Below are 54,103 nucleotides of genomic sequence, written 5' to 3'. Positions count from 1 at the left end.
ACTCAAGTTCTTCTGACTTCTCCCCTGGCAGCTGTGCGTGTTGTTCAGCGCACCCGCACCCTCGGCGGAGTTCTCTCCAGCCTCATCACGGTTGCCATCGTGATCGTCGTACTGCTGTTGCTCTTCGATCTCTTCGCGCCGAACGCCACAGGCGCCTTCGCGCTCATCACCGCCGCTACCGGTGCCGGTCTCGGTTTCGGCGCCCAAAACGTCGTCAAGGATGTACTCAACGGGCTCTTTATGGTGGCCGAGGATCAGTTGGGCGTGGGCGACATCGTCGACCTCGGGCCGGCGGTTGGCGTTGTGGAGTCGGTCGACATCCGCACTACTCAGGTGCGCGACGTCAACGGAACCCTCTGGTTTGTGCGCAACGGCGAGATCACCCGGGTGGGCAATATGTCGCAGGGCTGGGCGCGCGTGATCATCGATCTTGCTGTGCCGTATGACTCTGATGTGGATGCCGTGCAGGAGCGCATCTTGAAGACCGCCGTTGACCTCTATAAGACTCCCAAATGGACGACTCGCATCTTGGAGCAGCCCGAGATTTGGGGCATTGAATCTATTTCCTCGGAGGCGGTGGTTGTTCGTCTGGTGGTGAAGACGGCATCCGCGACGAAGGATGATGTTGCTCGCGAGCTGCGGGCCCGTTTGAAGAAGGATTTGGACGAGATGGGTGTCAAACTTCCCGCATTGAACTCGATCGTGTTGAGTGGCTTTGAGGGTGCTGCGAGTGTGCGCGGTGCACGACCACCCCGCACGCGCCCGGTGCCCGTGAACTTTCCCGAGGAGAAGCCCAAGAAATGACCGACTCTGAGAATGTGGCTGGCTCCGAGAGCGCGGCTGGTGCCGAGAACGTGGCCGAGACTGCAACTGCGGCTGAGCCCGTGAAGCGCCCCAAGATTCGCATCATTGCGAAGCCGGCGGTGACTCCGGATGCTCCGGCCGATTCGATGTGGGAACTCATCGGCGGTCGCGCCACGTTCGAGAAGCTCGTGCGCGAGTTCTACGTCGGCGTGGCAACCGACGAGGTGCTGCTGCCGATGTACCCAGAGCAGCCCGACCTTGAGGGTGCCATCCAGCGCCTCACGGGTTTCTTGGAACAGTATTGGGGCGGCCCGAACACGTACAGCCAGGAACGCGGACACCCCCGCCTTCGCCAGCGCCACATGCCCTTCAAGGTGAACCCGGATGCCCGTGACCGCTGGTTGCACCACATGCGCAACGCCCTCGACACTCTCGAATTGCCGCCGCTCTACGATGCCGAAATCTGGGCGTATCTCGACCGTGCCGCGCACGCCATGGTCAACACCTTTGAGGAGTAACCACAGCTACACCGCTCACTGCCGATGGCGGTGAGCACAATGCCCTGTTTGTGGTGTCGTTCGGTGCGCGGCACGCGACGACGTTCGGTAGCACTATCATAAGTGAGAGAATCTCCAGCATCAAATCGGTTCTGCGCGAGCTTCCACGCACAGTGCTGCTGTCGGATGAGCTCACCGAGATTTACGAGTTCTGAGCGCTGTTTCTGTGGTGTGCACCATCACCTGACCGCTAGCGCGGGGATTACCGCTGGACGCCGTTTACTGGGCTTCAACCTCTTTGTTCCAGATGACGCGGAGCACGCCGATCACGTCGGCCAAGTCAGAACCTACTGCTTCGGCTTCGGCGGTGAGATCACGAATGCGACGAACTACGGATGCCGGCAGCACTGCTGCTGTCTCCGAGACTCGCGTGCCTGCCGCAGTGCGCGTGACGACGAGTTGGTCGCGCTCGAGAAATTTGTAGGCTTTTGCCGCGGTGCCAGGAGCAACCCCGAAATCGTTGGCGGTTTGGCGCACGGTGGGCAAGCGCTCTCCGGAACCGAGCTGGCCTGAGGTGATTAGCCCGCGAAATTGCCGGTAGATTTCCTGCGCAGGGCTGCCCTCGTCTGTGGGCGCTGCGCCGGCGGATTCGCTCATCGAACGACCTCGTCCGTCACGGTCTTTTCGCTGGGTTGCTGGCTCGGCTGAGTTCGAAGTAACCGACGTGCCGCGAAGATGAGGAGCATGAATCCTGTTACTTCGAGCAGCGGCGAGATAAACCCTGCGGCAGCGGCGAGGTTGGCGTAGTGCCAGGTCACTTCGTAAGGTTCACTGCGATTTTCGCCTTCGATCGTGAGTCCCCAGGGCCCTCGTGCATTGTTGATCAGTTTGAATGCGCCGCCTAGCGCAAGCAGCATCGCTGCGCTCGTGAGGCTGGTGATGCCAGCCGCAATCTGCGTGCGCGCACCTTGCTCTAGGCCAGGAGCTTCCGGCATCCGGAAAGGTCGTAGGGCATTCGCGCTCAGCGCCCACCACGTCATCACAGCGAGGGCGCCCACGCAGATGATGACCGGGATGCCGTAGGCCCACCCGTAGAACCAGAAGCGCAAGGGGTCGAGCGTTGTATTCGCCGCGTCCAGCGCGATGTAGATGTATCGCCCGCGGTCGTCGGGCGATGAGGCGGCCCCCGCAGCAAGCGTTGTGGCCACAAAAGCTGCCACGAGCGCGCCGATGCCGATGATGCCGACACGGGGGCCGAAGCTCAGCCAGGTGCGGCGAGCTGTTGCCACGACGGGATGCGCGGGGGCAGCAGCGGTTCTTTGCCGAACGATGTGGAGCAGCAGCACCCCGAGGGTGAGGCCGGCGGCAATGAGCGGGGTGGCGTAGCGCCACCAGTCGACGGTGTTATAGAAGTTGAACACATAACCGCGCACCACGAATTCGACGAAATACAGGACGATAACGGCGATCGCACCGATGCCGAGGGCGCGGCGCTCAAAGCCATATTCCGCCGGGCTGGTGAGGGCGTGATCTGTGCGAGAACCTAGTTGTCCTTTGCCTCGGCTGAAGCGACGAAACAGGCCGTACGCCACGAGCAGCAGCACTGTCAGGATGGGGGCAAGTAGTGGCATTGTCGACAGCATGCCTAAGTTTTCCATGATGTTGAATGAATCCAATCGGTCCCAAAACACGATGCCCTCTTTCCGTTGTCTTATTTTGTTCCATCAATCTAGTACAAGTTGTAGCAAAACGGTAGCACAACTAAGTTTTGGGCTGACACTGCGGTTGAAGGGAAGCTAGGCGCCGAACCACCCCGTGCACAGCACGCACTGCGATCCTGCGGCGCCTGCCGTTCGAGCCCTTAGCGCTGTCAGCGACAGGTCTATTGTTCGTCGGGAACTCGGTGGCACGGTTTCACAAAATTTGCGACCGCCCCTGAGCACTACGATGATGCACTGCCCGCGCCTCTCCGACAGCTCGATGATCCGGCTCGATGTTGGTCGCTTCCGTGCTTCAGCTTCCCGCGCACGTCAGGGGTTACCGTGAGGGTATGGAGATCACGCTGCAATACTTCGAGGGCTGCCCCAACTGGAAGGTTGCCGATCAGCACATCACCGAACTCGTACAAGAGTTCCCGGAGATCACGGTGTTGCGACACCTGGTCGACACGGTCGAAGAAGCTGAGCGTGTGGGGTTCCGCGGGTCACCGAGCATCCTCTTCGATGGCTTAGATCCCTTTGCCCAGCCGGATGCCCCGGTCGGGCTTGCCTGCCGCCGTTATGTCACCCCGGATGGCTTTGCCGGCGCGCCCACTGTTGATCAGCTGAGAGAGAAGTTGAACGGCTTGTAGCTCGAGCACGCGCGGCAAGCTTCAAACCCGATTCGTCAGCTAAGACCGGCCTCGAGCGGGAACACAAAGGAGACGCCCGAAGTGCAACCGTTCCCAGATCGATGCTGATGGCACACCATCATTGGCAGTGCTCTTCGCGAAGGCTATCGTTGCCTTAGGCCGAGCATCGGGGAAGCTGCACATCCGCCCGAGCGAAGATCGAGAGGCGATATGGCGAGCGGAACCGCTGAAGCAGCGCATTATCTTCAACACGAGAGCCCCTGGGCTCAGGCGCCGATTTTCTGGATGCGCAACTGGCCTCGCTGCGATCGCGATGAGACACTGGCGAATTCAATATTCTTCGCTCAGACTGTCCCTGCGGGACAACCGTGCCCGGCATGAGGCACCCGATCTATGATGATTGCGAGCGGACTGACCTCAGCCCGCAACACAACGACGAGACGACGTTCGCGTTCTTTAATCGAGCGGGCGGCTCACTATGGTGACACAGTCGAGCGCTTCATCAGGAGTGGGCTGACCGACTCAACGACCGCGAGTACGCTGAGGTGAGGGCGGCGTTACGGTCGGACGACGCACAGGCTCGAAGTGCATTCCTGGAATTGTACCTGCACGAGTGCTTGGTCCGAGGCGGTCACGAGGTCGTTATCCACCCCGAACTTGCCGACACCTCTCACCGACCCGATTTTCTTGCGAGCCGAGACACCACGCGCGTGTTCATCGAGGCGATCGCTCCTGGGACGCCGCGGGCCGCTCGCGCCGCTGCCAATCGGATGAATGCCCTACTAGCGGCGCTTGACGAGGTAGGGGACGACAATTTCTATCTCATGACGATCTCGATTACGCAAGCCAGCCATAGCGCACCTGCAGGGAAGTTCCGCGACGAGATTCGGGTATGGCTCAGACAGCTGGATCCCGATTCGGTTGACACCGAAGATCCGCCCGCACGAACGTTTGAGCAGGACGGCTGGAGTGTCACCGCTAAGGCGATTCCCATAAGGCGCATCAGCCGCGGGAAGGTTAGGCGCTCCATCGGCGTCTACGCGCACTCCGAAGCACACTTCATCAACGACGGGGCAAAGCTTGTCGCCGCTCTCAAGTCCAAGGCGAGCAGGTACGGCCACCTCGACGAGGCGTTCGTCGTGGCCGTCGGCACAAATACGTTCGATGGGGACGACGAAGACACATTCAATGCGCTTTATGGTTCTGAGTCCTGGGTGATCGGCGGGCTCAACTCGGGCGAGGAGATCACATCGCGCGGCGTTCGCAATCCTGATGGCTATTTCGGATCACCGGGAGCTTGGAAGAATCGTCGGGTGTCAGCAGTCTTGATCGTCGATCAGCTTGCACTCCATGACCCGACCCGCGCCCGCGTATCTCTATGGGCCCACCCCGACCCGTTGTACCCGCTGCCAAGCGAGCCGATGTTCCCCGGCGTGGTTCACGAGTGGAACGGCAGAAGCACCGACAAGCGCGAAACTCTCGATGCCCGCAGACTGCTCGGGCTTGCAGACGACTGGCCGCAGGGCCACTGCTGGCAAGCCGACTAACAGGTCACTGTCGTGATCCTCGGTATTGGCCGGAGGAGGTTGCGGTCAGCAGTCTTGAGGATCTTCAACGCTAGCCGGGTAATCGTTGAAGGCTGCTGGCCAATCGGATTGTTTGCGTATAAAGTCAGCGACCATCAGCCGCCGATCAATTTAGAGAGTTCACCTGACGATGAGCGATTCAACCAATCGACTAGCAAAGTTCAACCTCGATTTAAGGACGAAGGAATGGGAAGAACGGAAGATGCGCGAACTAACCATCGCTAGCAAAAAACGTCGTGCCGACTTTGACCGAGAAGCTCAAGCAACAGAGCTCGCAATAGTAGCGAAGCAGCTGATGTCCCTAGAAGCAGTTGAGCGCGGAGCGATGGCGCTTGCTAAAGCTAGAGGAAACGCCATGCAGGCACCGAGTGAGGAAGACCGCTTGATCACACGCACCGTCATTTCAGCGGCTCTCCAACTGAGCCCCGGATTCGACGAGCATTAAGCCAAAGACGTTATAGAGCCTCACGGTACGCCGTGTTCGTCGCGTCGCCAGCAGAAGAACTTGACCCCCAGGCCAGCTGCGCAACGTAGATTGCGGGCTCGACCCTCATGACAGTACCCGCCTTAAAGTTACGATTCGTGATGGGACTCCAGCCGAGGGCGCTGTCGCCAGCGTTCACAATTTCGACACAGCATGGTTCGATGCTTTGATCGTGTGCGACGAATTGTATTAATGCGTTGAGGCAAGAGCCCCGACTAACCCTCCCGCAACCCCGCCCGCGCGACCACGCACTCTGCGTGCCGCAGGATGGGGCCGTCAACCATGCGACCCTCGAAGCTGAAGACTCCGGGCTGCGATTCCGCGGCGGCGAGAAGTGCTCGGGCTGACGCGATCTGCTCGACCGTGGGCGCATAACTTTCGCGCACAATGGCCACTTGAGAGGGATGAATGCAGGCCGTTGCCGTGAACCCGAGTGCTGCGGCATCCCGAGCCTCAGCAGCCAGACCATCAGTGTCGGTAATGTCGAGATGCACCGCGTCAATTACGGCCTTTGAGTAGGCACCCGCCGCGAGCAACACCGACGAACGCGCATGCAATGCGACACCACGGTAGGGGCCGGAATCTTCGCGCGATGATGATCCGCCGAGCGACGCCACCAAATCTTCGGCACCCCACATGAGGGCGACCACACAATCCAGCGCGGCCAAACTTGTCGCCGCGAGCACACCCCGCGCCGTCTCGCACAGGGCGATCACGTCGAGGTCAGTGAGCGCATCGAAATCGGCAACCGACTCCGACTTGGAGAGCATCACCGTGCGGTACTCCGTCTGCTCCAACGCCTCGAGGTCACTATCGTGATCCTCGGTGCCAGCCGGATTCAGGCGCACGATCGTGCGGGCCGGATCCATCGGGTTAGCGATCAGAGCAGCGCGGGCTGCCGCCTTATCGACACTCGCTACGGCATCCTCAAGGTCAATGATGATGGCATCCGCGCGCTCTAGCGCCTTGGCATAACGGTCGGGGCGATCGCCCGGAACAAACAGAATCGACGGCCCTAACGTGAAGCTCACGGTGCGCCCTCCTCAGTCCAGACCATCACCGAACGGGTCGCCACAGCCACCACAACACCGTCCTGGTTCTTGGCCGTGTGCCGCAACGAAATGATTCCCTGGCCGGGGCGCGACTTCGAGAGCCGCTTCTCCAGCACCTCGCTCTCGGAATACATCGTGTCGCCGTGATACAGCGGATGCGGAAAGTTGACCTCTGTGAAGCCCAAGTTCGCCACAATCGTGCCCTGCGTCAGTTGGGCCACGGATGCCCCCACCATCGTCGAGAGCGTGAACATCGAGTTCACCAAGCGCTGCCCGAAAGGCTGCTGCTCTGACCACGCGGCATCCAAGTGCAGCGACTGCGTGTTCATCGTCATCGTCGTGAAGAGAACGTTGTCGGCCTCAGTGACGGTGCGGCCAGGCGCGTGCAGATAGACAGCGCCCTCCTCGAACTCGTCGAACCACAGGCCGCGTTGCTGAATACGTTTGCCGGTCATAGGGTCGCGAATCCCAGCTCACGAGCGATGACCATCATCTGCACCTCAGTGGTGCCCTCACCGAGTTCCAACACCTTGGAATCGCGGTAGTGGCGAGCGACAGGGTTCTCGTTCATGAAGCCATAGCCACCAAAGATTTGGGTGGCATCCCGAGCGTTATCCATGGCCGCCTCGCTGCTGATCATTTTCGCCAAGCTCGCCTCCATCTTGAAAGGAACTCCGGCAACCAGTTTGCGGGCTGCGTCGTACGTTGCCAAGCGTGCCGAGTGAACTCGGGCCTGCATCCGCGCAATCTTGAACGCAATGTGCTGGTTCGAGCCGATCGAACGGCCGAAGACGTGACGCTCGTTGGCGTAGCGGATCGACTCCTCGAGGCAACCCTGAGCCGCACCCGTGCAGAGTGCCGAGAACGCGACGCGACCCTCATCCAAAGCCTCAATGAAGTTCGCGAAACCACGGCCGCGCTCCCCCATCAGGTTCGCTTCGGGAACGCGCACGTTGTCGAACGACAGCGGATGCGTGTCAGACGTGTGCCAGCCGACCTTGTCGTAGGGCGGGTGCACTGTGAAGCCCGGCGTACCGTTCGGAACGAGGATGGCGCTCAACTCAGGCCGGCCATTCTCGCGACGCCCCGTGACCGCCGTGACCGTCACGACCTTCGTGATCTCACTGCCCGAGTTAGTGATGAACTGCTTCGTGCCGTTGATGACCCATTCGCCATCGACGAGCTCGGCAGTGGTCTTGGTTCCCGCAGCATCGGAGCCGGCATCCGCTTCGGTCAGCCCGAATCCGGCGAGAGCTTCACCGCGCGCGAGCATCGGAACCCACTGCTGCTTCTGCTCTTCGCTACCGTGCTTGAAGATCGGCATTGCGCCAAGGCCGATACCGGCCTCGAGCGTCACCGCGATCGACTGGTCAACGCGAGCAAGCTGCTCAATGGCGAGACACAGCGAAACGTAATCCTTGCCCTGCCCGCCGAACTCCGTGGGGAACGGCAAACCGAAGAGCCCCATCTCCCCCATCTGAGCGATGATGCCGTAGGGCAGTTCACGCTTCGTGTCGTACTCATACGCTGCCGGAGCAACAACCTTGTCCGCGAAATCGCGCACGTCAGCGCTCAACTTCAGCTGCTCATCGGTGAGGCCGAGGTGGGTGATTTCGCCGCGGGTAGCGTCGTGACTCATGAGGTTTCTCCTTCAGTGCTCGCTTGTGGCGATTCGATTCGGGCAACGATCTGATCGCGTGTGACCAGATCGCCAGGCTTCAAGCTGATGTCGACAACCCCATCGAGGGTCGCGACAACGGGGTGTTCCATCTTCATGGCTTCAATCGTGAGCACCGTCTGACCTGCAGTGACGGCGTCTCCGTGGGCGACGGCGACCGCGACGACGGTGCCGGGCATGGGCGAACGCAGTTCGGGATCGATAACGCCAGCGACTCTTGCGAGAGTGGCGCGGTGAGCCGCAAGCGACTCGGCGCGGGACTGCGCAGTGAGAGCCCAGGAAGTGCCCTCCTGCCCAATCCACACCGTGGCGTCGGCCGTTTCGATAGTGAGGCGGATGGTCTGCGTGCCCCACTCGATACCGGTGCTCGTCAGGCGAGCCGGGGTTGTCGTGCCGTCTATCGTGACTTCCGCTGCGCTGGGCGGGCCGGCCACCAAAACCTCGTGCACCTGCCCCGCACACGCGAGACGGTAGCGGGCCGGGCGATGCTGGCCCACGCGCCAACCGGAGGGGCGCTGCCAGGGTGAGCCCGGCATCCACCGCTCGGAATGGATGCTCAAAGCCGCCGCTGCGAGCACCGCCGGAGTTGGCGCGGCGAACTCGATCTCGGCGAGAGCCCGCTCGATGAGGCCCGTATCGAGGTCGCCCGCACGCACGTCATCGCGGTTGAGAAGAGCTCGCAAGAATTCGATGTTCGTCGTGACGCCCAGGATGACGGTGTCAGCGAGGGCACGGTCGAGTTTCGTGAGGGCTTCGTCGCGGGTCGCCGCGTGAGAGATGACCTTGGCGAGCATGGGGTCGTAGTTGGCGGAGACCGTGCCGCCTTCGACTAGCGAGCTGTCGACGCGCACATCGTTCGCTTCGTGGAGCGCGACGATCTGACCGGCGGAGGGCAGGAAGTCGTTCGCGGGATCTTCGGAGTAGATGCGAGCCTCGACCGAATGGCCGGTAAGCACCGGAGTCTCCACCGTGAGCTTCTCGCCGGCAGCAATTCGCACTTGCCACTCCACGAGGTCGATGCCGGTGACCATTTCGGTGACCGGGTGCTCCACTTGCAGGCGGGTATTCATCTCCATGAAAAAGAACTCGTCGGGGGCATTGTCGGAGACGAGGAACTCGACAGTTCCGGCACCGACGTAGTTCACGCTGCGGGCGACCTCGCAGGCTGCTTCACCAATGCGTTGACGAGTTGCCTCATCGAGCAGCGGCGATGGTGCTTCTTCGATGATCTTCTGGTGGCGACGCTGCAGCGAACATTCGCGCTCTCCCAGATGAATCGTCGTGCCGTGGCTATCGGCCAACACCTGCACCTCGATGTGGCGCGGCTTCTCCACGAGGCGCTCGAGAAAGAGAGTGTCATCGCCGAACGCGGCACTGGCCACACGACGAGCAGAGTCGAGCGCACCGGCAACGGCATCGGGTTCGCGCACGATCGTCATGCCCTTGCCACCACCACCGGCCGACGGCTTGATCAGCAAGGGGAACCCAACCTCGGCCGCAGCGGCCACCAGATCATCGTTGGTCATGCCCGGTTCAGCGATTCCGGGGATCACCGCGACACCGCGCTCGGTCACGTGCTTCTTCGACGCGATCTTGTCGCCCATGATCTCAAGCGCTTCGACGCCGGGGCCGATAAACGTGATTCCGCCGGCGGCACAGGCCTCGGCGAGGGACGCGTTTTCGGAGAGGAAGCCATAGCCCGGGTGGATCCCGTCAGCATTCATGCCCGAAACGGCATGAGCGGCAGCAACGATCGATTCGACCGAGAGGTAGCTGTCGATCAGTACCGCGGCATCCGCCACTCGAACGTGCTTCGCGTCACGGTCGTGCTCGGTGTACACCGCGATCGAACGGATGCCCATGGAATGCAGGGTGCGCGTGATGCGACAGGAAATTTCGCCACGATTGGCGACCAGAACAGCAGAGAACATCGCCATCACATCCGGAAGAGGCCGAAGCCCGGGTCGGGCAGCGGGGTGGCCGCGGCGATATCGAGGGCCATGCCGAGCACGTCTCTCGTGTCCTTGGGGTCAATGATTCCGTCATCCCAGAGGCGAGCTGTCGAATAGTAGGGGCTGCCCTGGCGTTCATACTGCTCGCGGATGGGCTTCTCGAACTCGGCCTTGTCGTCGTCGGTGAAGGCGTCTTCGCCGAGCTGATCGCGGCGCACCGTGGAGAGCACAGCAGCTGCCTGCGGGCCGCCCATAACCGAGATGCGGGCGTTAGGCCACATCCACAAGAAACGTGGCGAATAGGAGCGACCACACATCGAGTAGTTACCGGCCCCGAACGAGCCGCCGATCACGACCGTGAACTTAGGAACGCGCGTTGTGGCCACCGCGGTCACCATCTTGGCGCCGTTCTTGGCGATGCCGCCGGCCTCATATTCCTTACCGACCATGAAGCCCGAAATGTTCTGCAGGAACAGCAGCGGGATGCCGCGCTGATCGCACAGTTCGATGAAGTGAGCGCCCTTGAGCGCCGATTCGCTGAACAGCACCCCGGCGTTGGCAACGATGCCGACCGGATGCCCGTGCAGCGTCGCGAAGCCGGTGATGAGCGTCGTGCCGTATTCCTTCTTGAACTCGTGGAACTCACTGCCATCGACGATCCGCGCGATTACTTCGCGCACTTCGTACGGGCTCTGCACGTCGGTGGGCACGACGCCGTAGAGCTCGTCGGGGTTCACTACGGGAGGCCGCGAGGCCACAACATCCCACGCGGGAGCCGCAGGCTTGGGGATTGTCTTGATGATGTCCCGCACAATTTCGAGCGCATGGCGGTCGTCGTCGGCCAGGTGGTCGGTGACGCCAGAGGTGCGCGCGTGCACGTCTCCCCCGCCGAGTTCTTCGGCCGTGACGATCTCGCCGATAGCAGCCTTGACGAGGGGCGGGCCGCCCAAGAATATCGTGCCCTGATTGCGCACGATGATCGTCTCGTCGCTCATTGCGGGAACGTAAGCGCCACCCGCGGTGCACGAGCCCATGACCGACGCGATCTGCGGGATGCCGGCCGCCGAGAGCCGAGCCTGGTTGTAGAAGATGCGCCCGAAGTGGTCGCGGTCGGGAAAGACTTCATCCTGCATCGGCAAGAACGCGCCGCCCGAGTCCACGAGGTAGACGCACGGCAGTTTGTTCTCGAACGCAATCTCTTGCGCCCGCAAGTGCTTTTTGACCGTGAGGGGAAAGTAGGTGCCGCCCTTGACCGTCGCGTCGTTCGAGATCACGAGCACGGGGCGAGAGTGGATGAGGCCAATACCGGCAATAACGCCAGCGCCGGGAGCCTGGTCGTCGTAGATTCCATTCGCGGCGAGCGGGGCGATCTCGATGAAAGGGCTGCCCTCGTCGAGCAGTTCGTCGACTCGGTCGCGAGGCAGCAGCTTGCCGCGGGAGACGTGGCGTTCGCGAGATTTCTCTGAGCCACCGAGGGCTGTCGTCGCGAGTCGTTCGCGCAATTGCTCGACAAGGCCGCGCATTGACTCTTCGTTGGCCACAAACGTCGGGTGGGACGGTTGAGCGGCCGAGGAAATCTTCTCCATCGAACACCTTCGTTCAGCGCAGCTTGTGGCCACTTGGGTTAGTCGCTACTAACTCAATTTAGGTTAGCGAGCATTAACCGAACTGTCTAGACTCAGAACATGAACGAGACGCCAACTCTGCGAAGCCAAGCGAAGGCCGACCGCCGCGAGGCGCTCCTCGACGCCGCCGCCAGCCTCTTCGCCGAGCGCGGCTTCACGCGCGTCTCGCTCGAAGAACTCGGAGCCGCCGCCGGCGTGAGCGGCCCCGCCGTCTACCGCCACTTCGACGGCAAACAAGACGTGCTCGCCGCGATACTCGTGGATGCCAGCTCCAGCCTGTGCGCCGGAGCCCAAACCGTGATCGAACACGCCCCCACAGCGCGAGCCGCGCTCGAAAACCTTGTTCAGTTTCACGTTGAATTTGCGCTCCGCAATGCCAACGTCATCCGCGTACAAGATCGCGACCTCGACAGCCTCACCGACGACGACCGCCACGAGGTGCGCGCCCTGCAGCGCAGCTACGTCGAGCAGTGGGTTGCCACGCTGGCTCGCCTTCATCCGGATGCCGCGACCACCGAGCTGCGCACCCGTGCCCACGCCACCTTCGGGCTCATCAACTCCACTCCCCACAGCGGGCGCGCGGGCGCGACTCGCGACGTGCTCGAGCGGATGGCGTTGGCCGCCCTCGACGCCTAGCCGTTCGTTTGTTGCCAGCCGCACCCGCCAGCCGCCAGCCGCCAGCATCCCGCGGCCAACATCGGCGTCGCCCTCGGCTGCGCTCAGTGCTGCGCTCAGCCCGCTCATTGGGTTACATCAGCACTTCCCCACGGGGCGTGCAGTGCCAGCACAGTGCCTTGATAGACCCGGCCTGCAGTGTTGGTTTCGTACACCGGAGATTCCGGAAATGACGAAAAGGATCAACCATGAAGAAGACACTGATTGCAGGAGCCGCCGGAGTAGTTGTGGCATCGTGCGTCGGACTCGCAGTGGCCCTGCCCGCTCAGGCCGAGACTCTCACGACCGCCACCTCCAGCTCAAGCGCCTCTGAATCGGGCACTTCCGCCACCGGCGACCGTGCTGCTCGCGGTCACGGCCAGGGTGGTGCCCACATTGATGCTGCAACTCTCGCGACCGCACTCGGGCTGACCGAAACCGAAGTATCCGACGCGGTTACCGCCGTGCGCGACGCGACCGAGCCATCCGAAACAACGCTCGATAAAGACGCGACCGCCGATGAAAAGATGGCCGCCAAGGATGCCCGCCAGGCTGCGTTCGTGACGGCTCTCGCTGCCGAACTAAACGTTGACGAAGATGCGGTAACCACCGCACTTGCTGACATTCGAGCTGACCGCGAAGCCACCAGGGAAGCTTCTGGTGACGAACGTGTCGGCGCTGGCAAGGGCGAAGGCACGCCGGGCGCCCGCGCAGGCCACGGCGATCGCGGCGACGTCGCAGATCGACCCAACCGTGATGGTGACGCTGAGGCCGTCGAAGAAGCGCCTACCGACGACTAACCACCACCCAGCACCTCCCCCGAGGACGAAGGGCCTGCGACCGATCGGTCGCAGGCCCTTCCGTGTGCGCTCCAGGTCGCTGTGCGGCAGTGGGCGAGGCGGCCCGTGCGGCGCCCAGTGATGCATCCCGTGTGGCATCGAATCACTGAGACTGCGAAACTGTGGGCCACGCGCGTTGACCAACCGAAGGATGAAACGCATGGGCGACTCCCCTCCCGCTACTGACAGCAGCACGAGCAACGGCGACAGCACCTCCCACCCGCTTGTCGTGCGGGTCGGGCGCGAAGAGCTGGTGATTCGCCAACGCTACGAGGTCATCAGCATCGTCAACGACATCCTGATCGGGCTGCTCTTTCTCGTGGGCAGCATCTTCTTTTTCACGCCCGAACTCACCCACGCTGGCACGTGGCTCTTCGTTCTGGGCAGTGTTGAGATGCTTATTCGCCCGATCATTCGCTTCTCCCGGCGCGTGCATCTCAGCCGGTACTCGTCGCAGTCAGCGACAGACCCCGCCAGCAGCCGCGACTTTTAGCGGCCACTCACCCGGCGCGCGCTCACCGAAGACTCCCTCAAACGTCATGGCAACCTCACAGCGTCCCCATTTGAGAGTGATAGCTGCCGCGCGTATTTCTTGAGGTATGCGAAAGAAACCTCTTCGAAAACGGCACATCGTCATCGGCTCCGTGCTGGTGCTCGTGCTCGGTCTGGGCAGCACCGCTGCGTGGGCTCTCGATCGATTCGTCATTGAGCACGTCGAGATTTCGGATGTAGCCCAGTACGAAGCCGACAACAGCACCAGCACCACGAGTACCGAGCCGACTGCCGCAGCGACGACCGAGCCCGTTCTTACCGACACCAGCTATACCTCCGACGACGCCAACGTCACAATCTCCACGGTCGTCACCGGCAGCGGTGCTGAAACCGTCACCTACTACGTCGCGGACGTCGAACTGACGGATGCCACTGCCCTGCGGTCGGCGTTTGCCCAGAACAGCTTCGGCGAGAACATCATCGATCTCACCTCGTCAATCGCGGCCGAGCACAACGCGATCTTCGCCATCAACGGCGACTACTACGGCTTTCGAGACACCGGCATCGTCATCCGCAACGGCGTCACCTACCGCGACGAACCTGCCCGCGATGGGCTCGCGTTCTATCTCGACGGCAGCGTCGAGGTCTATGACGAAACCACCACCTCTGCCGACGAGCTGATCGCCGACGGCGTCTGGAACACGCTCTCTTTCGGGCCTGCAATCGTCGAAGACGGCGACGTTGTTGCCGGTATTGAAAACGTCGAGATCGACACCAACTTTGGCAACCACTCCGTTCAGGGCGAACAACCCCGTACCGCTGTCGGGGTGATCGACGACAACCATCTCGTCTTCGTCGTCGTCGACGGCCGCGACCCCGGCTACAGCTCTGGCGTGACTCTGCCCGACCTCGCGGTCATCATGCAAGATCTCGGCGCCACCACCGCCTACAACCTCGACGGTGGAGGCTCATCGACCATGTACTTCAACGGCACCGTCATCAACCAACCATCCAACGGCGGAGAACGCGAAACCTCAGACATCCTCTACGTGGGAGCCGCATCATGATCATCCTCATCCCCTCTTTCGAACCGGATGACCGCCTTGTGCAACTCGTGTGCGATCTGCGCGCGACGGCACCCCTGCTCCGCGTCGTCATCGTGGATGACGGCAGCGGCCCGGCCTATGCCGACCTGTTCGCTGCTGTGCAGCGCGTTGGCGCCGACGTGATCGGCTACAACGACAACCACGGCAAAGGTCACGCTCTCAAATTCGGCTTTCGCTCCATCCGCACAAATCACGCCGGTGAGGCCGTTGTCTGCGCTGACAGCGACGGCCAACACACAGTGGGAGACATCCTGCGGGTGGTTGCCCAACTGCAGGCGTCCGACGGCGCCATGGTTCTCGGCGGTCGCGCCTTTGCGGGCGATGTTCCCACCCGCAGCCGTTTCGGCAACGCCGTCTCACGCGCAGCTTTCAAGTTCGCGACCGGTGTTGCCGTGCGCGATACTCAAACCGGGCTGCGCGGCTATCCCGCTTCGATGCTCGACTGGTTACTGAGCATCAAGGGCGAACGGTTTCAGTACGAGCTGAACGTGTTGCTCGGGTCGCGCTCGGCCGGCATCCGGATCGAAGAAATCGAGATTGAGACGGTCTACTTGCAGCACAATGCCTCCTCACACTTTCGCCCGATCGTCGATTCGGTGAAAGTGTTTGCGCCACTGCTGCGCTATATCTCCTCATCGCTGGCCGCATTCCTGATCGACGCGATCGGCCTCTTCATCCTCTTTGCCTTCACGCAGTCGCTGCTCGTGTCAGTCGTCGGCGCACGGCTCGTGAGCGCCTCCGTGAACTTCCTCATCAACCGCCACCTCGTGTTCAACGCCAACAATCGTGACCATGTGGCGCGGGATGCCCTGCGCTACGTCATTCTCGCGCTCGCGCTCGTCGCCTCCAGTTACGTGTGGCTCTCGGTGCTCGTCGACTGGGGCGTTCCGCTCGTCATTGCCAAGGTCTTCTCCGACGTCACGCTCTACATCATCAGCTTCCAGGTGCAGCGACGCTTCGTTTTCAAGTCCGGGGCGGCACCAGGAGTGCCGGTGCAGTCGGAGACTGACGCAGCGCTCGGTGCAGATCGACCAGCCCTGCGTACCGCGGCGAGGAGCCACGGTACTAGCGTGTAACTATGAGTGACGCTCCCAAGAAAACAGCACAAGTGCGCACCGTCGTGGTCGCCTTCGTTGCGAACCTTCTCGTAGCAATTGCAAAATCGATCGCAGCATTGATCACCGGCTCGGCCTCGATGCTCGCCGAATCCGCACACTCGTGGGCCGACGCCGGCAATGAGATCTTTCTCCTCATTGCCGAACGGCGAGCGGTGAAGCCAGCCGACGCGAGCCATCCACTGGGATTCGGGCGTGAGACCTACGTCTGGTCACTCTTCGCGGCCGTTGGTTTGTTCACCGCGGGCGCTGTGGTCTCGGTGCAGCACGGAATCTCCGAGCTCATCGACCCAGAACCCGCCAGTGACTTCGGAATCGCCTACCTCGTGCTCGCGATCGCTGCTGTGCTCGAAGGCGTGTCCTTCGTGCAGTCGATGGTTCAAGCCAAAAAGGGAGCTGCGCGCTTCGGCCGCCGCACCCTCGAATATGCGCTCAACAGTTCCAACACCACCCTTCGTGCGGTGCTGGCCGAAGATGCTGCCGCCCTGATCGGCCTCACCATCGCCTTCTTCGGCATCCTGCTGCACCAGCTCACGGGCAATTCAGTGTGGGATGCCGTTGGTTCGCTAGCGATCGGCCTCCTTCTCGGTGTGGTTGCGATCGTTCTCATCAACCGCAATCGTCGGTTCCTCGTCGGTCAGACGCCGGGTGATGCTGCTCGCGCTGTAGCGGGGCGGGCTCTCGCCGAGCATCCCGAAATCAGTCGCGTCACCTATCTGCACCTCGAATTCGTGGGCCCGTCACAACTGTTCGTCGTGGCCGCCATCGACCTGGAGGGCAACCACCGCGAAGAAGAAGTCGCACGTCAGCTGCGTGAGCTCGAACGCTCGATCGAGGGTAACGACCTGATCAAGAAGGCCGTGCTTACGCTCTCGGTCAGCGACGAGCCGTCGATCAGCTTCGACTAGCTACGAGCGCTACGACGAGGCGCGGTCTGAAGACAGACCGCCGAGGCGGCGCAGCACAGCGCTCAGGAGCGTTCCTGCAGCATCCGGAATCACATGGTGGTTGAGGTAAATGCCTTCAAGCCACGGCAACACTTCTTCGGCAGCAAGCCCAATGACGTTCCAGTCAACACCGGGCACGGCTTTAGAGCGCGGCTCGCCCGTGCGCGGATCGGTCCACGCTTGAGCAATCGGTCGGTCGGGCTCGGAATCCCCTGCACCCCAGAGCAGCGCGATCGGATGATTTTCGCCCTCGATGTGGTCATGAGTCACTGTGCCCGCACCGAGCCACGGGAGCGTCAAGAGCTCTCCCTCGACCTCGATCTCGAGCAGATCGAGCTGCACTGGCTCTTCGACCTCGCAAATGTAGAGATCCAGCCCCGCATCGTGCCACGCGGCAGCCTGCGTGATGTCGTCGAGCAGTTTGGGCAGAAGGGCGTGAAAGGCGCTGGCAAGCTGCGTTGCCCACTGCAGGAGCACGCGGGTGTCGTTAGCCGACCACGGGCTCGAGCCGCGATGGTCGCCGGCCGGAGTGTGGAAGTGGTGGTCGCTGCCCGCGCTCGTTGTCTCGAAATGCAGTTGCCCGTCGGGATATTCGACGTAGAGATCACTCAGCTGGGCTTCGTCGTCCCAGTCACCAAAGAGCTCGGGAGCTTTCAGCGCCGGCGGGAGGTCGAGCGCCGGCGAGCGCTGCGTTCCGAGGTTGAGCACTGCCCGCAACCGCGTGTTGGGCATGCGCAGGCTGAGATCGGTCATTCGGTGGTCGTTGCTTCCGCCGGAGCATCCGCGTCGCTGCTCGTGACGGGTTCGGGCTTAGCGGCGATTCCCATGAGAGAGATGATGACGATCATGATCGCGCCGCCCACAAGGGCAATGTCGGCGATGTTGCCGATGAAGTAGCCGTTGTAGTTGATGAAGTCGACGACGTGACCGCGCGCAAAACCGGGGTCACGGAACAGGCGATCACCAAGGTGAGTGATCGCACCACCGAGGAGCATGCCGAGCGCGATGGCCCAGGCGCGCGACTGAACCGTCCACGCGTACCACGTGATCGCGACTACGGCGAGCGCCGCAATGATCGTGAGCACCCAGGTGTATTCCTCGGCAAGCGAGAAGGCAGCGCCGGGGTTGTAGACGAGCTGGAACGACAACAGATCACCAATGATGGGGATGTTGATGCCGCCACCGAGATTGGTTTCAGCCCACCACTTGCTCAGCTGGTCTGCCGCGATCACAAAAGCAGCGAGCGCGAAAACACCAACCAACAAACGACGCGGAGCGCGTGAAGAAGTGGTGGCCGCAGCAGGGTCGAGATTCTCGGTCATAAGACCATTCTTACCTGTTGCGGCCACCGCTGCTTTCACACCATCGTCAAAACGGTGCCGGGGTCGTTCAGAATCGAACCAACATCGGTCAAGAAACGCGCCCCTTGCTCACCGTCAACAAGGCGATGATCGAACGACAGGCTCAAGGTCATGACGTCGCGCAGGGCGACGTCGCCGTGGTGTTCCCACGGCATCCTGCGAACAGCACCCATCGCCAGAATCGCGGCTTCTCCCGGGTTCAGGATGGGGGTGCCCGCGTCTATGCCGAAGACGCCCACGTTGGTGATCGAAATAGTTCCCCCATTGAGCGATGCCGGAGTTGCTTTGCTCGCGCGTGCATTGCGGGCCAGATCTCCGATTGACTCGGTGAGTTCGGCCAGGTTCATGGCGTCGGCATCCTTGAGGTTCGGCACCATCAGGCCCCGTGGCGTCGCAACCGCGATACCGAGGTTGATGTAGCCGAACTCCACGATCTCGTTGGCTTCGGCATCCCAGCGCGAGTTCAGCGAGGGGTTGCGCGCGACACCGATGCACAGCGCCTTCGCGACAACGGAGAGAACGGATGCTGCGGTGCCTTTCGCCTTCAGCTTCGCTACTAGCTCCACCGTGCGCGTCACATCGATCGTCAAGAACTCGGTGACATGGGGCGCCGTGAACGCACTCGCCACCATCGCGGCCGCGGTTGCCTTGCGCACCGACTTGATCGGCGTGCGGGTCTCGCGCGGATGTGTGCCCGCGAAGGCTCTCGCCGCCTGCGGTGCGGATGCTCCCGCCGCAGTGTCTTCGCCCGACTGCGTGTCGGCGGGCGACTGTTCTGCCGCGCTCAACACATCGTCGCGCGTGATGATGCCCTCGGGGCCTGTGCCGCTCAGTTGCGTCAGATCGACGCCGCGATCGGCCGCGAGCTTGCGCACCGGCGGAGTCGTCTTAGTGCGGGCGTCGGTGGGTGTGACGACAGGCTCGGACGCGGGCTCTGGGGCGGCGGCGACCGCTTCTGCGTCCGCCGCCGGATTCGCTGCCAGAGCAGCCGACGGAGTCGTTGCTGCTGCTGAACGAGGCTTGCGCGTGGGGCGCTTGCCGCTCTCCACGGCAGGACCGTAGCCGACGAGTACCGCGTTGCGTTCCGGGGCAGCCTCAGCGACGGTCGTAGCGCCACCGTCGCTATCCTTTGCTCCCCCAGCATTGGCGTTTGCGTCCCCGGCGTCGGTGCCAGCATCAGCTGACGCGCTGCTGGCATCCGGCCCACTCTCGGCGCCAGCGCCACCATCCAATTCGAACGTCACAATGCGGGTGCCGACCTGCACGGTGGAGCCAGGCTCAGCGTGCAGCGCCGAGATAATGCCCGCAACAGGAGACGGCAACGACACAATGGCCTTCGCCGTTTCGACCTCAGCAATGGGTTGGTTGAGCGTGACAAGATCGCCAACAGCAACATGCCATTCAACGATCTCAGACTCGGTCAGACCCTCACCCAAATCGGGCAGAGCAAACTCTTTGACAGCCATTACGCGCTCCAACCGGTGAGTGAATTCACGCGACCCAGCGCACGGTCAACACCGTCAAGGATGCGGTCAAGGTCAGGCAAGAAGTGGTCCTCCAACTTTGCGGCCGGGTACGGCACATCGAAGCCCGTGATGCGCACTGGCGCTGCCTCCAAGTAGTAGAAACAACGATCGGTGAGCGTCGCAGCGATCTCGGCACCGAGGCCGCCAGACTCCGAGGCTTCGTGGGTAATCACGAGCCGCCCGGTCTTCTGCACGCTCGCCGACACGGTGTCGAAGTCGACCGGCGAGAGCGAGCGAAGATCAACCACCTCGATAGAAATTCCGTCATCGGCGGCGGCGACTGCGGCATCCAGAGCCGTCGCGACGAGCGGGCCGTAGGTCACGAGCGTGACGTCGGTTCCCTCGGTCACCACCCGGGCTTTACCCATGGGCAGACCGGTGGCATCTTCGTCGACCTCGCCCTTGGTCCAGTAGCGCCGCTTGGGTTCGAAGAACAACACCGGGTCATCGCTCGCGATCGCTTCGCGCAGCATGCTGTGGGCATCTTGCGGGGTCGAGCACGTGACTACGCGCAGGCCGGCAGTGTGGGCGAAGTACGCCTCGGGCGACTCCGAGTGGTGCTCGACCGCGCCGATACCGCCGCCATAGGGAACCCGAATCGTCAGCGGCATCCGCACATTTCCGCCGGTGCGATAGTGCAGCTTGGCGACCTGGGCGACGATCTGGTCGAAGCCCGGGTAGATAAAGCCGTCGAACTGAATTTCGCAGACCGGGCGGTAGCCACGGAACGCGAGGCCCACGGCCATGCCGATGATGCCGGCCTCGGCGAGCGGGGTGTCGATAACGCGGTCCTTGCCGAAGTCGCGCTGCAGACCGTCGGTGACACGGAAAACGCCACCGAGGGTTCCGATGTCTTCACCGAGCAAGACCACTTTGTCGTCGTCGCTGAGGGCGCGCCGCAGCCCCGAGCCGAGAGCTTTCGCCAGAGTGAGTTCTGTCATTTGTCGAATCCCTCGAGGTAGGCCTTGTACTGGCTCTTTTGACGCGCGAGCCCCGAGTGCTCGGTCGCATAGACGTTGTCGAACACACTGAGCGGTTCGGGGTTCTTGAGCGCCAAGCATCCGGCGCGGAATTCTGCCGCCACCTCGTCTGCTCGCGCCTGAATGGATGCCGCCAGTTCGTCGGTCAGCACTCCTTCGCTGCGTAAAAACGCTTCCACGCGCGCAATAGGGTCTTTGGCTTCCCACTCTTGTGCAACCACCGGGTCGACATAGCGGCTCGGGTCGTCAGAGGTGGTGTGGGGCCCGCGACGGTACGTCACGGCCTCGATGAAGGTCGGGCCGCCGCCGGTGCGCGCACGATCGAGAGCGCTGCGCGTTGCGGCCATGACGGCCAGCACGTCGTTGCCATCGACCCGGATGCTCGGAATCCCGAACCCCGGAGCGCGATCGGCAATAGGCCGCTGAGCCTGAAGGCCCACGGGCTCAGAAATCGCCCACTGGTTGTTCTGGCAGAAGAAAATTACGGGAGCGTTGAAGGAGGCCGCGAAGACCATCGCTTCGTTGACATCGCCCTCGCTCGTGGCGCCGTCGCCAAAGTAGGCCACCGAGACGCTGTCGACGCCATCAAATGTGCACCCGACGGCATAGCCGGTGGCATGCAGCGTTTGGGCGCCGATGATGACGGCGGGCGTTGCCATGCCGATCTCGAAGGGGTCCCAGCCTGAAGCCGCTGTTCCGCGCCAGACCCGCACGAGGTCGGGCAGCTTCACACCACGGCAGTAGGCCACGGCGTTCTCGCGGTAGCTGGAGAAAACGAAATCGTCGGGGCGCAGCGTGCGAGCAGAGCCGACCTGCGCGGCTTCTTGCCCCAAGAGCGGCGGCCAGAGGCCGAGTTCGCCCTGACGTTGTAGAGCGGTTGCTTCCGTATCGATACGGCGCACGATGATGAGGTCTTCATAGAGACTCGCGAGCTGATCACCGGTGACGTCTGACACCCAAGGGTCGTAGAGTTCGTCGCTTAGCCGTTTTCCGTCTGGGTCAAGAAGTTGCACAAACTCAGGAGTTTGCTTCTTCGCTCCAGACATCGGGGCTTTCACGGGCACGGTGGTACTCATCGTTTCTCCGATCCGCCTTTGCGCCTGCTGATGTGCTGCGCTCTAGCGATCCTCACAACCGCGATTGGTAAATCACAGGTTGACCCGAGCCTCGTCGCTCGGAGTTAATCTGACGGTACCTACCCCGTGGGCGGGGCACAAGGTTCCACGCCAAAGTTGCCCCAGATTGTGAGGATGACCGGCATACTGTCAGCGCAGGGGTCGCCAATGTCGGCGGCACTCAGTGTCGAAGGAGTCACGGATGCCGCAGTCCCCCGAATTGGACGCGATCGTTGTCGGCGGAGGCCTCGCCGGATTGGTCGCGGCGGCTGAATTACTCGCGGCGGGCAAGCGCATCGCGCTCGTCGAGCAGGAGCCAGAGGCGAGTCTTGGCGGCCAAGCGTGGTGGTCGTTCGGCGGGATGTTCCTCATTGATTCGCCTGAACAGCGACGGCTGGGCATCAAAGACTCTCTCGAGCTCGCTACGCAGGACTGGTTCGGCACTGCCGGTTTTGATCGAGACGAAGACGAGTGGCCGCGCCGCTGGGCGGAGGCCTATCTTCAGTTTGCTGCCGGCGAGAAGCGCGAGTGGCTCCGCGAGCGCGGGGTGAAGTTTTTCCCCGTTGTTGGCTGGGCCGAACGCGGCGGGTATACCGCCCTGGGCCCCGGCAATTCGGTTCCGCGGTTTCACATCACGTGGGGCACCGGCCCCGCGGTGATCGAGCCGTTTGTTGCGGCTCTCCGCAGCGGCATCGAGAAGGGGCTCGCCACCCTTCACGTGCGCCACCGTGTCGATGAACTGATTACCGAGAACCGTGCCGTCGTGGGCGTCCGTGGAGCAACACTGGCCCCGGATGACGCGGTGCGTGGTGCGGCAAGCAACCGAACCGTAGTCGGTGATTTCGAACTCCGTGCTCCCGCCACGATCGTGACCTCGGGTGGAATCGGCGGCAACCACGATCTCGTGCGCGCCCAGTGGCCCACCAGATTGGGCTCAGCACCCAAGAATTTGCTCAGCGGCGTTCCCGCGCATGTCGACGGCCGGATGCTCGGCATCGCCGAAAGCGCCGGAGCTCGCCTCATCAACGGCGACCGCATGTGGCACTACGTCGAGGGAATCCAGAATTGGGATCCGGTATGGCCGCAGCACGGCATCCGCATCTTGCCCGGCCCCTCGAGCGTGTGGCTCGATGCCACCGGTCACCGCTTGCCCGCTCCCCTGTTTCCCGGCTTCGACACCCTCGGAACGCTCGAGCACATCGTCTCCACCGGCTACGACCACTCCTGGTTCGTGCTCACACAGTCGATCATCGAGAAGGAGTTCGCCCTCTCGGGTAGCGAGCAGAACCCCGACCTCACGGGCAAAAGCATGCTCGAGTTGCTCAAGCAACGGCTCAGCACGGGCGCCACCGGTCCCGTCGAAGCGTTCAAGAAGCACGGCGCTGACTTCGTGGTGGCTGACACTCTCGACGAGCTACTCGACGGCATGCAGAACCTCACCCCCGACATTGCGATCGACGCCGCTCACGTGCGCCGCGAGATCGAAGCTCGGGATCGCGAACTCACCAATAAATTCACCAAGGATTCCCAAATCACTGCGCTGCGCCAGGCGCGCCACTATCTCGGAGACAAGCTGATTCGCGTGGCGAAGCCCCACCGCATCCTCGATCCCAAAGCGGGACCGCTGATTGCGGTCAAGCTCAACATTCTGACGCGCAAAAGTTTGGGCGGCATCCAGACCGATCTCTCGGGGCGTGCGCTGGATGCCGAGGGGACGGTCGTTCCCGGTCTCTGGGCAGCCGGCGAAGCTAGCGGATTCGGAGGCGGCGGCATGCACGGCTACCGCGCCCTCGAAGGCACCTTCCTCGGTGGGTGTTTGTTCAGCGGGCGCTCCGCCGGGCGAAGCGTTGCGGGGCGGAGTGTCGCGAGCGAGTAAGTGTCAGATTTGTGCCGCACCGCCAGTAGAATCGCAGCGTGAACGACGCATCGACTCCCCTTCCTCCCGCCGGTTGGTACCGCGATCCCGCCGGAGGAGCAGCACCCCGCTGGTGGAGCGGAACGGCCTGGGCGGCCGCTAACTCGGTTCCCGCCGATGCGACCCCGTTGCCGACTCCTGCTCCTGCCGCCGCAGCTCCGGCGACACCGCCAGCCGCGCCGACACCGCCAGCCGCGCCGACACCGCCAGCCGCGCCGACACCGCCAGTGGCACCGGCTGCGCCAGCGCCAGCAGCAGCGCCAGCAGCAGCGCCGGCAGCGGCCAATTCGGTGCCGCCGATCACCCCCGCTTCGCCCGCTGCAGTAACGGCACCGGCAGCAACACCGGCTGCCGCCCCGTCAGCAGTAAATCCTGCGGCCAACTACACCTACGCGGCCCCCAGCGACGTCAGCGATACCGGAACGAACACCTGGCAAATCTGGGTATTCGTGCTCTTGCCGTTGATTTCGCTTCCCGGGCTTTTCGCCATCGACCTTGATGCGCTTGTGCCGCGCCCAACCGACACTCCGACCGACGCCCAACTACGTCTGCTCGTTGACCCCGGCTACCTGTGGATGATGCTTTCCGGTTGGCTGTTGTTCTTGGTCAACATTCCCTTAGCGATTTTTGACCGACGCGAACTCGATAATCGAGGCATTGACCGCCCCTTCCACTGGGCGTTCATCTTCCTCGGTTGGCTGATCTACGTCATCGGCCGTTGTGTTGTGGTCAAGAAGCGCACCGGTCAAGGACTAGCGCCGATGTGGGCAGCGTTCGGCGTCATGGCCATCATGTTTGCGACGACGGTCGTGTTCATGGGCATGTTGTTTAGCCGAGCAGTAGAAACCCTCTAGCGCGCCACTGACCAGGCGCGGCGCTTCACGAGAATGTGACCACGCTTGGTCGATAGTCGCGTCCACGCTCCAGATTCAAAAACGGATGCCGCCTCATCGTCGGCGAGAAAACCCAAGCTAACGGCGGCGAACCCTGCACCGGCCGGCACGTAGTCGGGTTCGTCCAGCGGACGCCCCCATACTTCGGTGCGCACTTTGTGCACGATCGCTTCGCCGGTTCCGGTGGGAATAGCTGCGGCGACTTCTTCGATTCCTGCCCGCGCAGCTTCTTCAAGCACAGCACTCGGAACAGAATCGATCGCGACCCATCCCCCGCGCGGTGGCGAAATTGCGGCCCACGTGACGGTGTTGACGCTCATCGGCAAGTTGACGGCAACCGGCTCAGAAAAGCTAGCGGCTGAAGCCTCGACGGCGCTCTCAATGCGGCCAAGCAGGGAGCGAACCGGAACGACGGCATCGAAGTCATCCGTTGATGACAAAGCGAAGGTGCGCAGTCCAAGCACGGTGGGGCTCTGGTCGAGGAGCCCGGCGGGGTGAAGAACAGACACATAGACGGCGAGAACGCCGGCGCCACCGATGAGTCGCACAGAGCCCTCATCGACTCGGGCAGCTCGGCCCAAGAAAACCTGTAGATCTCCCAGCGCGAGGGAATCCACCAAAGTAAACGATCCAGTCATAGGCCTCTAAACTACAGGCATGAGCGACCCTATGGCTGGGCTTCTAACTGCCCTCGATCTGACCGACACCGGCGCGCGAACAAGCGAAGACATTTTTACTGGTCCCAGCCAGTGGATGCCGCAGGGCCGCGTCTTCGGCGGGCAAGTGTTAGCGCAGGCTCTCGTTGCCGCGCAGCGCACTCTCGCCGAGGATCGCGTCGTGCATTCGATGCATGGATATTTCTTGCGCCCGGGTGATGTCAACCTCCCGATCACGTTCTCGGTCGACCGCATCCACGATGGTCGCTCGTTCTCGACGCGACGTACTCAGGCCTATCAAGATGGCGTGCCCATCTTGTCGGCAATCGCCTCATTCCAGGATGACGATGAAGGACTCGACCACCAGATCGACATGCCCGCCGACCTTCCCGACCCGGAGTCCCTGCCGACGACTGCTGAGTCACTGGCGAGCGTCGATCATCCGGTAGCCCGTTATTGGTCATCGCAACGCCCGTTCGACATGAGGTACGTAACCTCGCCCATCTTTATGAGCGTTGATGGCGGCAATGTGCCCCATCAAGCAGTGTGGCTCAAGTCGGTCGGCCCCATGCCCGACGATATGAACCTGCACCGGGCCGCACTGGCCTACGCTAGCGACTACTCGATTCTGGAATCGATCATGCGACGCCACGACCTCGCGTGGGTCACTCCCGGAATCAAGGTGGCGAGCCTTGACCACGCTATGTGGTGGCATCGCGAAGCTCGGGTCGATGAGTGGCTCCTCTATGTGCAAGAGTCCCCCAACGCGATCGGTGGCCGTGGCCTCTCGCTTGGCCGCATCTACGACCGTGCTGGCCGGCTCATCGCCAGTGTTGCGCAAGAGGGCATGGTGCGCCCTCCTCGCTAGAAGGCCCCGATTCGTCAAATTGGACGGCTCTTTTAGTTCCGATAGGTAACAAACAAGTAACAAAGATGACCCCGCTCGATCCCTGCTGTGCCGCGGATCGCGCCCGGTCGCCGTCACTGGATGTCCCCACTCTGGTGGACCTGAAACTGCGGAAAAACCCAAAAAACGTTACCGTTGATATCGGCCTTGCTGCCAGTGTGCCCCTTTTTTGGGCCCTGTAGGCAAGGTGCTACGAAATCAGGCCGCGCGCGCCACCCCGTTACCGGGATGTCGCTCGTACGGTTGATTCGCAGTGGAGTTGCTCCGAAAGCGCTCCCCTATCGATTCCCATCAGAATTACTCCGGATTCGACAGAGCCCTGCGTTCAACCCGGACCGTAACCGAGAGAAGCGAAGCCCTAAAGGTGCCGAGTAATCAGGAGAACGTGACCGAGAAATTTGCTGTCAGCGCGAAGAACATCTACAAGGTGTTCGGCCGCCGCCCCCAGGAAGCCGTTGAGAGGCTCCAGCACGGCGCCTCCCGCGATGAGATCAAAGAGCTCGGAACTGCTGCTGTCATCGACGCAAGCTTCGATGTTCTCCCGGGCGAAATTTTCGTAGTGATGGGCCTTTCCGGATCAGGAAAGTCGACCCTCATCCGCATGCTTAATGGCCTCTGGGAAACCACTTCGGGCAGCGTCACAGTCGGTGGCGACCTGATCACGGGTATTTCTGGCCCCAAGCTTCGCGATGTTCGCCGCCGCCACATCTCAATGGTGTTCCAGCACTTCGCTTTGTTCCCGCACCGCACGGTGCTCGAGAATGCTGCGTACGCGCTCGAAGTTCAAGGGATGCCCAAGACTGAGCGTCTTGCCCGGGCGCAGAAGACGATTGACCTCGTCGGCCTCAAGGGCTGGGGCGCCAAGATGCCCTCCGAGCTTTCCGGTGGAATGCAGCAGCGCGTCGGTCTCGCCCGCGCCCTCGCTGCCGACACCGACATCCTCCTCATGGACGAGGCGTTCAGCGCTCTCGACCCGCTGATTCGTCGTGAAATGCAAGAGCAACTGCTTGAGCTTCAGACCGAACTCGGCAAGACCATCATCTTCATCACTCACGACCTCAACGAGGCAATGTTCCTCGGAGATCGCATCGCAGTGATGCGCGATGGCCGCATCGTTCAGATCGGCACGCCAGAAGACATCCTCACCGACCCGGCCAACGACTACGTTGCTCAGTTCGTTCAGGATGTTGACCGCTCTCGCGTTCTCACCGCAGCCAGCGTGATGGAGCCTGTCCGGGCGACAGTCTTCGCTAGCGGCGGACCGCGTGCAGCTCTGAAGATCATGCGTGACCTTCAGACGTCGACCGCATTCGTCATCAGCCGCGACCGCACCCTTCAGGGGGTTGTTCGTGACGCCGATGCCATGAAGCTCGTCCGTAAGGGCATCAGCGACATGACCTCGATCCTGAGCGACGAATACAGCGCCGTGACCGAAGACACCTACCTGTCGGAGCTCTTCGTTCCCTCGGTGGAAAGCCCGCTTCCGCTGGCCGTCATCGACGAGCGTGGTCGTTTGAAGGGTGTCGTTCCTCGCGTCACTCTGCTTGCCGCTCTCGGCAACGTCACCACAGACACCGGTGAGCTTCAGGTCATCGAACCCCCGCTTACCGTCTCGACCTCGGTTATTACCGATGCCCTTGACGCCAGCGATACGAATTCCGACGCGAAGGAGGACGCACGATGAACGACTTCCTCAGAATTCCCCTCGGCCAATGGGTCGAAGACGGCATTGACTACATCACTGAAACTTTTGGCGCCTTCTTCGACGTCATCAAGTTCATCATTGCGTCGATCTCCGACGGAATGAACTTCCTCTTCACCTCCCCACCCTTCTGGGTGATCCTGATCATCTTCGCCGTCATTGCTTTTGTGGCTCGCGGTTGGATGTTCTCGGTAGGAAGCATCCTTGGTTTTCTGCTCATTCTCACGCTTGACCAGTGGGAAAACGCGATGGACACCATGGCGCTCGTGCTCGTCGCGGCCTTCCTCGCCATCATTATCAGTGTTCCGTTAGGAATTCTGGCGGCTAAATACCGAACGGTCTCGACCATCGTGAAGCCGATCTTGGACTTCCTGCAGACGATGCCCGCCTTCGTTTATCTGATTCCTGCGCTCATCCTGTTCCGCATTGGTGATGTTCCCGGAATCGTGGCAACTGTGCTCTTCGCTCTTGCACCCGGTGTTCGCCTCACTGAACTCGGAATTCGCGGTGTGGATAGCGAAGTTGTTGAAGCCGGACAGGCTTTCGGCGCATCGCCCGGCCGCATCCTTCGTCAGATTCAGCTTCCGCTGGCTCTGCCGTCAATCATGGCCGGTATCAACCAGGTCATCATGCTCTCGCTCTCCATGGTCGTTATCGCGTCCATGGTTGGTGCCGGCGGCCTCGGCCAGCCCGTTATCCAGAGCTTGAGCCGAGCGGATGTCGCACTCGGCTTCGAGGCTGGACTGTCTGTAGTTATCTTGGCCATCTTCCTGGACCGCCTCACGGCATCCTTCGGATCGGGCAAGGGTTACTTCCAGTTCATTATCGAATCCTTCAAGGTTCGTAGCCGTAGCGAAGAATCCGAAGTGGTTGACACCACCGCAGACAGCTCGGCCGCTACGACCGAACCAGCCGAACACACTCCCCCCGTTCGCTAATTTTCGGGCGCCAACCCGCGCTCGTTTCCCGCATGCAGAAAATCCTGTATGCATCGACGTCAACATCGTCGACGCTTTAGCGTTGACAGAAAAGGACGACACCATGAAGAAGCAGACACGTGCTGCAATTGCAATCGGAGCCGCTGCGCTCCTCGGTCTGTCGGCTTGCGCCGCAGGCGGAGACGACACCGCGTCCGGCGACGCTGTTGAGAGCAAGGATCTCAGCATTGCCGTATTCAACGGATGGCCTGAGGGCGAAGCAGTTTCGTACCTCTGGAAGGCAATCCTTGAAGAAAAGGGTTACAACGTAGAGCTCGAATACGCTGACGTTACCCCGATCTTCTCGGGCCTCAGCACCGGTGACTACGACATCGCGCTTGACGGATGGCTCCCCATCACTCACGCCAGCCTGATGGAAGAGTACGGCGACACCATTGAAGACCTCGGCGCATGGAACAGCGAAGCTGGCCTGACCGTTGCAGTCAACTCTGATGCCCCCATCGATTCGCTCGACGAGCTCGCAGCAAACGCTGACGCTTTCGGCAACCGCATCGTTGGTATCGAGCCTGGTGCAGGACTCACTGAAGCAGTCCTGAACAACACCATGCCGACCTACGGCCTCGACGACATGGAACTTCTCACCTCGTCGACACCCGCCATGCTTGCTGAACTGCAGGCTGCACTCGATAACGGCGAGAACATTGCCGTTACTCTCTGGCGTCCGCACTGGGCCTACGATGCATTCGACATCAAGGACCTTGCTGACCCCGAGGGAACGCTCGGAGACGTTGAAGAAATTCACTCCTTCGCACGCGACACCCTGAGCGACGACATGCCTGAGGTCACCGAGTGGATCTCGAGCTTCAAGATGGACTCCGAGCTGCTTTACTCGCTCGAGAACGTCATGTACAACGAGTACGAAGGAACCGACTTCGAGCCCATCGTTGCTGACTGGATTGCAGCGAACCAGGACTACGTAGACGGCCTCACCAGCTAATACTGTTGTAGCTTTCAGCACTTCGGTGCTGTAACTCACGAAAAGGGGTCGCCTTCGGGCGGCCCCTTTTTGCGTGCGCACGGCAACCATCCAGTGTCACGCTAGGGTCGAATGGTGCCAGCAATTGATAATCCTGTCGTCGTCATCGCTCCCGATTCGTTCAAAGGCAGCCTGAGCGCTGCGGATGCCGCGGCGGCTCTCGAACGTGGAGTCCGCGAAATGCTTCCCGAGTCAGCCACCGTGCTCACGTTCCCCATGGCTGACGGCGGAGAAGGTTCCCTCGACGCCGTACTGGCCGCCTGGCTCCAGCCGGCGCTCACGATGACGACGGTGGATGCCATCGGTCGCGAACGCGAAGCCAGCTACGGACTCGACAGCGAAGGTCGCCGGGCGATCATCGAAGCCGCGCAGTCCAACGGACTCCCCTACGTCAGCGACGTGCCGCTACAGGCTTTGCGCGCCGACAGCTACGGCGTCGGCCTCATCGCCGCACGCCTCATCGAAAAAGGCGCGCGCGACGTGACACTCTTTCTCGGCGGCTCAGCAACCACCGACGGCGGCACAGGCATCCTCCGCGCACTCGGTGCGCGATTCCTCGACGCCGAGGGCGACGAACTGGCACCCGGAGGGGGCTCACTAGCCTCCCTCTCAACGATCGACCTCAGCGGGCTCATCGCCGGCGCACTGGAGACGCAGTGGCGCATCGCCGTCGATGTGACCAACCCACTGGTGGGAGAACAGGGCGCAGCCCACGTCTTCGGGCCTCAGAAGGGGGCTTCGGCATCCGATGTCGCTGTCTTGGATGCCGGGCTCACCAGACTTGCCGAAGTGCTGGCAGAGACGCCGCTGGCTGTCGAGCGCGGCTTCTCTGCCGCCGGAATCTGCGCGTTGCCCGGCATCGGTGCCGGCGGCGGAATGGCCGCTCCCCTCGTGGCACTATTCGGTGCCGAGCTCGTTCCCGGCGCCCAGCTTGTGGCGGATGCCATTGGCCTGAGCAAGGTCGTCGCCAGCGCCGACATTATTCTCACCGGCGAGGGCCGCTTCGATTCGCAGTCGCTCGACGGCAAAGTTGTCGATTACCTGCGCGGCGCTAAAGGCCCGAGCGGGTGGCTTGCGGTTATTGCAGGCAGCATGGGAATGAGCCCGAGTGAGGCGAAGGCTGCCGGCATCGACGTAGCCCTTCCGCTGGGCTCAGGCATCGAGAGCCGCAAAGAGCTCTTTCAACTGGCGGCTCCACTACTAGAGGCGCGGGGCGCTCACGCGATTGCCGAATGGTTCGAACCCACCGACCTTGACGCCGAATTCAGAGACGAAGAGGGCGACGACGACGCGAGGCTCGGCAACTAGCGTCTGGCAGCTAGTGCGTGGCAACTAGCGTCTGACAGCTAGCACCTGGGAATTAGCGCGTGCAACTAACGCCGCTTGGCGAATTGAAGCGGTTCTTCGGCGTAGTCGTTGAATACAGCCCGTTGCGCTTGGCTGATGCGCATGGGCCGTGAGGTTGCAGCATCAACAAGCACCAATGTCGTGGATGCTCGAACGAAAAGCAGCTGCGGTTCAGCGCCCTCCGGGCTGTAAATCTCGTAGCAAACTTCGAGGCTTGCTCCCCCGACGCGCCCGATCCACATCTGGATGTCGATGGGTTCGCGCATGTACGGGATCGGCAGCAGGTACTCGATTTCTTGCCGCGCAATGAGCGTCATGGTGTCGCCGCCGGGGCGACCATCGAGCACGGCGGTGAGGGGCGCATCCGCTCCCGCTACTGGCCAGAATGCGTGAATGCGCGCCTCTTCGAGCAGGCGAAACACTTCGGCGTTGTTGACGTGTTGGTACGCGTCTACATCTGACCAGCGCAGCGGGAGCGGAATGTGCAACCTCATGGCTAGTCGCGCGTGAGCTTGCGGTAAGCGCTGCGGTGAGGCTTGGCCGCGTCGGGGCCAAGGCGCTCGATCTTGTTTTCTTCGTAAGCGTCGAAGTTTCCCTCGAACCAGTGCCAGTAGCCCGGGTTCGCTTCCGTGCCTTCGTAGGCGAGGATGTGGGTCGCGATGCGGTCGAGGAACCACCTATCGTGAGTGATCACCACAGCACAGCCGGGGAATTCGAGCAATGCGTTCTCGAGGCTTCCGAGAGTCTCAACGTCGAGGTCGTTAGTCGGTTCGTCAAGCAGCAAGAGGTTTCCGCCCTGCTTGAGCGTGAGCGCGAGGTTCAAACGGTTGCGCTCACCACCGGAAAGAACGCCAGCCTTCTTCTGCTGGTCTGGTCCCTTGAAGCCGAACTGCGACACGTACCCGCGCGACGGAATTTCAGTCTTGCCGACCTGGATGTAGTCCTGGCCGTCGGAGACAACTTCCCACAGTGTTTTATTGGGGTCGATTCCGCCGCGGCTTTGGTCGACGTAGGAGATGTCGACGGTCTCGCCGACCTTGAGATCTCCTGAGTCGAGGGGCTCAAGACCAACGATGGTCTTGAAGAGAGTGGTCTTTCCGACACCGTTGGGGCCGATGACGCCGACGATTCCGTTTCGCGGAAGAGTGAAGCTCAGCCCGTCGATGAGAATGCGCTCGTCGAAGCCCTTCTTGAGGTTCTTGGCATCGATAACCTGTGAACCCAGACGCGGACCCATCGGGATGACGATTTCTTCGAAGTCCAACTTTCTGGTCTTCTCCGCTTCGTTCGCCATCTCTTCGTAGCGTGCGAGTCGAGCCTTCGATTTGGTCTGGCGGCCCTTGGAGTTGGAGCGCACCCACTCGAGTTCGCTCGAGAGACGCTTCGCGAGCTTGGCGTCTTTCTTGCCCTGCACCTGGAGACGTTCTTGCTTCTTCTCGAGGTAGGTGGAGTAGTTGCCCTCGTAGGGGTAGAGGTGACCGCGGTCAACTTCAGCAATCCACTCGGCGACGTGGTCGAGGAAGTACCTATCGTGGGTTACGGCCAGTACGGCGCCCGGGTACTTGGAGAGGTGCTGCTCGAGCCAGAGAACACTTTCGGCGTCGAGGTGGTTAGTGGGCTCATCGAGGAGCAGCAGGTCGGGCTTCTGGAGGAGCAGCTTGGTGAGCGCTACGCGGCGCTTTTCTCCACCGGAGAGCTTGTTGACGGGCCAATCTCCGGGAGGGGTGCGCAAGGCATCCATTGCCTGTTCGAGCTGGGAGTCGAGGTCCCACGCGTCGGCGGCGTCGATCTCCTCTTGAAGCGTGCCCATTTCGGCCAGAAGGGCGTCAAAGTCTGCGTCAGGTTCGGCCATCTCGAGGCCGATAGCCGCGTGACGGTCGACTTTGGCCTTGATCGGCCCAACGCCTTCTTGCACGTTTTCGAGAACAGTCTTGCTCTCATCGAGCTCGGGTTCCTGCATGAGGATGCCGACGCTGTAGCCGGGGCTCAGCCGAGCTTCACCGTTGCTCGGGGTGTCGAGCCCGGCCATGATCTTGAGGATGGTGGACTTACCGGCACCGTTGGGGCCAACCACACCGATCTTTGCGCCGGGATAGAACGACATCGTGACGTCGTCAAGAATGAGTTTGTCGCCGACCGCTTTTCGCGCGCGCACCATGGAATAAATGAATTCGGCCATGTGACCATTCTACGGAGCGCCGGGCGTGAGTCGAACCCGATTGGCGACTACCAGTCGATTGCGCGGGTCTTTCCGACAAGACAGCCACCGGTGCCCAAAAGCGGTTCGATGGATGAGGCGTAATTATCGGGAGCAAACTGACCGAGTAGGCACTCCCCCTTGATGCGCACGGAGACCACGATGGAGTCGGCGGCAAGACCAATTGCGGTGGTGTCGGCGGTGATTTCCATGTCTTGCTTCTCGAAGCCATTGTCGATGAGGTTGTCAACGATGGTGCGACCATCTCCGCGACCATTTGCTTCGAAGTATTCGGTGTTGATCTGGTCGAAGAATTGACGGTTAGCGACGGCATTCTCGCCGGGGCGCAACATGGGGGCAGTCTCGCTGGCTTCGGGAGCTGGCGTCGTTGATGCCGCGGGGGTTGCTGTCGGTTCTGGCGTTTCCGCTACGCAACCGCTGAGCGCGACTGCTGCCGCCAAGGTGAGGGCAAGAACTGCACCGAGTCGGCGAGTGGGTCGTACGCGCATTGCATTCCCTTCATCGGCCACGAGACTTCAGGGCCGCATCAAGTCTAGATTGCTTGCGCGCACGATCCGCTCAGAAGGGCGTGACTGTGCTGCTTCCCGCCGCAATGAGCTCGCCTTCTTCAGCGGCGTCAGTTTCAGTTTCAGTTTCAGTTTCAGCGTCAGCTGCGGGGAACGTATCGTCGCTCTCGGCCTGGTGACTCGCTGAGCTCACGCTGGAGATGGTGCGGGAGAACTGGGCCGTTCCCCACATAAGGTCGTGACCGAGCGAGTCAGCTTCGATTTCGATATTGGTGCCGCTGCGGTCAGCGTTCTCCCATTCGCGAATCTTCAGCCGCCCGCTGAGCACGACACGGTCGCCCTTGCCGATCGACGCAGCACTGTTGATCGCTAGCTGGCGGAACGACGTGATCGTGTACCAGTTAGTTTCGCCATCAATCCACCGCTGATTGCTGCGGTCAAACCGACGCTGCGTAGACGCGAGCCGGAATGACGTAATGGGCAAACCTTCACTCGTGACGATGTGCCGTGGGGTCGTCGCGACGAGCCCCGAAACGGTAATGGTGTCTGACATATCTGCTCCTTGGTCTGGGCCACGAAGCGAACAACGCGGCCGATGTGGGAGACAGATGCGGGCCGACACTCGTGCCGGGAAGCCGACCCGGCATCCGTCTGACACCAGTGTTCGTCAGCACGCCACAGTGAGCGAGCTGCGTCTCAGCATCTGTGGATGCCGGACACACCGCGCCCGCTATCAGGAGAAGTGAGCGGTCAGCCTAGTGCTCGCGGAACTCAGGCCACGCCGTGCCGGGAAGCAGGTTCGCGTGCAGGGCTGCTTTCGCGGCATCCAGAGTCGGATACACCGCTCGATAGTCTTCGTCTTTCAATAACTTGAAGGTGAACCCGTCTGTTACCCGGTGCACCGAGCCAACTGCCCCTGCCTGAGTGAATGCCACCCAGGTTTGTCCGGTCAGAGTGTGGTTTGTCATTTCCGAACCTCCTTCGAATTAGTGAGAAAGCGACGCCACTGTCGCTTGTTAACGACCGTACGCCGCCTCGCGACGAAGATAAAGACCTTCGTGCGAGACGGCGCACAGATTGTGTCGCTGCCGAGGACTACTTGATGTAGCTCGAGAACGACGAACGAATTTTATTGACCTTGGGCAATGCAACCGCCATGCAGTACCCCTGACCAGGGTTCTTAGCGAAGAAGTCCTGGTGGTAGTCCTCAGCCTTGTAGTACGTGTCGAGTGGCTCGATCGTGGTCACGATGCCACCATCCCAATATCCGGATGCGCGGTCACGGGCAGCCTCGAAGAGAGCCTTCTGCTCGTCGTCCTCGTAAAACATCGCCGAACGGTACGACGAGCCGACGTCGTTGCCCTGACGATTGAGCTGGCGTGGGTCGTGCAGCGTGAAGTAGACGTCGAGGATGACCTCGTCGGGGATGACCTCGGGGTCGAAGGTGACCGCAACCGCTTCAGCGTGGCCCGTTGTTTCGGTGCAGACCAGCTCATAGCTGGGGTTCGGCACGGTTCCACCGGTGTAGCCGGAAACTACGTCAGTGACGCCATTGAGGGTGCGATAAACCGCGTCGAGGCACCAGAAACAGCCGCCTGCGAGATGAAATGTGTGCATAAGTTGAGCCTACTTTCTTGGGCTGGATGTCTGATACAACGCACACCGCACGTACTGTGTTCCCTCAATCACTGGGCATATGCTGAACGAATGCCTTACGACGCCTCCCCCACCAGATACGACACCACCGAATACCACCGCGTAGGCCATAGCGGCCTCAAGCTCCCCGCAATCTCACTGGGACTGTGGAACAACTTTGGTGACGATCGCCCCCGCGCAACGCAGCGCGCCATCCTCCGCCGTGCTTTCGATCTCGGCATCACCCACTTCGATCTGGCCAACAACTACGGCCCTGAAATCGGCGCCGCCGAGCGCAACTTTGGCGAGATTTTCGCCGACGACTTTGCGCCCTACCGCGACGAAATGATCGTCTCGACGAAGGCCGGCTTCGACATGGGCCCGGGCCCGTACCAAGACTTCGGTTCGCGCAAGTACTTGATCTCCTCGCTTGACGCCAGCCTCGACCGCATGGGCCTCGACTACGTCGACATTTATTACCACCACCGCCCCGACCCCGAGACTCCCATCGAAGAAACCATGGGCGCCCTCGCGACGGCCGTGAACTCGGGCAAGGCACTCTACGTCGGCGTCTCTAGCTACAGCCCCGAACAGACACTTGCCGCAGCCAATGCACTCGCCGAATACGGCATCCCTCTCACGATTCACCAGCCGCGCTACAACATGTTTGACCGCCATATCGAAGACGGGCTGTTCCCCGTGCTCGACCAGATCGGTGCTGGCAGCATCGTGTTCTCGCCGCTTGCTCAGGGCCTACTGACCGACCGCTACATGGATGGCACGATCCCCGAGGGATCCCGGGCTTCTGAGGGCCGCTGGCTTCAGCCCGGCCCCCTCAGCGACACGTACCTACAGCGCGTTCGCGCTCTCAACGAGATTGCCCAGAACCGCGGACAAAGCCTTGCTCAGCTCGCGCTGACGTGGGTGCTGCGGCATCCGCAGATCACGTCAGCTCTCGTCGGAGCCAGCAGCGTCTCGCAATTGGAGAACAACTTTGCCGCCCTCGAAGGCCCAGCATTGACGGATGCCGAACTGGCCGCCATCGAGCCTCTCGCGGTCGACGGTACAGCTTTGCGCTAACCCAACCTCGTCATTGAGGTGCTCCTGACGCACGAATGTCAGTGTTCGAACATATATTCGAACAACACACATTCGCGTTCGATATTTGTCAGGAGCACCCATGACCACCACTCTCGATTTCGCTGGCACCACGCGCTCGATTCGCTCAAGCGTTGTGACTGTTCAACTCAACGACGATCTCTGGCGCATTACGCGCCAGGATGGCGAAGTGTTGGGCTATGTGCACCGCTGGCAATCCGCCGCAGGTTTTCGCTTTCAAGCCAAGCGCATGCTGCAACGCCAACGTCGTTTCTTGCCTCTCGGAGATTTCTGGACCATCGACGATGCTCTCGATATCTTCCGGTTTTGATGTGACGCGCCTGTCGCTATCAGGTCACGCGCGCTAGCCGGGTTACAGTGCCAACATGATTCTTGAGTGGTGGAACGACATCGTCGACTGGTTCAACTCCGATGCGGGCTGGACGTTTATCACGAACGCTCTGGTGCCCTTCCTCGCGATTGTTGTCGGAGGCATCATTGTTGGTCTCATTGCGCGCTCATCGCTGCGTCGCCTCATCAGCCACCAAGACCGCCAAGCCAAGGCTGCCGCTGTCGCTGCCCTCATTTCATCTGGCCGTCGCGCTGCCGCCTGGAGCACTCTCTCCGCTGGCGAAAAAGAGCACGTCGACTACCAGGCAAGCGAAGCCGAAGTTCGAGTGCGCCTTCTCCCCCTCAAGGGCGCAAACATCGCCGCCGACTGGGCTTCTCACAAGCTCGCGGCTATGAAGAAGAACTCCGTCAATTACAGCTTCCAAGCCGAACAAGACCTCGCAGAGCTTCAAGACGGCCTCATCGACTGGCAAGCCCGTCCCGGCCGCGCCAAGAAGCTCTTCGCCCAAGACCTCGCCAGCTGGAAGTACGAGACCGGCGAAGCTGAAGACGAACTCGTCGTCAAGCAGCAAGAATGGGCGTCGCGTCAAGCCGCCGAAGGCAGCTCGACACCGTCTACGGCTTCGTCCACTCCGCCGTCTTCCGCTACCGCGTCAGGCTCGGAGCCGACCCCGACCGTCGTCATCACTCCCGACCGCGACTAACGAAGTGGACCGCCACACGCCTTAGGCGTCAGGTCCTTCAACCGCAACAACACGGGCAGACCACGGACAAAAAGTGTCTGAGGTCAGAATCTCATCTTCGACATACTGCGGAATACCATCGCATGCCTCGGTCGTGATGTTCGTGAACTCAAGCGTGGCAGGGTCGATGTGCCACGACCACGGTGTGTTTACCGACGACGCTTCCCGCACGACGACTCCCTGAGGCACCGCGGCCAGGTTCTCCCCCGCCAGCAGCGCTTGAGCGTGCTCAACGAGTTCCGGGGTTGCCAACTCGATCGTGAACTGACCACCGCTGGAAACCTCGAAAACAGCGACCGTCGGCTCGGGCCCTGCAATGCAGCCCGAAAGCGCCATCGAGGTCGCCCCCACCATCACAATCGCCGCGAGAACAGGCCGATATCTCACGCCGCAGCCTCAGTCATTCTCGGCGAGGGCGTCGTAGTCGAAACGGGCGACCTCATAGCTGCGCGTCAACAGCTCCTCAAGAACCGCAAGATCGACATCCGCCAACTTCTTGATATAAAGACAGCCCACCGCCAGTTCATGGGTGCCCAGTCGCTCCAGCAGCTCCGGGAACTCCCGAAAATTGCGAGCCGTGTACAGCGAGATTGTGGCCTTGCGCGGAGAGAAACCAATCGTGGCCGTATCGCCCTCACGACCGGTGGCATACCGATAGTGACTAGAGCCGAACCCAATGATGGAGATGCCCCACATCACTGCAGGCTGGCCAGAGGCACGGCCGAAGATGTCCAGAAGAGTCTGCGCCTCATCCCGCCGGCGTTCGGTCGGCACGGAGTCGATGAACTCGGCAACGGTGACCGTGGTGGGGGCCGTTTTGTTCGGTGTGTTCACGTCAGGACCGTCCCCTTCGATGCGGTGCCCTCGGCAGGATTCGAACCTGCGGCCAAGAGATTAGAAGGCTCCTGCTCTATCCCCTGAGCTACGAGGGCGGGGTATACGTGTTAAACGATAGCGCGTTAGCCGCACGATGACGTATCAGCCGCACGCTGGCCTATCAGCGCGACCATCGTCTAGCAGCCGCTAAACGGCTTTCGCGAGCGCTACCAGCATCTGGTTCAGTGTTGGCGCACCCTGGGCGCGAAAAACTTCTTCACCCTGCGCAGACACAATCACGATGGTCGGAGTCGAGGTGATGCCAGCCTGCTCGGCACGCTCTGCCTCACGTGCGACATCCAATTCTGCATAGGTCACGGCCGGTACGAGGCGCGCCACCTCGTCGAGGGTTCGGCGCGCCGTCGCACATGGGTCACAAAAGGCAGACGAAAAGAACAGCACCGTCGGCTGTTCAGAGGTGCTGCTGTTAGAGGTCGTTTCGTTCGTCAAGGTCTTCCAGAGGGTCGCTATCGGCCTGATCCCACGTGTACGTCACGTGGACTTTGTCGCCGACCTGCTTCGCTACCGGAGATTCGTATCGCAATTGCGTCTCGGAACCTACAGCGTCTGCAGCGATCAGGGTCACATAATCATCCCATCCCTCCTCGGTTGCAATACGCGTATCGTTCTGGCCGTTGTACGGGCCGCCGACAAAAAACACGATGTACTCGTCGCCGTGCGCGAGAGTGGGGGTTGATTCGCTCATGACCATAGGTTTACCAGACAAGAGTGGGCGAACGCTGGTGACATTTCGGGAGCGGTAGAATCAGCACATGGCATCACACGCTGATTATCTGGTTTGGATCGACTGCGAGATGACGGGATTGGATGTCGAAATCGACGAACTCGTCGAAGTTGCGGTGGTGATCACCGACTACGACCTCGTTCCCGTCGATGAGGGGATGACGATTGTCATCAAGCCCAGTGAGGCCGCTCTCGAAAATATGGGCGAGTTCGTCACCGCCATGCACACCTCGAGCGGACTCATCGAAGAGATGCCCAACGGTGTTTCTCTTGCGGATGCCGAGTTCGCCGTGAACGAATACATCGTGCGCTACGTGCCGAACGCCCGCACCGCCCCCATGGCCGGTAACACCATTGGCACCGACCGCACCTTCTTGGCCAAGTACATGCCACGCGTCGACACTCACCTGCATTACCGCAGCGTCGATGTGTCGTCGATCAAAGAGCTTTCGAAGCGTTGGTTCCCGCGCGTGTACTTCAATGCGCCGGATAAAAACGGCGGACACCGGGCTCTTGCCGACATTCTCGAATCGATTCGTGAACTCGATTACTACCGCAAAGCGGTCTTTGTGGGCGAGCCAGGACCGACGACAGAACAGGTTCAGTCAATTTCTGCGGACGTAGTGGCTGGATTCGCTCCGCGGTTGTAATACACTTATACAGTTGCTTATCGCCGCAGGGCGAAAATCAACCTTGGTGGGCGTAGCTCAGTTGGTAGAGCGCTGGCTTGTGGAGCCGGAAGTCGCGGGTTCGAGCCCCGTCGTTCACCCCAAGATAATGAGGCCCAACCCCTCGCGAGACGTCATGTTTGTCTCGAGGGGTTGGGCCTCATTTTTGTTTTTGCCGGCGCCCTGCAGCGAGCGACCTACGAATCATCGACCGCCCGGTCGCGTGCCTTCTTGAGCACCGCCTTGCCCTGCCGTGGTTTCTTGCACTTCCCCGGATGAGTAGGCAAGTATCGTTTCCGTTTCGGATTCCAGCACTGCGCTGTCGACGAGATCAGCTGCCTCGTCAGCAAGCGTTTCGGAGCGCGACTCCACGATGCTGGCTAATTGCCCGCTCTCGAAAATCTCCTCCTGCAACTCTTCGAGCGCATCCTCGTACATCGCAGCAAACTCCGGAGTTTCTGTGAACCGTGTTGTCAGAATGTTGTTGCCTTGCTGAGACTGTCCACCGCCGGCGGCATCCCCGCCGCCTTCGGCAGGCAAGCCTCCGGGAGCAGCACCCTCAGGGGCGCCGCTCGGACGCTCGCCCTCGGGGAGGTCGTCGCCGGGAAGCGCACCTTCGGGAAGCTCGCCTTCGGGAAGCTCGCCTTCGGGAAGCTCGCCTTCGGGAAGCTCGCCGCCGGGACGCGCACCTTCTGGCGCTGCGTCGCCCGCCGCGCCTCCGCCGGCTTCGTTTACCGTCCCGAACGCCAAGTTATGGTCCCAGGCGAGGACTGACATGAGCCCAGAATCTGGGTCGTAATAGAGGTACGAGTTGTTACCAGGCCCATCAATGTCGTCAAAGTTATCAATAAGATCTTCAACCGCGAGGTATCGCGCGAAGGATTCCACGTCGAGAACGTCGGGAAGTTGAGCGACAAACTCTTCGTCTGTCGTGTTGTTTACGACATCGAGAAAGTCGACGAGGGGCTCGTAATCATCATCTCCGGCCTCGCGATCAAACACGTCCGTGTAGAGCTCCGGGTCGTCACCTAACCAGGAGTAATCGCCTTCGCTCTCTGCCTTCCACAGGATGCCATCATCCGAGGGCAGCAATCCCGCCTCGTAGTTTCGTTCTATCCACGATTGGTTCGGCACCGCGACAGTGAGAAGCAACGTCTCTTCGCTGCCGTTCACGGAGAACCGTGTCGCAACTGATTCTTCGCTCGCCAACCCAGCCGCGCTCAACGTCTCAAGAGCAACAGCCTCGTTCAGCGAGGTCTCAGTGTTGTTCGAGCGCACCACAACATCGGTGACCCCCTCGATGCTTTGTCCGTCAACATACTTATCGAGACGAATTCTCCAGGGCAATTCTTCAATGGGAGTGTCCGCGGTTACTCCAAGCAAACTCGAGTTTCCTTTGAGCTTGATTCCCACCTGCTCGTAGGTCGTGCCGTCGATAACCACGGTCGCTTCCAGCCACTCCTTATCACCGGAATCGAGATACGTCTCGACCATCGCTAGAACCTCGTCGCTATCGACGTCAATTTCGATCGAGTGGACAACAGCAGAGTCGAAAAACGAGTCCGCTTCAGTCGTGAGACTCACGTTCACAAAGTCGGTGGTCCCTGTACTGCCCGCGGTGTCCGTCGAACCCACGGAGCAGCTCGCGAGTGTGAGAGTGAGAACGACGGTAGTGCTGACTACGCCCCATAACTTTTTTCTGTGCATGAGTGCGACGCTAAAGAAAGTTTCTATCGGTTTGCTAAGACCACCACGGGAGTTCCTCGGGAACCCGCACTCTCATTCTTCCCAGCAGACACTGACAAGCTGGCTCTATGGAAAATCTCGACCAGAAACAGTTCGAAGCGCTTGTGGTCGAAGGGCTCGATGCGCTGGACGACGAAATTGTCGATGGTCTTGAGAATGTGGTGTTTGTCACCGAGGATCGCCCAGAAGACGGCTCCCTCAACGTTCTCGGTCTCTACAACGGGGTCGCGATCACCAGTCGCGGCCAATATGGCTATGGCGAGCTGCCCGATCGCATTGTTCTCTATCGCGAGCCACTACTAGCGATGTGCCCGACGCTCGACGATTTGAAGAGGCAGATCAACATCACGCTGATTCATGAAATCGGGCACTACTACGGCATCGATGACCAACATTTGCACGAACTCGGCTGGGCCTAACCGTCGTTGAGCCGACAAGGGTCGATGACCGCGTAGGATTTCGTGAGTGTCACGAACCTCAGGAGGATTGATGATTTCGAGCAAGCGCGCGAGTGCGTTGTTGATGGCCCCCGCAGTGCTGCTGGTGCTGTCTGGTTGCGCACTGATCGAACCCGCCGATACCAGCGAGCCGCCGACGGCCATGGAATTGTGCGCGATGGGTCACACGTGGACGCTCGACACCGTCGATCTCTCGGAGAAGTTGCTCGCAGAGCTCCCCTCCGAAGACGTTCCTGCCAAGGCGGTTGAGCCCAGCGGTGGCCAGACCCTCACGTGGGGCAGCGATGGCGCCGTCACGATTGATTCCGACCTCGTGTTCACGATCACGGCGGAGCCGAAAAAGGACCAGATCATGACGATCACGCAGTCCTACACCGGCACCGTAAAGGGCAAGGCTCTTATCAATGTGGATGTCGCAATCCCTCGCGATTGGGATGTGTCGGAATACACCGTTGACACCTCGGCCACGCTCGCCGATGAGCCTGTCGAAGAGCTGACGTACACGATTCCGCGCAGCGACTTCGATGACATGCTCGGTCTCGTGGTCACGTGTGAGGCTGACGTCATGACGGTCAACCCACGCGGAACCGATCTCGTTCAGGTCTGGAACAAAGCTAACTAGCGCTTGTCGAACCAGCGGGAGATATCGGCGCCGTCGAGTAGCTCATCCGCCAGTTCTTGAGGTTTTTCGCGCGCCATAAAACGAAGTTCTTGGCGGGCCCAGCGCTCCCAGTGCGGCGCGTAGGAGTCTCCGTCACGGTCCAGTGCCCGCTTCTTGCGTGAGGCGTCATCTAGCTCGACCCAAATGCCGTGGTCGACAAGAGGGGCGGATGCGCGACTCAGCGCTCCGATTCCTTCGAGGATGATGGGCCGATCACCGTCGAGTTCGTGCCAGGGCCCCGGCGAATCGGTGACCCAGTTCCATTCTTGCCACCGCAGTTCGGTGAGGATGCCGGGAACGAGCGCGCTAGCGGCATCCAACCCATCCCAGCCGGGATAGAAATCATCGAGCTTCACCAGCTGCACCTCTGGCCAGGCTGCGGCCATGGCGCGGCCCAACTCTGTCTTGCCCGACCCTGAGCGGCCGTCGATGAGGCACCGCCAGCGCGGAGCAGGCAGAGGCGGAGGCTGCTGCGAGTTAGCCAACAATCAGATTCCAACTTCCGGTGAGCACAGCAACGACTGTAGCGGTGACGCCGATGAGAAGGCCCACAAGCAGCGTGAGCCATTCGGCCCGCCCCCACGGGGATTCCCGAGCCCAGGTGCGGGGAGTATCGCCGCCAAACCCGCGGGCTTCCATCGCGATAGACAGCTTGCTGCCTCTACGGATCGAGAGCACGAGAAGCGCAAAACCTTGACCGGCAATGCGGCGCACACGGCCACGGTCTGCCACGCCACGAGCTCGACGCGCGAGTTCGAGCGAGCGCCAGTCCTCAAGAAAGAGGCCAACCATCCGCACGGCGGCGAGAGCGCCAATAACGAAGCGGTCGGGCAACCGGAGTCGCTGGGCAAGACCGTCTGCAAAGTCAGTGGGATCGATCGAGATGAACAGCACAACTGCGGGAAGGCCGATCGCGAGCACGCGCAAGAAGGTTGCTAGAGCGAGCTCGATCGAACCATCGCTGATTCTTATCAACAGGAACTCGAAGTACACGGTGCCGTCGTAGCGGCCGTAGAGCAGGATCGTGAGAGCGGTCAGCGGCGCGGCCAGCCACACCGGCAAGGTGCGCAGCCAGAAGCGTTTCGGCTCAATCCCGAAGAACGCGATGATGGCAAGCTCGAGCACCAGCGCGGTCGTCGCCGATACCCAATCGATCGTGGCGAGCAAGAACAGGCTCACGATGAGCCCCGCTCCAAGTTTGGCCACGGGATTCACCGACGCGATAGGGATCATTCGAGCACCACTGTTGAGTCGGCGAGTGCAGCGACGAAATCAAGATCGTGGCTCACAGCGATCACGCTGCTGCCGTCATCCACGAGCCGTGCCAGCAGAGCCAGCAGTTCGCTCCAGGTGCGCGAATCTTGCCCGAACGTGGGTTCGTCGAGCACGAGCACCTGCGGCCGCGTAGCAAGGGCTGTGGCGACGCTCAGACGACGCTTTTCGCCCCCCGAGAGCGTGAACGGGTTGGCTTCGGCTAGCCGGTCTAGGCGGAGTCTCGTGAGCAACTCCTCAACGCGAGCATCCACTTCAGAGTCCGGAAGTTTCAACGCCCGCGGTCCGACTTCGAGCTCAGCACGTACCGTGCTCGTCAGCAATTGATGTTCCGGGTCCTGAAAGACAGTTCCGATGCGGGTCAACAGCTCGCGGGACTTCCAGCGGATCGGATGCTCCCCCGCACCAGTGGCGAGCGCCGGGCTCGCCACAACGGCACCACCGACGGGCGGCAAGAGCCCACCCAGGGTGAGGGCGAGTGTGGACTTTCCAACCCCGTTAGGACCGGTGATGGCGAGAGCATGGCTGCTCAGAATCTCCAGCTCGAGAGGAGCGCCGAGCGCGTGGTTGCTCCGGCCAACGGTCAGCTGGCGAGCACTGAGCAGAGTGTGTTGCGGGCCCCGCTCTGCCCTCACCGGGCGCGGCGGCGGATACTGCGGGATCCAGACGCCCCGAGCGGCGAGCTCCTTGCCCTGCCGTGCGAGAACGTCGGCGGGTGCGCCATCGGCGATGACTCCCCCGCCGGCGGCGAGTACCACGATGCGGTCAACAACGTCGCTCCACACGGAGACGCGATGTTCGACAACCACGATCGTGGCGCCGGTCGATTCTGCGACCCGGATGACGGCATCCCGAACCTCGGTCACCCCCTCAGGGTCAAGGTTCGCCGTCGGTTCGTCGAGCACAATCAGGCCGGGCCTCATAGCCAGCACTCCGGCGAGCGCGAGCCGTTGTTTCTGACCACCTGACAGTGCGCTGGTGTTGCGATCGAGGGACACGTCGAGACCGACCGCAGCGAGACTATCGCGCACGCGCAACCAGATCTCGTCGCGCGGTACACCCAAGTTTTCGCAACCGAAAGCAACATCATCTCCGACGCGCTCCAAGATAACTTGACTGTCGGGGTCTTGAATCACCAACCCCGTGCGGCCACGATGAGCGGCCGGATGTTCGCCATCGACGAGAAGCGAACCCTCTGTTTCGCCTTCGTCGTCGCCAACTACTCCGGCGAGGGCATGCAGAAACGTCGACTTTCCCGCCCCGGATTCGCCGAGGAGCAATACACGTTCGCCGGGGTCAATGCGCAGGTCGAGACCACGCACCGCCCAGGCGAGCCTGCTGGAATGGCGCCACCCCCATCCGTCGACAGTGACACCAGCAGGCGTGGTGGGGGTCAGACTCGCTTCGCAATCTCGCGGCCAGCGCCGAAGCGGTTGAGCGCTCCCGTTGCGGCAATACCGCGCGTCGCGAGCCACGAGAGGAGGCCGGCAATGAGCATTCCGCCGACGATGGCGGCAATCGTGTAGATCACGATGAAGGGAAGCGCGGAGCCGGGGTACCAGAGCAGTAGGTCAGTAATCGCCATCGCGAGGCCGGCACCGGCGCCCGCAAGAATCGCACCGCTGGCGCGCCAATTGGCGTAGAGGAAGGCCGCGAACACGATCTCGGCGCCCAGGCCCTGAGTGAACCCGCTCACGAGGGTGAGTACACCCCACTGGTTACCGATAAGCGCTGAGACGGACGCCGCGACCATCTCACCATAAATGGCAGCACCAGGCTTGCGGATGACGAGCGCCGTAAGCACACCGGCGAACAGCCAGAACCCGCCACCGACGGCTTGCAGGCCAGGCAGGAGCGCTGCGAACGGAGCCAAGGCTGGAGTGGAGGCCACGTTCCAGACAACGAAGATCAAACCGCTCGCGACGCCGATAACGCTCGCGACGACGATGTCGATCACCCGCCACTGAAAACGTGAACGTAGCGGTGCGGCCGTGGAAGAGGATGGTGCTGTTGTGGTCACTTTCGTGCCTTTCACTAGTGAATGGCACGGGTTTCAAGAGTGTCTGCTCCCTGCGCTGGCATGATCCAGATCAGGTTCGACGGTCGAAGCTTGGAGAAGCTCCCTCTCAGCCCGGCTCACCGGACTCCCGTGTTCGCCACCCAGTCTAATCATCAATAGGCTCGGGGTATGGACTTCCGCATCTTCACCGAACCTCAGAACGGCGCCAGCTACACCGATCAGCTCGTGCTGGCGCAAGCGGCAGAGAAGCTCGGCTTCAACGGGTATTTCCGCTCCGACCACTATGTGACGATGGATGACCGCAACGGCGGACTGCCCGGCCCCACTGATTCGTGGACGACGCTGGCCGGGCTTGCGCGCGAGACTTCGACCATTCGACTCGGGACCCTCGTCTCCTCGGCGACCTTCCGGCATCCGGGAATTTTGGCCATTCAGGTAGCTCAAGTCGACGACATGTCGGGCGGTCGCGTGGAGCTCGGGCTCGGCACCGGCTGGTTCGAACGTGAACATGCTGCGTACGGCATCCCTTTTCCTGCGAAGCGATTCGGGATGCTCGAGGAGCAGCTCGACGTGATCACCGGCATCTGGGCAACGGAGCTGGGAAAGACCTTCTCGTATGAGGGCAAGCACTACCAGCTGAGCCAATCTCCCGCGCTGCCGAAGCCCGTGCAGAACCCGTTACCGATCATCATCGGCGGCAGCGGTCCAAGCCGTACGCCGGCGCTCACCGCTCAGTTCGCCGCCGAATACAACGCGGGCTTCGCAACCATCGCACCGCTGAAGGAGCGCATCAACCGCGTGCGTGCCACGTGCGAGCACTTCGACCGCGACCCCGCCACCCTCGTACTTTCCATTGCTGGCACGACTGCTGTCGGCGCCACCGAAGCTCAGATCGAAGCGCGTGCTACCGCAGCCAACTCAACTCCCGCCGACCTGCGTCTTGGCGGCTTCGCGGGAACTGCCAGCGAGGTCGTCGACAAGATTTCAGAGCTGCAGGCCCTCGGATTCACTCGCGTGTACTTCCAGATCATGGACTTCCACGATCTCGACCAGCTCGACTTCCTCGCTCGCGAGGTCGCGCCGCAACTCGACTAAGCGCGCTCGGCGCTAGGCATCCTGATCGACCGTGACAAAGTCGATGAGGTGCTCAACGCGCCCCAAGAGCGCTGGCTCAAGGTCACCGAAGTTGGTGACCTTCGACAGAATGAACTGCCACGCGCGGGCGATATCGGCTTGGTCTTCATGCGGCCAGCCGAATGTTTCACAGATGCCGTGCTTCCACTCGATCGTGCGCGGCACCGTAGGCCAGGCAGCAATTCCGAGGCTTTGCGGCTTCACTGCCTGCCAGACATCGACGAATGGATGACCGACCACAAGCGCATGCTTGCCGTACTTGCCGCGCCCCACGGCATCCGCAATTCGGCTCTCCTTCGAGCCGGGAACAAGGTGATCTACCAAGATTCCCAACTTGCGGTCAGAGGTGGGGGCAAAGTCTGCGACGATCTTCTCGAGATCGTCAATTCCGCCTAGAAACTCGACGACGACACCTTCGGCGCGTAGGTCATCACCCCACACTTTTTCGACGAGTTCCGCGTCATGGCGACCTTCAACATAGATGCGACTCGCGAGCGCTGTGCGGGCACGCTGCTCGGGGGCAGCAAACGACCCGGAGGCGGTTTTGCGGGCAGCAGCAGCCTTCGGCGCGGGCTTGACAAGCTCTACTGGCACACCGTCGATGAGATAGCCGCTGCCAAGAGGGAACGCGCGAGCGGAGCCCCGACGGTCTTCGAGTTCCATGAGCCCGTTGGCGAAACCTACCAGGGCACCAACGTAGCCGTCCGCGATGACTTCGACGACCATCCCGGATTCGATGGGCACTTTCGGGAGCACTGCTGGCCCGCGCTTGATAGAGAAATCAGCGAGAACGTCGTGGGCATAGCGGTCGTCAGTCACCGATCGAGGTTAAGCGGTGCCGCCGAGTTGCTGGCGGAGGCGCGACGAGAGCTCGCAAGGTTCGTCGACGGTTGAGCGAATGCGACTGCCGGACGTTGAGCATGCTCCCGCCAGAGCGCGACGCCCACGGCGGCCGAAACACCAATTCCGGAACCGATAGCCGAGAGCAGAATGTCAACGACATCGGCGTAGCCGACGGGCATCCACACCGTCTGGGCGGCTTCGAGCCATGCTGCGGCAACGATGCTGAAGGCGAGTGCTGCCCACCAGCGGCGGCGACCGAACATGCCAACCAAGAAAATGCCAACGGGGATAAACGCAACGGTGGTCCAGATCCAAAAGCGACCGTTGCTGCCCGGAGCGATCACGAAAGCGAGACTCGCCAAGGCGGCGAAGTAGAGCGCTGCGGCTAACGCAACGGCAAATCTCGATCGGAACATACCAGCCATTGTCACAAGCGCATCTTTGCGCAAGTTGTGAGAAGGGTGGAAGCGGGATGTGAACAGCGCCTTTTATGGCAACGATTCGATAACTGCGCTCCCCTAGTTGGCTGCCAGCCGCTCCACTTCACGTGCGATCGGCGGCAGCACACGACGCATGTAACGCCCCCACCACAGTCGAATAATCAACCACACGATCCAGCCGCGGGCCGGCTTAGCGAAGAAGGTATAACTCCAGCGGATGCGCGAACCGGTGGTGCGGTCGTCGAACCGCCACTCGGCTCGGGCACCAGAAACGAGCAGCCCAAAGAGTTTCTGAAATTCACTGAGCTCGTAAGCAAACAATTCGGGCGCAGCGGCGTCGGTGATCGTCTCGATCACGTGGCCGCCATCGGAGAGCACGAGGCGTCGGGTGTGACCGACGGCATCCCACGTTCCGGACTGCTCGAGCACCGTGACGACGGCGGGCAAGGGGCCGAAGCGAGGATAGAACTGTGCAGGGTCAAGCGGCCCCGAGAAATCGTAAGCCTGCTGAGCACTCGCTCGCGTGCGGGCGTGCGCGGTCGCCGTGACTCCCCGCTGGCCGGCGCGAGTCATTCGGATTCCCACGATTCGGGGCCGGGCGAGCCTGCCGGATACTCCTCAAGCGGAACCTGATTGTTGCGGAAACCGTCGAGTACGGGAGCGACTATTCGCCAGCACTGCTCGGCAATATCACCGCGCACCGACAGCACGGGATCCCCATCAACGAGAGAGGCGATCACCTCGCCATAGGCGCTCATGGCCGGATCGCCAAGGGTTGTCGTCAGTTGAGTGCGGTCGAGCGAGAAGGGGTCGCCGGCACCGTTCACGATGAGGTCGAGTTCGAGAGTCGCTGGCTTGATCGAAATAGTAAGTTTCGCCGGATCTTCGCTGCCCGTGAGGCCATAAGGAAGATGCGGCACCGGCGCAAACGTGATCACGATGTCTTGGCGAGCTTTGCCCAGAGCCTTGCCTGAACGCAACACAAACGGCACACCAGCCCAACGCCAGTTATCGATCTCGAACGTCACTTCAGCCAAAGTCTCTGTGCTGAAATCAGGATTCACACCATCTTCGTCAACGTAGGCCGGAAGCTCGCGGTCGCCGATGGTGCCCGCCGTGTAGCGTGCACGCCGAGCGCACGTGCCGTCGAGCGTTTGCACCCGCGTTGCACGAAGCACCTGGGCCATCGACCCCCGCAAATCCTCTGAGCTCACACTCGCCGGGGGTTCCATTGCCGTCAGTGCCAAGACCAGCAGCAAATGGCTTTGGATCATGTCGACAACAGCGCCAGCGCGATCGTAATAACCGGCACGACCTTCGAGAGCGAGGGCCTCATCAAAAATGAGCTCAACCTTCGCCACGTTCGGAGCCCCCAACAATGGCTCAAAAATGCGGTTCGCGAATCGCAAACCTATAAGGTTCAGCACCGTCGACTTGCCCAAGAAATGGTCAACACGAAAGACCTGTTCCTCGGGCACGATCGCCTGCAACACCCGGTTCAAATCGCGGGCGCTAGCCTCATCGCTTCCGAACGGCTTCTCGAGGGCAAGCACGATCCCGGCGGGCAAATCGAATGTCGCCAACACCGAAACAACCTGTTGGGCGATCGCGGGAGGCAACGCAAAATACAAGGCGACGCGGCCGGTAGCCGATTCGATCACCTGGCGCACTTGCTGCGCGTTGGTGACGTCGGCCTGCACGTAGTGCGCTGCACCAGCAACGGCATCAGACGTGGGCGAAGCGTGTGCAGCGAAGGAGGCCGAGACGCGCTTCTGCCAGGCTGCGTCATCCATTTCTTGACGATCCACGCCAATAACAGTGAGCTCTTCAGCTTCGTCACTGGCCAGATACGACGCGAGGCCAGGCAGTAGCAGGCGGGAGGTGAGGTCGCCGCCGGCACCCAAGATGATCAGTGTTTCAATCCGTGCCGTCATCATGCACTCTCTGCTCGATACTGCTGAAGGTCGTGCTACTTCGTTTCGCTACTGCCAGTATCACTATCGACGCTCGGCGGTTGCTGAGTCGGAACAGCAGTTGCGGATGCGGTGGCCGTGACGCCAGCGAATGTGGACGCTGATCCGCGACGCGACCATGTCATCCACCACCAGACGATGGCGCCGACGACGGCGGAGCCAAGGATGCCGACGACGGGGCCGAGAAGAACAGTGCCACCGACAGCAGAGTCTGTGACGTTCGCGGCGAACGTGAGGTAGGCCACAAAGAGCGGAACATCAAGCAGGGCGACAATGCCGAGGGATTGGAAGGTGACCTGCCACGGCTTGCGCACAGAACCACGCTTGAGCAAGAACACGCTCGCGAAAGCGGCGAGCGCCACTAGGAGCACCGCGACGATGCCGACGACGATGATCACGGTGCCGATCACGCTGCCTGCGCCGCTCACGAAATCGCGCACCGCCGGAACGTCGCCGAAGAGACCGCTGACACCGGAGGCGGTGCCGCCTACGAGCAAGGTGAGCCCGCCACCGAGGGCGACGAAGCCCAACATGAGCCAGCCGATAGAGAAGAAGGCGTGCGATACCGCTCCCGCAACAAGAGAATGGCCCCGCTGTGCACTGGTTAGCTGCGCTTTTTGCATGGTTCGACGTTAGCGCAGCGGTACGACGAACGTGGAGAATCCGCGTAATCGACGACACAACGTGAGAATCAGTCTTGACACCAAAACGCGGGTGATTTGGGCGCTTTGCACGACAATCGGGGGTGAGAGTCGCTACGGTTTGGAATATGAAATCGTGGAGGGACGCGCTCAACGCCGAGCAGCAGGCTGACGTTGATCGAATTCTCGACTCTGCGCTCAATGTGGCACGAAGCCATTTGGGACATGCGAGTGAGTTCATGACGTTCGCGCTCATGACGGATGGCAGCGGCCGGGTGCTTGAAATGACCGCTGACGAAGCGCTGAAGAAGAAGCACTTGGATGCCGAAAAACTTATCGCGCAAACCGTGACGCAGTTGCGCCAAATGGCCGCAATTTCTCGCTGCAGTGCCATCGTCTCGAACACGAGAGTGGCGTCGCTCAAGTCCGACGCGATCGAAGTGCGAATCGAGCATAAAGCGGGCGCAGCACTCATGGTTTTACTCCCGTATACGCGAGCCAGATTCACGGGTGCCCTAACTTTCGGCGATCTCAAGCTGTATTCGCACACCGCTGAAGTCTGGGTATAGCCAGAGAAATTTCGCCGAGCGCGGAAGTTTTGAGACGCTCCGTGCGTTACTAGGTGGCATGAACAAGCGAATTCTCGCGGTCATTGTTGCTCTTGCCGTCGTTGTGATTGCAGCAGTCTCGATCGTCGCAGCCCAGAACCCGAACAGCTCTGACGAGTCGACGGCCACCGACAGCACGTCTCAGAGCGCTGAGAGCTCGAGCGACTCCGGCGCCGAAGCCGAGGACGTTGTTGCTGTCGAGAACGACGGTGGCGGCTCCTACGTCGACTACAGCCCCTCGGCTGTTGCGGATGCCGATGGTCGCGTCATCCTGTTCTTCCACGCCACTTGGTGCCCCCAGTGTGTGTCGGCCGATGGTGACATCACGGCGTCGGGAGTTCCGTCGGGCATCACGATCGTGAAGGTCGACTACGACACCAATCAGGACCTGCGGGCCGAATACGGTGTTACTCAGCAGACGACGTTCGTTGAGGTCGATTCCAACGGCGAAAAGGTACAAGACAACTTTGTTGCGACCGTCGAACCCACGTTGAATGCGGTTCTCACCGCCCTCGGTTAGGCCCCGATGCTCAGCCTGATTCTGCTCTCGTTTGTGGCGGGAGTTCTGACGGTTGCTGCGCCCTGCGTGCTGCCGCTGTTGCCGGTCATCGTTGGCGGCTCGATCGCGCGCACCAGTAGTGACTCCACGGTGGCTGAACGCCAGTGGTTCCGCCCTGTGGTTATCGCGGTGAGCCTCGCAGGGTCAGTGATCATCTTCACCCTGCTGCTCAAAGCAACGACAGCCCTGCTGGGGATCCCGCAGCTGGTGTGGCAGATTATTGCCGGCGGCATCCTGATCATCTTCGGCCTCACGCTGGTATTCCCCGCGCTCTGGGAGCGCTTTATGCTCGCCACGGGCATCCAAAATCGGGCAAACGCCGTAATGAACCGCTCGTATTCACGTGGCGGCCTTGGCGGCGATGTAATGCTCGGTGCCGCGCTCGGCCCGACCTTCAGCAGTTGCTCCCCCACCTATGCACTCATCTTGGCCACCGTCTTGCCTGTCTCGTTTGCCGAGGGGCTGCTCTACATCGTTGTGTACGCCATCGGTCTCGCCGTCGCGCTGCTCATGATCGCGTTTCTCGGTCAGGCATTCGCTCGCAAACTCGGCTGGCTCGCTAACCCCAACGGCGTCTTCAAGCGCGTGATCGGCATCATTCTGTTGGTCGTGGGTCTCGCCGTCATCCTCGGTCTCGATAAGCAGTTCCAGAGCTACGTGCTCGAGCAGGGCTGGTATGACCCGATTCAACGGTTCGAAGAGAGCATTACCGGCTAGTCGCTCTGAGAGTAGGCTTCGGTGACCGTTATCGACCGGAGGTTGTCATGGTTCCCGAAATTAACTACATCGCCGTCATCTTGGCGACGCTATCGAGCATGATCGTCGGCACCATCTGGTATTCCCCGCGCGTATTTGGCAACTACTGGATGAAGGCAGCCAACGTCACCCCTAGCGGCAACACTGCGGATGCCGTTCGCCCCATTGTGATCACCGTCATCGTGAGTTTCTTTACGGCCTGGATTCTTGCCGGCGCCGCCTTCATCGCCTCTGACTTTTATGGCGGAAGCTTCTTTCTCAACACAGTCTTGACGAGCATCGTGTTGTGGGGTGGCTTCACCGCGGCCCGCTTCATTACTCACGACCAATTCGATGGGCGCCCCAACGGCCTCACCGTGTTGAACGTGAGCCACGAGTTCGTGACGATTGTGGTGATGGCGATCATCATCGGGGTGTGGCCGGCGTAACTGCGCTCTGGACCGGCGGCAGTCCCAGAGCCCTGCAGCCGCCCCACGCGCGCTGCAGTCCGTTAAATGAGCTGGATCGACACCTGCACCGTGTCACCGAGCTCTAAACCCTCAGCGCGGCGCACAGCGGCCTTGACGGGGAGAAAGAAGCTGTCCTCCACGCTGCTG

General features: G+C 61.4%; 63 protein-coding genes, 2 tRNA genes and 1 riboswitch (2 of these 66 cut by a window edge). Of the genes, 30 read left to right on the top strand and 35 right to left on the bottom strand.

Going from position 1 to position 54,103, the window contains the following annotated elements; translation table 11 throughout:
• A protein-coding gene (locus I6E74_RS06825) for a mechanosensitive ion channel family protein (protein WP_197124214.1) crosses the window boundary here: on the top strand, positions 1–804 show its 3' portion. 186 nt of this gene lie to the left of the window's left edge; the window shows 804 of its 990 coding nt (coding positions 187–990); its start codon lies beyond the left edge, outside the window; its stop codon occupies positions 802–804.
• Positions 805–950: 146 nt separating this feature from the next.
• On the top strand, positions 951–1,322 hold the full coding sequence (locus I6E74_RS06820; protein WP_197125217.1) for a globin: 372 nt from the start codon (positions 951–953) through the stop codon (positions 1,320–1,322).
• A gap of 258 nt (positions 1,323–1,580) precedes the next feature.
• Here I6E74_RS06820 and I6E74_RS06815 read toward each other — a convergent pair whose 3' ends face one another.
• Positions 1,581–1,958, bottom strand: a complete 378-nt coding sequence (locus I6E74_RS06815; RefSeq protein WP_197124212.1) for a GntR family transcriptional regulator — start codon at positions 1,956–1,958, stop codon at positions 1,581–1,583.
• A complete protein-coding gene (locus I6E74_RS06810) occupies positions 1,955–2,992 on the bottom strand; it encodes a hypothetical protein (RefSeq protein WP_197124210.1) in 1,038 nt (345 codons plus the stop codon). The genes I6E74_RS06815 and I6E74_RS06810 overlap by 4 nt, the downstream gene beginning before the upstream one ends.
• A 359-nt stretch (positions 2,993–3,351) precedes the next feature.
• Here I6E74_RS06810 and I6E74_RS06805 point away from each other — a divergent pair, with 359 nt between their 5' ends.
• The 3 genes from I6E74_RS06805 (at position 3,352) to I6E74_RS06795 (ending at position 5,682) form a co-directional block, all read left to right on the top strand.
• Positions 3,352–3,651 (top strand): thioredoxin family protein, encoded by a 300-nt coding sequence (locus I6E74_RS06805; RefSeq protein ID WP_197124208.1) that lies wholly within the window; start codon positions 3,352–3,354, stop codon positions 3,649–3,651.
• 710 nt (positions 3,652–4,361) lie between these two features.
• On the top strand, positions 4,362–5,198 hold the full coding sequence (locus I6E74_RS06800; RefSeq protein ID WP_197124206.1) for a hypothetical protein: 837 nt from the start codon (positions 4,362–4,364) through the stop codon (positions 5,196–5,198).
• Between the two features lie 169 nt (positions 5,199–5,367).
• Positions 5,368–5,682 carry a hypothetical protein gene (locus I6E74_RS06795; protein WP_197124204.1) on the top strand — a complete coding sequence of 105 codons (315 nt, stop codon included), beginning with the start codon at positions 5,368–5,370 and terminating at the stop codon, positions 5,680–5,682.
• A gap of 254 nt (positions 5,683–5,936) precedes the next feature.
• Here the strand turns inward: I6E74_RS06795 and I6E74_RS06790 are convergent, their stop codons facing one another.
• Genes I6E74_RS06790 through I6E74_RS06770 form a run of 5 tightly spaced genes read right to left on the bottom strand, consistent with a single transcriptional unit; the run spans position 5,937 to position 11,989 of the window.
• Complete coding sequence (locus I6E74_RS06790) at positions 5,937–6,752, bottom strand: CoA ester lyase (RefSeq protein WP_197124202.1); 816 nt, start codon at positions 6,750–6,752, stop codon at positions 5,937–5,939.
• Positions 6,749–7,228: a MaoC family dehydratase gene (locus I6E74_RS06785; protein ID WP_100388689.1), complete on the bottom strand. Its 480-nt coding sequence runs from the start codon at positions 7,226–7,228 to the stop codon at positions 6,749–6,751. The genes I6E74_RS06790 and I6E74_RS06785 overlap by 4 nt, the downstream gene beginning before the upstream one ends.
• Positions 7,225–8,412 (bottom strand): acyl-CoA dehydrogenase family protein, encoded by a 1,188-nt coding sequence (locus tag I6E74_RS06780; protein WP_197124200.1) that lies wholly within the window; start codon positions 8,410–8,412, stop codon positions 7,225–7,227. The genes I6E74_RS06785 and I6E74_RS06780 overlap by 4 nt, the downstream gene beginning before the upstream one ends.
• Positions 8,409–10,382 (bottom strand): biotin carboxylase N-terminal domain-containing protein, encoded by a 1,974-nt coding sequence (locus tag I6E74_RS06775; protein ID WP_231601146.1) that lies wholly within the window; start codon positions 10,380–10,382, stop codon positions 8,409–8,411. The genes I6E74_RS06780 and I6E74_RS06775 overlap by 4 nt, the downstream gene beginning before the upstream one ends.
• Before the next feature lie 5 nt (positions 10,383–10,387).
• A complete protein-coding gene (locus I6E74_RS06770; RefSeq protein ID WP_197124196.1) occupies positions 10,388–11,989 on the bottom strand; it encodes a carboxyl transferase domain-containing protein in 1,602 nt (533 codons plus the stop codon).
• A gap of 99 nt (positions 11,990–12,088) precedes the next feature.
• On the opposite strand from I6E74_RS06770, the gene I6E74_RS06765 reads away from it, so the two are divergent.
• The 6 genes from I6E74_RS06765 to I6E74_RS06740 all read left to right on the top strand — a co-directional run bounded on the left by I6E74_RS06765 (position 12,089) and on the right by I6E74_RS06740 (position 17,142).
• The gene (locus tag I6E74_RS06765) at positions 12,089–12,664 is read left to right on the top strand and encodes a TetR/AcrR family transcriptional regulator (RefSeq protein WP_197124194.1); all 576 of its coding nucleotides are present in this window, start codon (positions 12,089–12,091) and stop codon (positions 12,662–12,664) included.
• Positions 12,665–12,891: 227 nt separating this feature from the next.
• Entirely contained in the window at positions 12,892–13,482 is a 591-nt protein-coding gene (locus I6E74_RS06760) for a hypothetical protein (RefSeq protein ID WP_197124192.1), read from the top strand.
• 199 nt (positions 13,483–13,681) lie between these two features.
• On the top strand, positions 13,682–14,014 hold the full coding sequence (locus tag I6E74_RS06755) for a YrhK family protein (protein WP_197124190.1): 333 nt from the start codon (positions 13,682–13,684) through the stop codon (positions 14,012–14,014).
• A gap of 106 nt (positions 14,015–14,120) precedes the next feature.
• The gene (locus I6E74_RS06750; RefSeq protein WP_197124188.1) at positions 14,121–15,080 is read left to right on the top strand and encodes a phosphodiester glycosidase family protein; all 960 of its coding nucleotides are present in this window, start codon (positions 14,121–14,123) and stop codon (positions 15,078–15,080) included.
• Positions 15,077–16,195: a bifunctional glycosyltransferase family 2/GtrA family protein gene (locus I6E74_RS06745; RefSeq protein ID WP_197124185.1), complete on the top strand. Its 1,119-nt coding sequence runs from the start codon at positions 15,077–15,079 to the stop codon at positions 16,193–16,195. The genes I6E74_RS06750 and I6E74_RS06745 overlap by 4 nt, the downstream gene beginning before the upstream one ends.
• Positions 16,196–16,197: 2 nt before the next feature.
• Complete coding sequence (locus I6E74_RS06740; protein ID WP_197124183.1) at positions 16,198–17,142, top strand: cation diffusion facilitator family transporter; 945 nt, start codon at positions 16,198–16,200, stop codon at positions 17,140–17,142.
• A 9-nt stretch (positions 17,143–17,151) separates the two neighbouring features.
• Here I6E74_RS06740 and I6E74_RS06735 read toward each other — a convergent pair whose 3' ends face one another.
• Genes I6E74_RS06735 through pdhA form a run of 5 tightly spaced genes read right to left on the bottom strand, consistent with a single transcriptional unit; the run spans position 17,152 to position 22,124 of the window.
• Positions 17,152–17,934: a hypothetical protein gene (locus I6E74_RS06735; RefSeq protein WP_197124182.1), complete on the bottom strand. Its 783-nt coding sequence runs from the start codon at positions 17,932–17,934 to the stop codon at positions 17,152–17,154.
• Entirely contained in the window at positions 17,931–18,503 is a 573-nt protein-coding gene (locus I6E74_RS06730) for a signal peptidase II (RefSeq protein ID WP_231601145.1), read from the bottom strand. The genes I6E74_RS06735 and I6E74_RS06730 overlap by 4 nt, the downstream gene beginning before the upstream one ends.
• Positions 18,504–18,538: 35 nt before the next feature.
• The gene (locus tag I6E74_RS06725) at positions 18,539–20,008 is read right to left on the bottom strand and encodes a dihydrolipoamide acetyltransferase family protein (RefSeq protein ID WP_197124180.1); all 1,470 of its coding nucleotides are present in this window, start codon (positions 20,006–20,008) and stop codon (positions 18,539–18,541) included.
• Positions 20,008–21,009, bottom strand: a complete 1,002-nt coding sequence (locus I6E74_RS06720) for an alpha-ketoacid dehydrogenase subunit beta (RefSeq protein ID WP_197124178.1) — start codon at positions 21,007–21,009, stop codon at positions 20,008–20,010. Before I6E74_RS06720 ends, I6E74_RS06725 begins: the two co-directional genes overlap by 1 nt.
• Positions 21,006–22,124 (bottom strand): pyruvate dehydrogenase (acetyl-transferring) E1 component subunit alpha, encoded by a 1,119-nt coding sequence (pdhA, locus tag I6E74_RS06715; protein WP_197124176.1) that lies wholly within the window; start codon positions 22,122–22,124, stop codon positions 21,006–21,008. Before pdhA ends, I6E74_RS06720 begins: the two co-directional genes overlap by 4 nt.
• Positions 22,125–22,365: 241 nt before the next feature.
• Here pdhA and I6E74_RS06710 point away from each other — a divergent pair, with 241 nt between their 5' ends.
• Both I6E74_RS06710 and I6E74_RS06705 read left to right on the top strand, forming a co-directional pair.
• Positions 22,366–24,039: an FAD-binding dehydrogenase gene (locus I6E74_RS06710; RefSeq protein ID WP_197124174.1), complete on the top strand. Its 1,674-nt coding sequence runs from the start codon at positions 22,366–22,368 to the stop codon at positions 24,037–24,039.
• A gap of 38 nt (positions 24,040–24,077) precedes the next feature.
• Positions 24,078–24,932, top strand: coding sequence for a hypothetical protein (locus I6E74_RS06705; protein WP_197124172.1), 855 nt, complete (start codon positions 24,078–24,080; stop codon positions 24,930–24,932).
• Here the strand turns inward: I6E74_RS06705 and I6E74_RS06700 are convergent.
• The gene (locus I6E74_RS06700; RefSeq protein WP_197124170.1) at positions 24,929–25,609 is read right to left on the bottom strand and encodes a hypothetical protein; all 681 of its coding nucleotides are present in this window, start codon (positions 25,607–25,609) and stop codon (positions 24,929–24,931) included. The genes I6E74_RS06705 and I6E74_RS06700 overlap by 4 nt on opposite strands.
• A gap of 19 nt (positions 25,610–25,628) precedes the next feature.
• Between I6E74_RS06700 and I6E74_RS06695 the strand changes: the two genes are divergently transcribed.
• The 5 genes from I6E74_RS06695 to I6E74_RS06675 all read left to right on the top strand — a co-directional run bounded on the left by I6E74_RS06695 (position 25,629) and on the right by I6E74_RS06675 (position 31,518).
• Positions 25,629–26,495, top strand: a complete 867-nt coding sequence (locus I6E74_RS06695; protein WP_197124168.1) for an acyl-CoA thioesterase II — start codon at positions 25,629–25,631, stop codon at positions 26,493–26,495.
• 424 nt (positions 26,496–26,919) lie between these two features.
• Positions 26,920–28,218: a glycine betaine/L-proline ABC transporter ATP-binding protein gene (locus I6E74_RS06690; RefSeq protein ID WP_197124166.1), complete on the top strand. Its 1,299-nt coding sequence runs from the start codon at positions 26,920–26,922 to the stop codon at positions 28,216–28,218.
• The gene (locus I6E74_RS06685; RefSeq protein WP_197124164.1) at positions 28,215–29,174 is read left to right on the top strand and encodes a proline/glycine betaine ABC transporter permease; all 960 of its coding nucleotides are present in this window, start codon (positions 28,215–28,217) and stop codon (positions 29,172–29,174) included. The genes I6E74_RS06690 and I6E74_RS06685 overlap by 4 nt, the downstream gene beginning before the upstream one ends.
• A gap of 103 nt (positions 29,175–29,277) precedes the next feature.
• Complete coding sequence (locus tag I6E74_RS06680; RefSeq protein WP_197105980.1) at positions 29,278–30,171, top strand: glycine betaine ABC transporter substrate-binding protein; 894 nt, start codon at positions 29,278–29,280, stop codon at positions 30,169–30,171.
• Between the two features lie 111 nt (positions 30,172–30,282).
• A complete protein-coding gene (locus I6E74_RS06675) occupies positions 30,283–31,518 on the top strand; it encodes a glycerate kinase (protein ID WP_197124162.1) in 1,236 nt (411 codons plus the stop codon).
• A 65-nt stretch (positions 31,519–31,583) separates the two neighbouring features.
• Here I6E74_RS06675 and I6E74_RS06670 read toward each other — a convergent pair whose 3' ends face one another.
• The 6 genes from I6E74_RS06670 to msrA form a co-directional block, all read right to left on the bottom strand.
• A complete protein-coding gene (locus I6E74_RS06670; RefSeq protein WP_197124160.1) occupies positions 31,584–32,051 on the bottom strand; it encodes a thioesterase family protein in 468 nt (155 codons plus the stop codon).
• A gap of 2 nt (positions 32,052–32,053) precedes the next feature.
• Entirely contained in the window at positions 32,054–33,736 is a 1,683-nt protein-coding gene (ettA, locus tag I6E74_RS06665) for an energy-dependent translational throttle protein EttA (protein ID WP_197124158.1), read from the bottom strand.
• A 47-nt stretch (positions 33,737–33,783) separates the two neighbouring features.
• Positions 33,784–34,263 (bottom strand): hypothetical protein, encoded by a 480-nt coding sequence (locus I6E74_RS06660; protein ID WP_197124156.1) that lies wholly within the window; start codon positions 34,261–34,263, stop codon positions 33,784–33,786.
• Positions 34,264–34,333: 70 nt separating this feature from the next.
• The gene (locus tag I6E74_RS06655) at positions 34,334–34,834 is read right to left on the bottom strand and encodes a single-stranded DNA-binding protein (RefSeq protein ID WP_231604825.1); all 501 of its coding nucleotides are present in this window, start codon (positions 34,832–34,834) and stop codon (positions 34,334–34,336) included.
• A gap of 202 nt (positions 34,835–35,036) precedes the next feature.
• Entirely contained in the window at positions 35,037–35,249 is a 213-nt protein-coding gene (locus I6E74_RS06650; RefSeq protein ID WP_197105985.1) for a methyltransferase, read from the bottom strand.
• 127 nt (positions 35,250–35,376) lie between these two features.
• A complete protein-coding gene (msrA, locus tag I6E74_RS06645) occupies positions 35,377–35,898 on the bottom strand; it encodes a peptide-methionine (S)-S-oxide reductase MsrA (protein ID WP_197124154.1) in 522 nt (173 codons plus the stop codon).
• Between the two features lie 90 nt (positions 35,899–35,988).
• On the opposite strand from msrA, the gene I6E74_RS06640 reads away from it, so the two are divergent.
• From I6E74_RS06640 to I6E74_RS06630, 3 genes are all read left to right on the top strand, one after another.
• The gene (locus I6E74_RS06640) at positions 35,989–36,996 is read left to right on the top strand and encodes an aldo/keto reductase (RefSeq protein ID WP_197124152.1); all 1,008 of its coding nucleotides are present in this window, start codon (positions 35,989–35,991) and stop codon (positions 36,994–36,996) included.
• A 100-nt stretch (positions 36,997–37,096) separates the two neighbouring features.
• The gene (locus tag I6E74_RS06635; RefSeq protein ID WP_197124150.1) at positions 37,097–37,345 is read left to right on the top strand and encodes a hypothetical protein; all 249 of its coding nucleotides are present in this window, start codon (positions 37,097–37,099) and stop codon (positions 37,343–37,345) included.
• Positions 37,346–37,400: 55 nt separating this feature from the next.
• Complete coding sequence (locus tag I6E74_RS06630) at positions 37,401–38,069, top strand: hypothetical protein (RefSeq protein ID WP_197124149.1); 669 nt, start codon at positions 37,401–37,403, stop codon at positions 38,067–38,069.
• 21 nt (positions 38,070–38,090) lie between these two features.
• Here I6E74_RS06630 and I6E74_RS06625 read toward each other — a convergent pair whose 3' ends face one another.
• The 5 genes from I6E74_RS06625 to I6E74_RS06605 form a co-directional block, all read right to left on the bottom strand.
• The gene (locus I6E74_RS06625; RefSeq protein WP_307784407.1) at positions 38,091–38,495 is read right to left on the bottom strand and encodes a hypothetical protein; all 405 of its coding nucleotides are present in this window, start codon (positions 38,493–38,495) and stop codon (positions 38,091–38,093) included.
• Between the two features lie 9 nt (positions 38,496–38,504).
• Positions 38,505–38,942 carry a DUF1801 domain-containing protein gene (locus tag I6E74_RS06620; protein WP_197124147.1) on the bottom strand — a complete coding sequence of 146 codons (438 nt, stop codon included), beginning with the start codon at positions 38,940–38,942 and terminating at the stop codon, positions 38,505–38,507.
• A gap of 25 nt (positions 38,943–38,967) precedes the next feature.
• Positions 38,968–39,040, bottom strand: a tRNA-Arg gene (locus I6E74_RS06615).
• Between the two features lie 91 nt (positions 39,041–39,131).
• The gene (locus I6E74_RS06610; RefSeq protein WP_197109734.1) at positions 39,132–39,434 is read right to left on the bottom strand and encodes a co-chaperone YbbN; all 303 of its coding nucleotides are present in this window, start codon (positions 39,432–39,434) and stop codon (positions 39,132–39,134) included.
• Positions 39,412–39,690, bottom strand: a complete 279-nt coding sequence (locus tag I6E74_RS06605) for an oligoribonuclease (protein WP_197105993.1) — start codon at positions 39,688–39,690, stop codon at positions 39,412–39,414. The genes I6E74_RS06610 and I6E74_RS06605 overlap by 23 nt, the downstream gene beginning before the upstream one ends.
• Positions 39,691–39,757: 67 nt before the next feature.
• Here I6E74_RS06605 and orn point away from each other — a divergent pair, with 67 nt between their 5' ends.
• A complete protein-coding gene (orn, locus tag I6E74_RS06600) occupies positions 39,758–40,378 on the top strand; it encodes an oligoribonuclease (RefSeq protein WP_197124146.1) in 621 nt (206 codons plus the stop codon).
• 46 nt (positions 40,379–40,424) lie between these two features.
• Positions 40,425–40,500: transfer RNA gene (locus tag I6E74_RS06595), tRNA-His, on the top strand.
• Positions 40,501–40,600: 100 nt separating this feature from the next.
• Here I6E74_RS06595 and I6E74_RS06590 read toward each other — a convergent pair.
• Entirely contained in the window at positions 40,601–42,103 is a 1,503-nt protein-coding gene (locus tag I6E74_RS06590) for a CotH kinase family protein (protein WP_197124145.1), read from the bottom strand.
• A 107-nt stretch (positions 42,104–42,210) separates the two neighbouring features.
• Between I6E74_RS06590 and I6E74_RS06585 the strand changes: the two genes are divergently transcribed.
• Both I6E74_RS06585 and I6E74_RS06580 read left to right on the top strand, forming a co-directional pair.
• Positions 42,211–42,561, top strand: a complete 351-nt coding sequence (locus I6E74_RS06585) for a metallopeptidase family protein (RefSeq protein ID WP_197124144.1) — start codon at positions 42,211–42,213, stop codon at positions 42,559–42,561.
• Between the two features lie 46 nt (positions 42,562–42,607).
• A complete protein-coding gene (locus tag I6E74_RS06580; RefSeq protein ID WP_307784406.1) occupies positions 42,608–43,222 on the top strand; it encodes a hypothetical protein in 615 nt (204 codons plus the stop codon).
• Here the strand turns inward: I6E74_RS06580 and I6E74_RS06575 are convergent.
• The 4 genes from I6E74_RS06575 to I6E74_RS06560 all read right to left on the bottom strand — a co-directional run bounded on the left by I6E74_RS06575 (position 43,219) and on the right by I6E74_RS06560 (position 46,553).
• Complete coding sequence (locus I6E74_RS06575; RefSeq protein ID WP_231604824.1) at positions 43,219–43,746, bottom strand: ATP-binding protein; 528 nt, start codon at positions 43,744–43,746, stop codon at positions 43,219–43,221. The genes I6E74_RS06580 and I6E74_RS06575 overlap by 4 nt on opposite strands.
• Positions 43,739–44,494: an energy-coupling factor transporter transmembrane protein EcfT gene (locus tag I6E74_RS06570; protein WP_197124143.1), complete on the bottom strand. Its 756-nt coding sequence runs from the start codon at positions 44,492–44,494 to the stop codon at positions 43,739–43,741. The genes I6E74_RS06575 and I6E74_RS06570 overlap by 8 nt, the downstream gene beginning before the upstream one ends.
• Positions 44,491–45,855, bottom strand: coding sequence for an ABC transporter ATP-binding protein (locus tag I6E74_RS06565; protein ID WP_197124142.1), 1,365 nt, complete (start codon positions 45,853–45,855; stop codon positions 44,491–44,493). The genes I6E74_RS06570 and I6E74_RS06565 overlap by 4 nt, the downstream gene beginning before the upstream one ends.
• A gap of 71 nt (positions 45,856–45,926) precedes the next feature.
• Entirely contained in the window at positions 45,927–46,553 is a 627-nt protein-coding gene (locus tag I6E74_RS06560; RefSeq protein WP_197124141.1) for an ECF transporter S component, read from the bottom strand.
• A 33-nt stretch (positions 46,554–46,586) separates the two neighbouring features.
• Positions 46,587–46,695: riboswitch (TPP riboswitch) on the bottom strand.
• A 26-nt stretch (positions 46,696–46,721) separates the two neighbouring features.
• Here I6E74_RS06560 and I6E74_RS06555 point away from each other — a divergent pair.
• Complete coding sequence (locus tag I6E74_RS06555; RefSeq protein WP_197124140.1) at positions 46,722–47,648, top strand: LLM class F420-dependent oxidoreductase; 927 nt, start codon at positions 46,722–46,724, stop codon at positions 47,646–47,648.
• Positions 47,649–47,660: 12 nt separating this feature from the next.
• Here the strand turns inward: I6E74_RS06555 and I6E74_RS06550 are convergent, their stop codons facing one another.
• The 5 genes from I6E74_RS06550 to I6E74_RS06530 all read right to left on the bottom strand — a co-directional run bounded on the left by I6E74_RS06550 (position 47,661) and on the right by I6E74_RS06530 (position 51,566).
• On the bottom strand, positions 47,661–48,506 hold the full coding sequence (locus I6E74_RS06550; protein WP_197124139.1) for a DUF3097 domain-containing protein: 846 nt from the start codon (positions 48,504–48,506) through the stop codon (positions 47,661–47,663).
• Entirely contained in the window at positions 48,503–48,946 is a 444-nt protein-coding gene (locus tag I6E74_RS06545) for a VanZ family protein (RefSeq protein WP_197124137.1), read from the bottom strand. The genes I6E74_RS06550 and I6E74_RS06545 overlap by 4 nt, the downstream gene beginning before the upstream one ends.
• Positions 48,947–49,048: 102 nt before the next feature.
• Positions 49,049–49,543 carry an SRPBCC family protein gene (locus I6E74_RS06540; RefSeq protein ID WP_197124135.1) on the bottom strand — a complete coding sequence of 165 codons (495 nt, stop codon included), beginning with the start codon at positions 49,541–49,543 and terminating at the stop codon, positions 49,049–49,051.
• A complete protein-coding gene (locus I6E74_RS06535) occupies positions 49,540–50,907 on the bottom strand; it encodes a glucose-6-phosphate dehydrogenase (protein ID WP_307784405.1) in 1,368 nt (455 codons plus the stop codon). The genes I6E74_RS06540 and I6E74_RS06535 overlap by 4 nt, the downstream gene beginning before the upstream one ends.
• A 32-nt stretch (positions 50,908–50,939) precedes the next feature.
• Positions 50,940–51,566: a hypothetical protein gene (locus I6E74_RS06530; protein ID WP_197124133.1), complete on the bottom strand. Its 627-nt coding sequence runs from the start codon at positions 51,564–51,566 to the stop codon at positions 50,940–50,942.
• A 146-nt stretch (positions 51,567–51,712) separates the two neighbouring features.
• Between I6E74_RS06530 and I6E74_RS06525 the strand changes: the two genes are divergently transcribed.
• The 4 genes from I6E74_RS06525 to I6E74_RS06510 are packed head-to-tail and all read left to right on the top strand — an operon-like array spanning position 51,713 to position 53,935.
• Positions 51,713–52,153, top strand: a complete 441-nt coding sequence (locus I6E74_RS06525) for a hypothetical protein (RefSeq protein ID WP_197124131.1) — start codon at positions 51,713–51,715, stop codon at positions 52,151–52,153.
• Positions 52,154–52,211: 58 nt separating this feature from the next.
• Positions 52,212–52,712 carry a thioredoxin family protein gene (locus I6E74_RS06520; RefSeq protein WP_197124129.1) on the top strand — a complete coding sequence of 167 codons (501 nt, stop codon included), beginning with the start codon at positions 52,212–52,214 and terminating at the stop codon, positions 52,710–52,712.
• Positions 52,713–52,718: 6 nt separating this feature from the next.
• Positions 52,719–53,468 carry a cytochrome c biogenesis CcdA family protein gene (locus tag I6E74_RS06515; RefSeq protein WP_197123936.1) on the top strand — a complete coding sequence of 250 codons (750 nt, stop codon included), beginning with the start codon at positions 52,719–52,721 and terminating at the stop codon, positions 53,466–53,468.
• 47 nt (positions 53,469–53,515) lie between these two features.
• Complete coding sequence (locus tag I6E74_RS06510; protein ID WP_197124127.1) at positions 53,516–53,935, top strand: DUF1761 domain-containing protein; 420 nt, start codon at positions 53,516–53,518, stop codon at positions 53,933–53,935.
• 62 nt (positions 53,936–53,997) lie between these two features.
• Here I6E74_RS06510 and I6E74_RS06505 read toward each other — a convergent pair whose 3' ends face one another.
• Positions 53,998–54,103, bottom strand: the final stretch of a protein-coding gene (locus I6E74_RS06505) for a DUF1905 domain-containing protein (RefSeq protein ID WP_197124125.1). 191 nt of this gene lie beyond the right edge of the window; the window shows 106 of its 297 coding nt (coding positions 192–297); the start codon falls outside the window, past its right edge; its stop codon occupies positions 53,998–54,000.

The sequence above is a fragment of the Salinibacterium sp. SWN139 genome (genome assembly GCF_015864625.1).
GTDB lineage: Bacteria > Actinomycetota > Actinomycetes > Actinomycetales > Microbacteriaceae > Rhodoglobus.
This window is presented reverse-complemented; position numbering and strand designations above follow the sequence as displayed.

Excerpts from the sequence above, each read along its gene's own strand:
- I6E74_RS06660 (WP_197124156.1), bottom strand. The coding sequence starts at position 34,263 with ATGCGCGTACGACCCACTCGCCGACTCGGTGCAGTTCTTGCCCTCACC.
- I6E74_RS06700 (WP_197124170.1), bottom strand. The coding sequence starts at position 25,609 with ATGACTGGATCGTTTACTTTGGTGGATTCCCTCGCGCTGGGAGATCTA.
- I6E74_RS06745 (WP_197124185.1), top strand. The coding sequence starts at position 15,077 with ATGATCATCCTCATCCCCTCTTTCGAACCGGATGACCGCCTTGTGCAA.
- I6E74_RS06750 (WP_197124188.1), top strand. The coding sequence starts at position 14,121 with ATGCGAAAGAAACCTCTTCGAAAACGGCACATCGTCATCGGCTCCGTG.
- I6E74_RS06755 (WP_197124190.1), top strand. The coding sequence starts at position 13,682 with ATGGGCGACTCCCCTCCCGCTACTGACAGCAGCACGAGCAACGGCGAC.
- I6E74_RS06630 (WP_197124149.1), top strand. The coding sequence starts at position 37,401 with ATGATTCTTGAGTGGTGGAACGACATCGTCGACTGGTTCAACTCCGAT.
- I6E74_RS06710 (WP_197124174.1), top strand. The coding sequence starts at position 22,366 with ATGCCGCAGTCCCCCGAATTGGACGCGATCGTTGTCGGCGGAGGCCTC.
- msrA (WP_197124154.1), bottom strand. The coding sequence starts at position 35,898 with ATGCACACATTTCATCTCGCAGGCGGCTGTTTCTGGTGCCTCGACGCG.
- I6E74_RS06545 (WP_197124137.1), bottom strand. The coding sequence starts at position 48,946 with ATGTTCCGATCGAGATTTGCCGTTGCGTTAGCCGCAGCGCTCTACTTC.
- I6E74_RS06785 (WP_100388689.1), bottom strand. The coding sequence starts at position 7,228 with ATGACCGGCAAACGTATTCAGCAACGCGGCCTGTGGTTCGACGAGTTC.
- pdhA (WP_197124176.1), bottom strand. The coding sequence starts at position 22,124 with ATGAGTACCACCGTGCCCGTGAAAGCCCCGATGTCTGGAGCGAAGAAG.
- I6E74_RS06695 (WP_197124168.1), top strand. The coding sequence starts at position 25,629 with ATGAGCGACCCTATGGCTGGGCTTCTAACTGCCCTCGATCTGACCGAC.
- I6E74_RS06535 (WP_307784405.1), bottom strand. The coding sequence starts at position 50,907 with ATGATGACGGCACGGATTGAAACACTGATCATCTTGGGTGCCGGCGGC.
- I6E74_RS06820 (WP_197125217.1), top strand. The coding sequence starts at position 951 with ATGTGGGAACTCATCGGCGGTCGCGCCACGTTCGAGAAGCTCGTGCGC.
- I6E74_RS06510 (WP_197124127.1), top strand. The coding sequence starts at position 53,516 with ATGGTTCCCGAAATTAACTACATCGCCGTCATCTTGGCGACGCTATCG.
- I6E74_RS06585 (WP_197124144.1), top strand. The coding sequence starts at position 42,211 with ATGGAAAATCTCGACCAGAAACAGTTCGAAGCGCTTGTGGTCGAAGGG.
- I6E74_RS06795 (WP_197124204.1), top strand. The coding sequence starts at position 5,368 with ATGAGCGATTCAACCAATCGACTAGCAAAGTTCAACCTCGATTTAAGG.
- ettA (WP_197124158.1), bottom strand. The coding sequence starts at position 33,736 with ATGGCCGAATTCATTTATTCCATGGTGCGCGCGCGAAAAGCGGTCGGC.
- I6E74_RS06735 (WP_197124182.1), bottom strand. The coding sequence starts at position 17,934 with ATGACCGATCTCAGCCTGCGCATGCCCAACACGCGGTTGCGGGCAGTG.
- I6E74_RS06675 (WP_197124162.1), top strand. The coding sequence starts at position 30,283 with ATGGTGCCAGCAATTGATAATCCTGTCGTCGTCATCGCTCCCGATTCG.
- I6E74_RS06685 (WP_197124164.1), top strand. The coding sequence starts at position 28,215 with ATGAACGACTTCCTCAGAATTCCCCTCGGCCAATGGGTCGAAGACGGC.
- I6E74_RS06780 (WP_197124200.1), bottom strand. The coding sequence starts at position 8,412 with ATGAGTCACGACGCTACCCGCGGCGAAATCACCCACCTCGGCCTCACC.
- I6E74_RS06530 (WP_197124133.1), bottom strand. The coding sequence starts at position 51,566 with ATGCAAAAAGCGCAGCTAACCAGTGCACAGCGGGGCCATTCTCTTGTT.
- I6E74_RS06555 (WP_197124140.1), top strand. The coding sequence starts at position 46,722 with ATGGACTTCCGCATCTTCACCGAACCTCAGAACGGCGCCAGCTACACC.
- I6E74_RS06635 (WP_197124150.1), top strand. The coding sequence starts at position 37,097 with ATGACCACCACTCTCGATTTCGCTGGCACCACGCGCTCGATTCGCTCA.
- I6E74_RS06540 (WP_197124135.1), bottom strand. The coding sequence starts at position 49,543 with ATGACTCGCGCCGGCCAGCGGGGAGTCACGGCGACCGCGCACGCCCGC.
- I6E74_RS06815 (WP_197124212.1), bottom strand. The coding sequence starts at position 1,958 with ATGAGCGAATCCGCCGGCGCAGCGCCCACAGACGAGGGCAGCCCTGCG.
- I6E74_RS06720 (WP_197124178.1), bottom strand. The coding sequence starts at position 21,009 with ATGACAGAACTCACTCTGGCGAAAGCTCTCGGCTCGGGGCTGCGGCGC.
- I6E74_RS06605 (WP_197105993.1), bottom strand. The coding sequence starts at position 39,690 with ATGAGCGAATCAACCCCCACTCTCGCGCACGGCGACGAGTACATCGTG.
- I6E74_RS06520 (WP_197124129.1), top strand. The coding sequence starts at position 52,212 with ATGAACAAGCGAATTCTCGCGGTCATTGTTGCTCTTGCCGTCGTTGTG.
- I6E74_RS06740 (WP_197124183.1), top strand. The coding sequence starts at position 16,198 with ATGAGTGACGCTCCCAAGAAAACAGCACAAGTGCGCACCGTCGTGGTC.
- I6E74_RS06760 (WP_197124192.1), top strand. The coding sequence starts at position 12,892 with ATGAAGAAGACACTGATTGCAGGAGCCGCCGGAGTAGTTGTGGCATCG.
- I6E74_RS06680 (WP_197105980.1), top strand. The coding sequence starts at position 29,278 with ATGAAGAAGCAGACACGTGCTGCAATTGCAATCGGAGCCGCTGCGCTC.
- I6E74_RS06730 (WP_231601145.1), bottom strand. The coding sequence starts at position 18,503 with ATGACCGAGAATCTCGACCCTGCTGCGGCCACCACTTCTTCACGCGCT.
- I6E74_RS06650 (WP_197105985.1), bottom strand. The coding sequence starts at position 35,249 with ATGACAAACCACACTCTGACCGGACAAACCTGGGTGGCATTCACTCAG.
- I6E74_RS06670 (WP_197124160.1), bottom strand. The coding sequence starts at position 32,051 with ATGAGGTTGCACATTCCGCTCCCGCTGCGCTGGTCAGATGTAGACGCG.
- I6E74_RS06640 (WP_197124152.1), top strand. The coding sequence starts at position 35,989 with ATGCCTTACGACGCCTCCCCCACCAGATACGACACCACCGAATACCAC.
- I6E74_RS06525 (WP_197124131.1), top strand. The coding sequence starts at position 51,713 with ATGAAATCGTGGAGGGACGCGCTCAACGCCGAGCAGCAGGCTGACGTT.
- I6E74_RS06765 (WP_197124194.1), top strand. The coding sequence starts at position 12,089 with ATGAACGAGACGCCAACTCTGCGAAGCCAAGCGAAGGCCGACCGCCGC.
- orn (WP_197124146.1), top strand. The coding sequence starts at position 39,758 with ATGGCATCACACGCTGATTATCTGGTTTGGATCGACTGCGAGATGACG.
- I6E74_RS06570 (WP_197124143.1), bottom strand. The coding sequence starts at position 44,494 with ATGATCCCTATCGCGTCGGTGAATCCCGTGGCCAAACTTGGAGCGGGG.
- I6E74_RS06770 (WP_197124196.1), bottom strand. The coding sequence starts at position 11,989 with ATGGAGAAGATTTCCTCGGCCGCTCAACCGTCCCACCCGACGTTTGTG.
- I6E74_RS06725 (WP_197124180.1), bottom strand. The coding sequence starts at position 20,008 with ATGGCTGTCAAAGAGTTTGCTCTGCCCGATTTGGGTGAGGGTCTGACC.
- I6E74_RS06655 (WP_231604825.1), bottom strand. The coding sequence starts at position 34,834 with ATGTCAGACACCATTACCGTTTCGGGGCTCGTCGCGACGACCCCACGG.
- I6E74_RS06590 (WP_197124145.1), bottom strand. The coding sequence starts at position 42,103 with ATGCACAGAAAAAAGTTATGGGGCGTAGTCAGCACTACCGTCGTTCTC.
- I6E74_RS06805 (WP_197124208.1), top strand. The coding sequence starts at position 3,352 with ATGGAGATCACGCTGCAATACTTCGAGGGCTGCCCCAACTGGAAGGTT.
- I6E74_RS06515 (WP_197123936.1), top strand. The coding sequence starts at position 52,719 with ATGCTCAGCCTGATTCTGCTCTCGTTTGTGGCGGGAGTTCTGACGGTT.
- I6E74_RS06775 (WP_231601146.1), bottom strand. The coding sequence starts at position 10,382 with ATGTTCTCTGCTGTTCTGGTCGCCAATCGTGGCGAAATTTCCTGTCGC.